General features: G+C 62.3%; 59 protein-coding genes (2 of these 59 cut by a window edge). 29 read left to right on the top strand and 30 right to left on the bottom strand.

All coding sequences use genetic code 11. The features are described 5' to 3' along the window. The 7 genes from thiO to CJ178_RS12360 form a co-directional block, all read left to right on the top strand. On the top strand, positions 1-367 hold the 3' end of the coding sequence (thiO, locus tag CJ178_RS12390; protein ID WP_095887948.1) for a glycine oxidase ThiO. Its footprint begins 713 nt before the window's first position; only the last 367 of its 1,080 coding nucleotides appear in the window; the start codon falls outside the window, past its left edge; its stop codon occupies positions 365-367. Further along, the gene (gene thiS, locus CJ178_RS12385) at positions 364-579 is read left to right on the top strand and encodes a sulfur carrier protein ThiS (RefSeq protein ID WP_033235612.1); all 216 of its coding nucleotides are present in this window, start codon (positions 364-366) and stop codon (positions 577-579) included. The genes thiO and thiS overlap by 4 nt, the downstream gene beginning before the upstream one ends. Beyond that, positions 572-1,324, top strand: coding sequence for a thiazole synthase (locus CJ178_RS12380; RefSeq protein WP_033235611.1), 753 nt, complete (start codon positions 572-574; stop codon positions 1,322-1,324). The genes thiS and CJ178_RS12380 overlap by 8 nt, the downstream gene beginning before the upstream one ends. A gap of 107 nt (positions 1,325-1,431) precedes the next feature. Continuing rightward, the gene (locus CJ178_RS12375; RefSeq protein WP_033235610.1) at positions 1,432-2,406 is read left to right on the top strand and encodes an ABC transporter ATP-binding protein; all 975 of its coding nucleotides are present in this window, start codon (positions 1,432-1,434) and stop codon (positions 2,404-2,406) included. Then, positions 2,406-3,173, top strand: a complete 768-nt coding sequence (locus CJ178_RS12370) for an ABC transporter permease subunit (protein WP_033235609.1) — start codon at positions 2,406-2,408, stop codon at positions 3,171-3,173. The genes CJ178_RS12375 and CJ178_RS12370 overlap by 1 nt, the downstream gene beginning before the upstream one ends. 97 nt (positions 3,174-3,270) lie before the next feature. Continuing rightward, the gene (locus CJ178_RS12365; protein WP_179300743.1) at positions 3,271-4,728 is read left to right on the top strand and encodes a M28 family peptidase; all 1,458 of its coding nucleotides are present in this window, start codon (positions 3,271-3,273) and stop codon (positions 4,726-4,728) included. Positions 4,729-4,770: 42 nt separating this feature from the next. Next, positions 4,771-5,628, top strand: coding sequence for an adenylate/guanylate cyclase domain-containing protein (locus CJ178_RS12360; protein WP_095886789.1), 858 nt, complete (start codon positions 4,771-4,773; stop codon positions 5,626-5,628). 5 nt (positions 5,629-5,633) lie between these two features. Here CJ178_RS12360 and thiD read toward each other — a convergent pair whose 3' ends face one another. Continuing rightward, positions 5,634-6,476: a bifunctional hydroxymethylpyrimidine kinase/phosphomethylpyrimidine kinase gene (gene thiD / locus CJ178_RS12355; protein ID WP_033235607.1), complete on the bottom strand. Its 843-nt coding sequence runs from the start codon at positions 6,474-6,476 to the stop codon at positions 5,634-5,636. Further along, on the bottom strand, positions 6,473-8,098 hold the full coding sequence (gene thiC / locus CJ178_RS12350) for a phosphomethylpyrimidine synthase ThiC (protein WP_045064019.1): 1,626 nt from the start codon (positions 8,096-8,098) through the stop codon (positions 6,473-6,475). The genes thiD and thiC overlap by 4 nt, the downstream gene beginning before the upstream one ends. A gap of 243 nt (positions 8,099-8,341) precedes the next feature. On the opposite strand from thiC, the gene CJ178_RS12345 reads away from it, so the two are divergent. Beyond that, entirely contained in the window at positions 8,342-8,737 is a 396-nt protein-coding gene (locus tag CJ178_RS12345; RefSeq protein WP_373557452.1) for a GNAT family N-acetyltransferase, read from the top strand. 18 nt (positions 8,738-8,755) lie between these two features. Here the strand turns inward: CJ178_RS12345 and CJ178_RS12340 are convergent, their stop codons facing one another. The 3 genes from CJ178_RS12340 to CJ178_RS12330 are packed head-to-tail and all read right to left on the bottom strand — an operon-like array spanning position 8,756 to position 11,047. Then, positions 8,756-9,559: an exodeoxyribonuclease III gene (locus tag CJ178_RS12340; RefSeq protein ID WP_095886788.1), complete on the bottom strand. Its 804-nt coding sequence runs from the start codon at positions 9,557-9,559 to the stop codon at positions 8,756-8,758. 16 nt (positions 9,560-9,575) lie between these two features. Continuing rightward, positions 9,576-10,451: a GNAT family N-acetyltransferase gene (locus CJ178_RS12335; protein ID WP_441346842.1), complete on the bottom strand. Its 876-nt coding sequence runs from the start codon at positions 10,449-10,451 to the stop codon at positions 9,576-9,578. Between the two features lie 5 nt (positions 10,452-10,456). Next, positions 10,457-11,047 carry a peptide deformylase gene (locus CJ178_RS12330; RefSeq protein ID WP_033235604.1) on the bottom strand — a complete coding sequence of 197 codons (591 nt, stop codon included), beginning with the start codon at positions 11,045-11,047 and terminating at the stop codon, positions 10,457-10,459. 182 nt (positions 11,048-11,229) lie between these two features. Between CJ178_RS12330 and CJ178_RS12325 the strand changes: the two genes are divergently transcribed. The 5 genes from CJ178_RS12325 to CJ178_RS12305 all read left to right on the top strand — a co-directional run bounded on the left by CJ178_RS12325 (position 11,230) and on the right by CJ178_RS12305 (position 15,693). After that, positions 11,230-11,583: a DUF3263 domain-containing protein gene (locus CJ178_RS12325; RefSeq protein WP_033235603.1), complete on the top strand. Its 354-nt coding sequence runs from the start codon at positions 11,230-11,232 to the stop codon at positions 11,581-11,583. A gap of 71 nt (positions 11,584-11,654) precedes the next feature. After that, the gene (locus CJ178_RS12320; protein WP_033235602.1) at positions 11,655-12,224 is read left to right on the top strand and encodes a LytR C-terminal domain-containing protein; all 570 of its coding nucleotides are present in this window, start codon (positions 11,655-11,657) and stop codon (positions 12,222-12,224) included. A gap of 89 nt (positions 12,225-12,313) precedes the next feature. Continuing rightward, positions 12,314-13,018, top strand: a complete 705-nt coding sequence (gene sodC, locus CJ178_RS12315; RefSeq protein WP_033235601.1) for a superoxide dismutase[Cu-Zn] — start codon at positions 12,314-12,316, stop codon at positions 13,016-13,018. Between the two features lie 87 nt (positions 13,019-13,105). Then, a complete protein-coding gene (locus CJ178_RS12310; RefSeq protein WP_033235600.1) occupies positions 13,106-14,230 on the top strand; it encodes a glutamate--cysteine ligase in 1,125 nt (374 codons plus the stop codon). Between the two features lie 83 nt (positions 14,231-14,313). Continuing rightward, positions 14,314-15,693: a phosphatase PAP2 family protein gene (locus CJ178_RS12305; RefSeq protein WP_095886787.1), complete on the top strand. Its 1,380-nt coding sequence runs from the start codon at positions 14,314-14,316 to the stop codon at positions 15,691-15,693. Here the strand turns inward: CJ178_RS12305 and mnhG are convergent. The 6 genes from mnhG to CJ178_RS12275 are packed head-to-tail and all read right to left on the bottom strand — an operon-like array spanning position 15,659 to position 21,956. After that, entirely contained in the window at positions 15,659-16,003 is a 345-nt protein-coding gene (gene mnhG, locus CJ178_RS12300) for a monovalent cation/H(+) antiporter subunit G (protein ID WP_033235598.1), read from the bottom strand. The two genes, CJ178_RS12305 and mnhG, sit on opposite strands and share 35 nt — an antisense overlap. Then, the gene (locus tag CJ178_RS12295) at positions 16,000-16,269 is read right to left on the bottom strand and encodes a monovalent cation/H+ antiporter complex subunit F (protein WP_202026106.1); all 270 of its coding nucleotides are present in this window, start codon (positions 16,267-16,269) and stop codon (positions 16,000-16,002) included. Before CJ178_RS12295 ends, mnhG begins: the two co-directional genes overlap by 4 nt. Then, complete coding sequence (locus tag CJ178_RS12290; RefSeq protein ID WP_033235597.1) at positions 16,269-16,838, bottom strand: Na+/H+ antiporter subunit E; 570 nt, start codon at positions 16,836-16,838, stop codon at positions 16,269-16,271. The genes CJ178_RS12295 and CJ178_RS12290 overlap by 1 nt, the downstream gene beginning before the upstream one ends. After that, the gene (locus tag CJ178_RS12285; RefSeq protein WP_202026177.1) at positions 16,835-18,490 is read right to left on the bottom strand and encodes a Na+/H+ antiporter subunit D; all 1,656 of its coding nucleotides are present in this window, start codon (positions 18,488-18,490) and stop codon (positions 16,835-16,837) included. Before CJ178_RS12285 ends, CJ178_RS12290 begins: the two co-directional genes overlap by 4 nt. A 17-nt stretch (positions 18,491-18,507) precedes the next feature. Continuing rightward, entirely contained in the window at positions 18,508-19,125 is a 618-nt protein-coding gene (locus tag CJ178_RS12280; protein WP_033235595.1) for a Na(+)/H(+) antiporter subunit C, read from the bottom strand. Further along, positions 19,122-21,956, bottom strand: coding sequence for a Na+/H+ antiporter subunit A (locus CJ178_RS12275; RefSeq protein WP_033235594.1), 2,835 nt, complete (start codon positions 21,954-21,956; stop codon positions 19,122-19,124). The genes CJ178_RS12280 and CJ178_RS12275 overlap by 4 nt, the downstream gene beginning before the upstream one ends. Positions 21,957-22,149: 193 nt before the next feature. Here CJ178_RS12275 and CJ178_RS12270 point away from each other — a divergent pair, with 193 nt between their 5' ends. After that, positions 22,150-22,563 carry an NUDIX hydrolase gene (locus tag CJ178_RS12270; protein WP_230590259.1) on the top strand — a complete coding sequence of 138 codons (414 nt, stop codon included), beginning with the start codon at positions 22,150-22,152 and terminating at the stop codon, positions 22,561-22,563. Here CJ178_RS12270 and CJ178_RS12265 read toward each other — a convergent pair. The 3 genes from CJ178_RS12265 to CJ178_RS12250 are packed head-to-tail and all read right to left on the bottom strand — an operon-like array spanning position 22,520 to position 25,888. Next, entirely contained in the window at positions 22,520-23,863 is a 1,344-nt protein-coding gene (locus tag CJ178_RS12265; RefSeq protein WP_230590257.1) for a hypothetical protein, read from the bottom strand. The two genes, CJ178_RS12270 and CJ178_RS12265, sit on opposite strands and share 44 nt — an antisense overlap. A 13-nt stretch (positions 23,864-23,876) precedes the next feature. Then, positions 23,877-25,247: a hypothetical protein gene (locus tag CJ178_RS12255; RefSeq protein ID WP_033235592.1), complete on the bottom strand. Its 1,371-nt coding sequence runs from the start codon at positions 25,245-25,247 to the stop codon at positions 23,877-23,879. A gap of 26 nt (positions 25,248-25,273) precedes the next feature. Continuing rightward, a complete protein-coding gene (locus CJ178_RS12250) occupies positions 25,274-25,888 on the bottom strand; it encodes a TetR/AcrR family transcriptional regulator (RefSeq protein WP_033235591.1) in 615 nt (204 codons plus the stop codon). A 117-nt stretch (positions 25,889-26,005) separates the two neighbouring features. Here CJ178_RS12250 and CJ178_RS12245 point away from each other — a divergent pair, with 117 nt between their 5' ends. The 3 genes from CJ178_RS12245 (at position 26,006) to CJ178_RS12235 (ending at position 29,137) form a co-directional block, all read left to right on the top strand. Further along, the gene (locus CJ178_RS12245) at positions 26,006-27,274 is read left to right on the top strand and encodes a cytochrome P450 (protein ID WP_033235795.1); all 1,269 of its coding nucleotides are present in this window, start codon (positions 26,006-26,008) and stop codon (positions 27,272-27,274) included. Positions 27,275-27,365: 91 nt separating this feature from the next. Continuing rightward, positions 27,366-28,118, top strand: coding sequence for an isocitrate lyase/PEP mutase family protein (locus CJ178_RS12240; protein WP_095886786.1), 753 nt, complete (start codon positions 27,366-27,368; stop codon positions 28,116-28,118). A gap of 2 nt (positions 28,119-28,120) precedes the next feature. After that, positions 28,121-29,137, top strand: a complete 1,017-nt coding sequence (locus CJ178_RS12235; RefSeq protein ID WP_095886785.1) for a DUF2804 domain-containing protein — start codon at positions 28,121-28,123, stop codon at positions 29,135-29,137. A 9-nt stretch (positions 29,138-29,146) separates the two neighbouring features. Here CJ178_RS12235 and CJ178_RS12230 read toward each other — a convergent pair whose 3' ends face one another. The 8 genes from CJ178_RS12230 to CJ178_RS12195 form a co-directional block, all read right to left on the bottom strand. Further along, complete coding sequence (locus CJ178_RS12230; protein ID WP_095886784.1) at positions 29,147-30,769, bottom strand: amidohydrolase; 1,623 nt, start codon at positions 30,767-30,769, stop codon at positions 29,147-29,149. 8 nt (positions 30,770-30,777) lie between these two features. Further along, positions 30,778-32,958 carry an AAA family ATPase gene (locus CJ178_RS12225; RefSeq protein ID WP_095886783.1) on the bottom strand — a complete coding sequence of 727 codons (2,181 nt, stop codon included), beginning with the start codon at positions 32,956-32,958 and terminating at the stop codon, positions 30,778-30,780. A gap of 21 nt (positions 32,959-32,979) precedes the next feature. Continuing rightward, entirely contained in the window at positions 32,980-33,816 is an 837-nt protein-coding gene (locus tag CJ178_RS12220; protein WP_033235794.1) for a CDP-alcohol phosphatidyltransferase family protein, read from the bottom strand. A gap of 56 nt (positions 33,817-33,872) precedes the next feature. Continuing rightward, positions 33,873-34,586, bottom strand: a complete 714-nt coding sequence (locus CJ178_RS12215) for a phosphatidylserine decarboxylase (RefSeq protein ID WP_095886782.1) — start codon at positions 34,584-34,586, stop codon at positions 33,873-33,875. An 87-nt stretch (positions 34,587-34,673) separates the two neighbouring features. Then, positions 34,674-35,183, bottom strand: coding sequence for a DUF1648 domain-containing protein (locus tag CJ178_RS12210; protein WP_095886781.1), 510 nt, complete (start codon positions 35,181-35,183; stop codon positions 34,674-34,676). 14 nt (positions 35,184-35,197) lie between these two features. After that, positions 35,198-36,205, bottom strand: a complete 1,008-nt coding sequence (locus tag CJ178_RS12205) for a MerR family DNA-binding transcriptional regulator (RefSeq protein WP_095886780.1) — start codon at positions 36,203-36,205, stop codon at positions 35,198-35,200. Beyond that, positions 36,195-36,641, bottom strand: a complete 447-nt coding sequence (locus tag CJ178_RS12200; protein ID WP_095886779.1) for a hypothetical protein — start codon at positions 36,639-36,641, stop codon at positions 36,195-36,197. Before CJ178_RS12200 ends, CJ178_RS12205 begins: the two co-directional genes overlap by 11 nt. A gap of 34 nt (positions 36,642-36,675) precedes the next feature. Further along, the gene (locus CJ178_RS12195) at positions 36,676-37,143 is read right to left on the bottom strand and encodes an SRPBCC family protein (protein WP_095886778.1); all 468 of its coding nucleotides are present in this window, start codon (positions 37,141-37,143) and stop codon (positions 36,676-36,678) included. 159 nt (positions 37,144-37,302) lie between these two features. Here CJ178_RS12195 and CJ178_RS12190 point away from each other — a divergent pair, with 159 nt between their 5' ends. Next, the gene (locus tag CJ178_RS12190; RefSeq protein ID WP_242484604.1) at positions 37,303-38,733 is read left to right on the top strand and encodes an amino acid permease; all 1,431 of its coding nucleotides are present in this window, start codon (positions 37,303-37,305) and stop codon (positions 38,731-38,733) included. On the opposite strand, the gene CJ178_RS12185 is transcribed toward CJ178_RS12190, so the two are convergent. Next, on the bottom strand, positions 38,699-39,952 hold the full coding sequence (locus CJ178_RS12185) for an NAD(P)/FAD-dependent oxidoreductase (protein WP_045063993.1): 1,254 nt from the start codon (positions 39,950-39,952) through the stop codon (positions 38,699-38,701). The two genes, CJ178_RS12190 and CJ178_RS12185, sit on opposite strands and share 35 nt — an antisense overlap. Positions 39,953-40,093: 141 nt before the next feature. Beyond that, on the bottom strand, positions 40,094-41,239 hold the full coding sequence (locus CJ178_RS12180) for a PucR family transcriptional regulator (RefSeq protein WP_095886777.1): 1,146 nt from the start codon (positions 41,237-41,239) through the stop codon (positions 40,094-40,096). A 72-nt stretch (positions 41,240-41,311) separates the two neighbouring features. Between CJ178_RS12180 and CJ178_RS12175 the strand changes: the two genes are divergently transcribed. The 3 genes from CJ178_RS12175 to groL all read left to right on the top strand — a co-directional run bounded on the left by CJ178_RS12175 (position 41,312) and on the right by groL (position 44,603). Further along, positions 41,312-42,097, top strand: a complete 786-nt coding sequence (locus CJ178_RS12175; protein WP_095886776.1) for an HAD-IIA family hydrolase — start codon at positions 41,312-41,314, stop codon at positions 42,095-42,097. A gap of 80 nt (positions 42,098-42,177) precedes the next feature. Continuing rightward, a complete protein-coding gene (locus tag CJ178_RS12170) occupies positions 42,178-42,735 on the top strand; it encodes a DUF6764 family protein (protein WP_080711786.1) in 558 nt (185 codons plus the stop codon). A 245-nt stretch (positions 42,736-42,980) separates the two neighbouring features. Next, complete coding sequence (groL, locus tag CJ178_RS12165; protein WP_033235579.1) at positions 42,981-44,603, top strand: chaperonin GroEL; 1,623 nt, start codon at positions 42,981-42,983, stop codon at positions 44,601-44,603. A gap of 146 nt (positions 44,604-44,749) precedes the next feature. Here the strand turns inward: groL and CJ178_RS12160 are convergent, their stop codons facing one another. The 3 genes from CJ178_RS12160 to CJ178_RS33205 all read right to left on the bottom strand — a co-directional run bounded on the left by CJ178_RS12160 (position 44,750) and on the right by CJ178_RS33205 (position 46,976). Then, positions 44,750-46,210 (bottom strand): wax ester/triacylglycerol synthase domain-containing protein, encoded by a 1,461-nt coding sequence (locus tag CJ178_RS12160; protein ID WP_095886775.1) that lies wholly within the window; start codon positions 46,208-46,210, stop codon positions 44,750-44,752. 414 nt (positions 46,211-46,624) lie between these two features. Beyond that, the gene (locus CJ178_RS12155) at positions 46,625-46,819 is read right to left on the bottom strand and encodes a hypothetical protein (protein WP_033235577.1); all 195 of its coding nucleotides are present in this window, start codon (positions 46,817-46,819) and stop codon (positions 46,625-46,627) included. A gap of 28 nt (positions 46,820-46,847) precedes the next feature. Further along, entirely contained in the window at positions 46,848-46,976 is a 129-nt protein-coding gene (locus CJ178_RS33205) for a hypothetical protein (protein WP_255285217.1), read from the bottom strand. A 1,610-nt stretch (positions 46,977-48,586) separates the two neighbouring features. On the opposite strand from CJ178_RS33205, the gene CJ178_RS12150 reads away from it, so the two are divergent. Next, entirely contained in the window at positions 48,587-49,138 is a 552-nt protein-coding gene (locus CJ178_RS12150) for a VOC family protein (RefSeq protein ID WP_033235576.1), read from the top strand. Here the strand turns inward: CJ178_RS12150 and CJ178_RS12145 are convergent. Beyond that, positions 49,120-49,917: an IclR family transcriptional regulator gene (locus CJ178_RS12145; protein ID WP_033235790.1), complete on the bottom strand. Its 798-nt coding sequence runs from the start codon at positions 49,915-49,917 to the stop codon at positions 49,120-49,122. The two genes, CJ178_RS12150 and CJ178_RS12145, sit on opposite strands and share 19 nt — an antisense overlap. 284 nt (positions 49,918-50,201) lie before the next feature. On the opposite strand from CJ178_RS12145, the gene CJ178_RS12140 reads away from it, so the two are divergent. From CJ178_RS12140 to CJ178_RS32750, 5 genes are all read left to right on the top strand, one after another. Continuing rightward, the gene (locus CJ178_RS12140; protein ID WP_095886774.1) at positions 50,202-51,644 is read left to right on the top strand and encodes a wax ester/triacylglycerol synthase domain-containing protein; all 1,443 of its coding nucleotides are present in this window, start codon (positions 50,202-50,204) and stop codon (positions 51,642-51,644) included. A gap of 220 nt (positions 51,645-51,864) precedes the next feature. Further along, entirely contained in the window at positions 51,865-52,056 is a 192-nt protein-coding gene (locus CJ178_RS12135; RefSeq protein ID WP_045063985.1) for a hypothetical protein, read from the top strand. 59 nt (positions 52,057-52,115) lie between these two features. Beyond that, positions 52,116-52,259 carry a hypothetical protein gene (locus tag CJ178_RS32755; protein WP_165826254.1) on the top strand — a complete coding sequence of 48 codons (144 nt, stop codon included), beginning with the start codon at positions 52,116-52,118 and terminating at the stop codon, positions 52,257-52,259. 82 nt (positions 52,260-52,341) lie between these two features. Further along, positions 52,342-52,635, top strand: coding sequence for a hypothetical protein (locus tag CJ178_RS12130; RefSeq protein WP_092802275.1), 294 nt, complete (start codon positions 52,342-52,344; stop codon positions 52,633-52,635). A gap of 59 nt (positions 52,636-52,694) precedes the next feature. Beyond that, a complete protein-coding gene (locus tag CJ178_RS32750) occupies positions 52,695-52,838 on the top strand; it encodes a hypothetical protein (RefSeq protein ID WP_165826256.1) in 144 nt (47 codons plus the stop codon). Positions 52,839-52,906: 68 nt separating this feature from the next. Here CJ178_RS32750 and CJ178_RS12125 read toward each other — a convergent pair whose 3' ends face one another. After that, positions 52,907-53,110, bottom strand: coding sequence for a PspC domain-containing protein (locus tag CJ178_RS12125; protein WP_033235574.1), 204 nt, complete (start codon positions 53,108-53,110; stop codon positions 52,907-52,909). A 138-nt stretch (positions 53,111-53,248) separates the two neighbouring features. Here CJ178_RS12125 and ppk2 point away from each other — a divergent pair, with 138 nt between their 5' ends. Then, positions 53,249-54,163: a polyphosphate kinase 2 gene (gene ppk2 / locus CJ178_RS12120; RefSeq protein ID WP_033235573.1), complete on the top strand. Its 915-nt coding sequence runs from the start codon at positions 53,249-53,251 to the stop codon at positions 54,161-54,163. Positions 54,164-54,207: 44 nt separating this feature from the next. After that, positions 54,208-55,041, top strand: coding sequence for an alpha/beta hydrolase family protein (locus tag CJ178_RS12115; RefSeq protein WP_033235572.1), 834 nt, complete (start codon positions 54,208-54,210; stop codon positions 55,039-55,041). A 4-nt stretch (positions 55,042-55,045) separates the two neighbouring features. Here CJ178_RS12115 and CJ178_RS12110 read toward each other — a convergent pair whose 3' ends face one another. Continuing rightward, positions 55,046-55,623 carry the 3' end of a prolyl oligopeptidase family serine peptidase gene (locus tag CJ178_RS12110; protein WP_257013111.1) on the bottom strand. It continues 1,474 nt past the right edge of the window, so 578 of the gene's 2,052 nt are visible here — the last part of the coding sequence; the start codon falls outside the window, past its right edge; the stop codon is at positions 55,046-55,048.

Below are 55,623 nucleotides of genomic sequence, written 5' to 3'. Positions count from 1 at the left end.
GTACCTCGTGCCGCGCGGCGACGGAATCGTGGTCGGTGCAACACAATACGAATCGGGCGAGGACACGCAGGTCACCATGGCCGGTGTGCGAGACCTGATCAACGACGCCGAAGCACTCATGCCGGCGATCGGTGAATACGAACTCTACGAGTGCGCGGCCGGCTTGCGTCCGATGACGCCGGACAATCTACCGCTGATCGGGCGGGTCTCGGAGCGTGTTGTCATCTCGACCGGGCACGGCAGGAACGGTGTGCTCCTGACTCCGGTCACCGCAGACGCGACACTCGCGTTGTTGAACGGCACATCATTGGTCGAGGTCAAAGGAACCGAACCCCAGCGGTTCGCAGCAGTGAAGGAAAATTCATGAGTGAGCAGGTCCCGATTGGGATCACCGTCAACGGCGAAGAACTCGAATTCGATCGAGCCGTCACGGTGACCGAACTTCTGACACACCTCGAACTGCCAAGCAAGGGAATTGCCGTCGCCGTCGACGGTGCGCTCTTCCCGCGTGGACGCTGGGACGAATCCGTCTCGCGTGGTTGGGAAATCGAGATCCTCACGGCGGTGCAGGGTGGCTGAACACGATCTCCTGACTATCGCGGGCCGTACGTTCGGCTCGCGGCTCATCACCGGGACCGGCGGCGCTGCCAACCTCGCAGTTCTCGAGGAAGCGCTGGTCGCGTCCGGCACCGAACTGACCACTGTCGCGATGCGACGCGTCGACGCTGCCGGCGGTACCGGCGTGCTGGATCTGCTTCGGCGCCTCGGAATCGAACCACTACCGAACACGGCCGGATGCCGCGGCGCGGCCGAAGCGGTGTTGACGGCGCAGCTGGCACGTGAGGCGCTCGAGACCAGTTGGGTGAAACTCGAAGTCATCGCCGACGAGCGAACCCTGCTACCCGACGCCATCGAACTTGTCTCCGCTGCAGAACAATTGGTCGACGACGGATTTACAGTGCTGCCGTACACGACGGACGATCCGGTTCTGGCGCTTCGGCTCGAAGAGGTCGGTTGCGCGGCGGTCATGCCGCTCGGTTCGCCCATCGGGACCGGGCTGGGCATCGCGAACCCGCACAACATCGAGATGATCGTCGAACGCGCAGGCGTGCCGGTCATTCTCGACGCCGGAATCGGAACGGCCAGCGACGCAACACTTGCCATGGAGCTGGGCTGCGACGCAGTGCTTCTCGCAACGGCGGTCACCAGGGCCAAGAATCCCGCGCTCATGGCGTCGGCGATGCGTCATGCCGTCGTTGCCGGTTTCGAGGCCAGGCACGCCGGCCGGATCCCGAAACGATTCTGGGCGCAGGCATCCTCCTAGGGGTCTTCTCGGGGTGGTTCCCGGGGTCCACGTCCTACCTGGGTACCACGTCGAACTAGACCTGCGACCGATGTGCAGGCGGTGCCGGATCAGGCAGAGTTCTGCTCATGATTGAACTGAGGGGATTGACCAAGGTTTACGGACCGACCAAGGCGGTGGACGATCTGACGTTCACCGTCCGCCCCGGCATCGTCACCGGGTTCCTCGGACCCAACGGCGCCGGCAAGTCGACGACGATGCGGATGATCCTGGGGTTGGATCGCCCGACGTCGGGTGAGGCGCTGATCGAAGGCAAGTCGTACCGCGAGCTCAAGGATCCGTTGCGTACCGTCGGCGCTTTGCTCGACGCGAAGTGGGTTCATCCGAACCGCAGCGCCAGGGCGCACCTGCAGTGGATGGCCGCGTCGAACGGGATTCCGAAGTCTCGGGTAGACGAGGTTCTCGGCCTCGTGGGGCTGTCCGAGGTTGCGGGCAAGAAGGCCGGCGGGTTCTCGCTCGGTATGTCTCAGCGTCTCGGCCTGGCCGGTGCGCTGCTGGGTGACCCGAAGGTGCTCCTGTTCGACGAGCCCGTCAACGGTCTCGATCCGGAGGGCATCGTCTGGATCCGTAAGTTCATGCAGCGACTGGCTGCCGAGGGACGCACCGTGCTGGTGTCGAGCCACTTGCTGTCGGAAATGGCTTTGACCGCGGAACAATTGGTTGTCATCGGTCGAGGTCGACTGATCTCGGACTCGACTGTCGCCGAGTTCGTCGATCGTTCGTCCGAGTCGACGGTTCGAGTGCGTAGTCCTCAGCTCGATGCATTGCGCAGCGTGTTGACGTCGCAGGGATTGACGGTGCGCGAAGACGGTTCGAGTGTTGTTCCCGCTCTGGTCGTTGTCGATTCCACCACCGAAATCGTGGGTAACTTGGCTGGTGCGCAGGGAATTGTGCTGCACGAGTTGGCTTCTCAGCGTGGTTCGCTCGAGGATGCCTTCATGAAGCTCACCGGCGACGATGTCCAGTACCACGCGACCGGGGTCACAGGCCCCGCCGTCGCGCAACCGAACGCTCACCAGAATGTCATGGGAGGTGCACTGTAATGGCTGTTCTCAGTGCTGAACGCATCAAGATCACCACGACCAAATCGCCACTCTGGTGCTCGGTCATCATCGTTGTTCTCGCTCTCGGATTTGCCGCCATCATGGGCACGGTAGCCAAGTCTGCGCTGACGTCGGACGCCCAAGGCGCCCCCGAACTCGACGCGGCACTTGCCACCGCCGGAATCTCGGGCTTCGGAATCATGGTCCTCATGATCATGGCGGCACTCGCGATCACCAGTGAGTACCGCTTCGGAACGATTCGCACCACATTCCAGGCAGTGCCCAATCGGGCATCGGTTCTCGCCGCCAAAGCCGGCCTGATCGGTGGATTCGGGGCAGTCCTGACCTTCGTTCTGGCATTCGGTGCCTACGCGATGGCCAAGGTCTTGGCCGGTGCCGACGCCAGCGTCGGCTTGACGCTGTCGAGCAGCTCTGACTGGCGCGCGATGTACGGCATCCCGATCTACGCGTTCTTCTGCGTCGTACTAGCCGTGGGTGTCGGTGCGATCATTCGTCAGTCGGCCGGTGCGATCGCCTTGCTGCTGCTGTGGCCACTGCTCATCGAGAGCCTCTTTTCACTGTTCGGCAGCTTCGGCGAGAAGATCATGCCGTTCCTGCCCTTCAACAACGCAAACCACTTCCTCAGCCCTGAAATGACGACCGGCGATTTCCACTGGGGACCGTGGGGCAGCCTGATCTACTTCGCGGTGTTCGTGCTGGTCATCTTCGGCATCAGCATTGTCCTGGTGAATCGCCGCGACGCCTGACCTCGACGCCTGACACTGTGCGCCCTTGTCGACCGCCCGCGGTTGATAAGGGCGCACTGCCGTTTCCTTATCGGCTCCCGCGGTTACTCTTTCGCGCATGAGACTCCATCACGCGTTGGCAATCGGCATAGCCGGGGTTCTGGTGCTTGGTGGATGTTCGGCCGGGGCCAGGCCCGCAGACACGGCACTGATCGAACCGCAGGCCTTCTCGGGGACGGTCACCGTCGACGCGGTCATGGGCCATCTCGATCAGTTCGGCAAGATCGCAGCTGCCAACGGTAATACTCGGTCCACGGAAACCCCGGGGTACGACGCCAGCGTCGACTACGTCGCAAACCTGCTCGAAGACAATGGTTTCGACGTGGAAACCCCGGAGTTCGCGTTCAGCTCCTTCGACCCAGGAACCGAGCTGTTGACCTCCTCAGACGGAGTCGACTTTCCGGTCCGCGCATTGACCTACTCGACGTCCACCGGACCGGACGGGATCACCGCACGCGTCGTGTCGGTACCCGCAGACGAGACACCAGGTTGTGAAGCCTCCGACTACGACGGGCTCGATGCTGCGGGAGCTATCGTCCTCGTCACCCGCGGGGTGTGCCAGTTCGGCGCCAAGCAGACCATCGCAGCAGATCAGGGCGCCGCTGCACTGTTGGTGGTCAACAACGAAGACGCGATGTTGGGCGGCGGAACCCTGGGCGATCCGGATATTGCGCGGATTCCCACGGGAGGCATCAGCCTGTCGTCGGGGCAACAGCTTGCCTCAGAGGGCGGTGACGTCACTCTGGTGCTGGACACGGTCACCACCACAACACGCTCGCGCAACGTCATCGCGCAGACGAAGACCGGATCAAGCAGCGACGTTGTCATGGTGGGCGCTCACCTGGACAGCGTTCCCGAGGGGCCAGGTATCAACGACAACGGCAGTGGCAGCGCGGCCATTCTGGAGACGGCGCTGCAGCTCGGTAGTTCGCCGGACATCACCAACGCGGTGCGGTTTGCGTTCTGGGGCGCCGAGGAACTTGGCCTCGTCGGCTCGACCGAGTACGTTGCCGGGCTCAGCCCGGAGGAACAAGCGGCCATCGCGCTGTATCTGAATTTCGACATGCTCGGCTCACCCAACCCCGGATATCTGGTCTATGACGGTGACAATTCGGATGGTCTCGGCGAAGGTCCTGGCCCGGAAGGCTCCGCCGGTATCGAACGCACCTTTGTCGACTATCTCGGCGGTCGCGGAATTCCGGCAGAGGGAACCGACTTCGACGGACGATCTGACTACGGCCCGTTCATCGAGATCGGAATTCCGGCAGGCGGCGTGTTCAGCGGAGCCGAGGAGCTGAAAACCGTCGAGCAGGCACTGAAATGGGGCGGCGAGCCCGGCGTGAGTTTCGATCCGAATTATCACACCGCCTTGGACAATCTCGACAACATCGATCGGGACGCACTCGCCGCGAATTCCGCTGCGGTGGCGTTTGCGGTGGCAACGTACGCGCAGGATATCGGGGGCCTCAACGGAGTTCCGGTAGGCGAGGCCAGAACCTTGGCTCGAACCCGGTGATCATGAGGCGCGCGGTGAGCAGCTCTAGGTTACTCTCGAGTAATGAGCGATCCGATCCCGAGCGAAGTACCCGGTGACGTGCGCGATGCCGCTCCTTCCGGCGTCCGCTCGGTCATCGGATCGGTGCTCAACACCGCGTCGGATCTGAACGGACACCAGCAGCTCATCGAGGCGCTACGACGTGTACGTCGGTTGCTTCCGGGCGACCCGGGGTTCGGCGACCCGCTCTCCCTGTCGGGGCCTGGCGGCGCACGGGCGGTGGCACGCGTCGCCGATCGTTTTCTCGACCACAAACCGGCCGCTACCAGGGAAATGAGCCTCGGCGCGTTGCAGGTGTGGCAGGCGGCCCTCGAGAAGATGGGCCGAGGCCGTGGTGATCAGGAACTGACTATCGTCTTCACGGACCTCGTCGGTTTCTCCACGTGGTCGCTCCACGCCGGCGACGGGGCGACGCTCGCGCTCCTGCGGGCGGTCGCGCAAGCTGTCGAAACACCCATCACGGATCGCTACGGTCACGTCGTGAAACGGATGGGCGACGGACTCATGGCAGTGTTCACCAGCCCAGACGCGGCAGTGGCCGCGGTCTTCGCGGCGCAGGAAGCCCTGGCGCAGGTCAACCTCGACGGCTATCGGCCCAAGATGCGCGTCGGCCTCCACACCGGAACACCCCGGCAACTGGGCGACGACTGGTTGGGTGTCGACGTCACCATCGCCGCCCGGATGATGGGATTGGGCGGCGACGGCAACGTCATGATGTCTGCGGCAACTCTCGAAGAACTTGCGCCGGGAACCCTCGAAGAGCTGAACCTGGAGATCCGTCCGTGGCGCCGCGGATTCTTTGCGACGACGCCGAACGGAGTACCGCAGGATCTGGGTATCTGGCGCGTGTGGCAGGCCTGATACTCCTACATTTCGAGCCGCCACAACGGTGACACGGGGCCGTGACCGGCTCCGAGGTCGTACGACGCCTCGAGGCACTTGGTCACCCATTCCTTGCCGAATGCGACGGCGTCGGGAACCGAATAACCGTGTGCCAGAGCGCACGTGATGGCAGCAGCCAGGGTGTCGCCGCCGCCGTGATCGTTGCCGGTCGCGATGCGGGGACTGCTGAACTCGAGGAAAGTGTCACCGTCGAACAACAGGTCGGTGCTCATGTCCGAGGTGCGCAGGTGTCCACCCTTCACGATGGACCACTGAGCGCCCAAACCGTGAAGGGCCTCGGCTGCGCGACGTGCGGTGGCGTCGTCCTGGACGTCGATGCCGGTGATCAACCGAATTTCGTCGAGGTTCGGTGTCACAACAGTTGCGGCGGGGATAAGGACGTTGCGGACAGCGTCGAGCGCTTCCGCGTGCAGGAGAGGATCGCCGTGCATCGACGCACACACGGGGTCGACGACAAGCGGGATCGGCCGGTCGCGGCCGATCCCCACCTCCGCGGCAACCGCAGCTACCGCTTCGATGATGGTTGTCGACGCCAGCATGCCTGTCTTGGCGGCGCCGATGCCGATATCCGAGACCACAGTCCGCACCTGATCGGCGACGACCTGCGGCGGAATCTCGTGGAAACCGCTGACGCCCACCGAATTCTGCACGGTGACGGCCGCAACGGCCACGCACGCGTGGACGCCGCACATTGCCATCGTGCGGGAGTCGGCTTGGATGCCGGCGCCGCCGCCGGAATCGGTGCCGGCAATGGTAAGGGCACGAATCGGCGTCTGGCCGGAGGGCGTCAGGGGAAGCAGGTTCACGTCGGAGAGCCTACCGATCGGACCTGGGGAAACCCCAGTTCGGTCCGAGCAGGTTCGGTTTCCAGGAGGTCCGCGTACTGACGGACGTCCGCCGAGATCCGCATCGAGCAGAACTTCGGACCGCACATCGAACAGAAATGCGCGGTCTTGGCGGGCTCGGCCGGAAGCGTCTCGTCGTGGAATTCTCGTGCCGTATCCGGATCGAGCGACAACGCGAACTGATCCAGCCAACGAAACTCGAAGCGCGCCTTGGACAGTGCGTCGTCCCGGGCCTGAGCGTTGGGGTGTCCCTTGGCGAGGTCCGCAGCGTGCGCGGCAATCTTGTACGTGATCACCCCGGTTTTCACGTCGTCGCGGTTGGGTAGGCCGAGGTGCTCCTTGGGGGTGACGTAACAGAGCATCGCGGTTCCGGCCCGCGCGATCATCGCCGCTCCGATGGCCGACGTTATGTGGTCATAGGCAGGCGCGATGTCTGTCGCGAGCGGTCCGAGTGTGTAGAACGGCGCCTCGTCGCACAGTTCCTCCTCGAGGCGGACGTTCTCTTCGATCTTGTCCATGGGAACGTGTCCCGGACCCTCGATCATGACCTGGACGCCGGCGGCTTTCGCGATCTGGGTGAGCTCGCCCAGTGTGCGCAACTCCGCGAATTGCGCGGCGTCGTTCGCGTCGGCGATCGAACCGGGGCGAAGACCGTCACCGAGGGAGAACGTGACGTCGTAACGCCGCAGGATCTCGCACAGTTCGTCGAAGTGGGTGTACAGGAACGACTCCTGGCGATGGTGCATGCACCACGCGGCCATGATCGCGCCGCCGCGAGAAACGATTCCCGTCACTCGGTTGGCGGTCAGAGCGATGTAGCCGATTCGCACACCCGCGTGGACGGTCATGTAGTCCACACCCTGCTCACACTGCTCGATTACCGTGTCGCGGTAGATCTCCCACGTCAGGGCGGTGGGGTCGCCGTTGACCTTCTCCAGTGCCTGATAGATCGGAACCGTGCCAACCGGAACGGGTGAGTTGCGCAGAATCCACTCACGGGTGAGATGGATGTCCTTGCCGGTCGACAGGTCCATGATGGTGTCGGCGCCCCACCGGATCGCCCACACCATCTTCTCGACTTCCTCTGCCACAGAAGATGTTACGGCGGAGTTTCCGATGTTTGCATTGATCTTCACGGCAAACTTCTTGCCGATGATCATCGGTTCCAGTTCTCCGTGTCGATGGTTGGCCGGGATCACGGCCCGGCCTCTGGCCACCTCGGATCGAATGAGTTCCGCGGAAACGCCCTCTCGGACAGCGCAATACCGCATCTCCGGAGTGATCACGCCGGCTCTGGCGCATTCCAATTGTGTCGAATCTCGTGCACTCCGCTCCCACGCGTCGCGCGTTCTGGGGAGGCCGCGGTCGAGATCGATCGTCGCGGCGGTATCGGTGTACGGACCTGACGTGTCGTACAGATCCAGATGCTCACCAGTGGTGAGGGTGACGCGTCTAAGCGGGATCCGGAGTGAATCCGATTCGAGATAGTGCTTGCTGCTGCCCTCGATCGGGCCGGTAGTCACGGCTGCCACGCCGTGGACAGCCTTGTTGAGGACAGTCTTGTTGACAGACTTCTCGTGCATTAATGCGCTCCCTACGCCGGCATTACCCGGTCAGGTTCATCCGGTCGACGGCCCTAGCCGTCCTCTCAGCCCGCTGGTGCGAGCCCCCGTGGTGGTTGTATGAAATTTTGTGCGCGTGCGCTCACAACGGCACCGGGCGACTGTATCTCAGTACCGAAAGAAAATCTCGGTGCGATTGCGGTCGGGTCGTTCTCGGTGCGAAAATTGGGCGATCCCGGGACAGCGTCGTCGGCAACTGTTTCTATGAGTGTCATGGATCACAGTTTGGGTACCGTGCGTGCAGCAGTGGAGGTTTCCACCATGAACAACTCCGCCATGAATAACACCGACATCACGCTGATCGACAACCCGTCACATGAACGGTTCGAATTGCTCGCGGGCGACGAACTGGTCGGCATCCTCGGCTATCGCGACGAAGACGAGATCCTCGGGTGCGGCGCCGAAGCCGGCGATGTGGTGGCGTACATGCACACCGTCGTCAAGGAAGAGTACGGCGGCCAGGGAATGGCAGCCGTATTGGTGCAGTTCTCGATGGATTGCGCCCGCGAACGTGAGTGGTCGGTTCGCCCGGTGTGCTCGTACGTGCAGCGATACCTCGGCGAGCATCCCGAATATCTCGATCTGCTCGTCGAGGACTGACCGCGCCGTTCCCGCTTTTCAGGAACCCAGCTGTGCGATCACAGGGGCGTGATCGCTGGCGCCCTTGCCTTTACGCTCGTTCCGATCGATTTCGGCGGACTCGACGCGAGCCGCCAGTGCGGGCGAGCCGAGAATGAAGTCGATGCGCATTCCCTGCTTCTTGGGGAAGCGGAGCTGCGTGTAGTCCCAATACGTGTACACGCCGGGACCGGGAGTGTGGGGGCGGACGACGTCCGTGAAACCGGACGAGATGAACGCGTCGAAAGCAGCGCGCTCGGCCGGCGACGTATGAGTCTTGCCTTCGAAGACAGCGGGATCCCAGACGTCCTCGTCGGTGGGTGCGACATTCCAGTCGCCGACGAGGGCGATCTGCTCGTCCGGGTTCTGCTTCAGCCAGCCTTCGGCGTCGTCGCGCAGCTTGGCGAGCCAGTCCAGCTTGTACGCGTAATGGGGATCGTCGAGTTCACGGCCGTTGGGAACATACAGGCTCCACACCCGCACCCCGCCACACGTCGCGCCGATCGCGCGGGCCTCGCGCACCTGCTCCGCTTCGGGGTCCTTGGTGAAGCCCGGCTGATCCTCGAAGCCGATCTGCACGTCGTCGAGACCGATACGCGAGGCGATGGCAACGCCGTTCCACTGGCTGAGTCCGACGTGAGCGACCTTGTAGCCGATCTCCTCGAAACGTTCGTACGGGAACTGCTCGTCCTTGCACTTGGTTTCCTGCATCGCCAGGACATCGACGTCGGATCGGTCGAGCCAATCGATGATCCGGTCGGTACGGGCACGGACGGAGTTGACGTTCCAGGTAGCTATGCGCACGCGGGCAAGCCTAGCGTCAGGCACCGACAGGCGCGGTGGCGTACCGGTAGCGATGATGTTCGACGAAGCCGAGCGAGCGGGCTGTCGCGACTGCCGCGGTGTTGTCTTCGGGAACGGCCAGGTAAGCATGGGTTGCGCCCTGGATTCGACTCCACCCGAGCAAGTCAGTGCAGATCAGAGTGCCGATTCCGTGCCGTCGGTGTGCATCCGCCACCGCGAGATCGAGTAGACCTGCCCACCGACGGCCGTCGGGCGCGTCGCTGACGGCGGCTCGTGCCGAAGCCAGGATCATCGTGTCGGCGCTGCCGATCGTTCCGGTGGCCACGCGCGTGAGGGAGTCCCCGGCGCGAGCGTCGTCGATGGTGGTCGTGAACTGTGGCGGCGTCGGGGCTACGTTGTCGAGGTCGGCGGCAAATATGATGCCCTCGCCGCCGGAAATCCACGTGGGCGGGGCAATTCCGAGGCGGTCGGGCAGCATCAGAGTGGTCGGACGTCCCCGATCTGCGAACCAGGAGCGGATGGCCGCCAGCGTTTCCGGGGTTCGCGACGCACTGCCGCCGGGTTCGCCGAGGGGGAGTGCCGAGTCCATGTCATGGGGCGAGTGCCCGATGCGCAGCAGCCAACCGTCGATCCGAGCCTGCTCGGATCCCGGCGAACCGGCGGCCGCCGCGATCTCGAGGTTGCGGATGTCGCCCACCCGAATGGGCCGCGCTGCAAGAACTTTGAGCGCGATTACCTGATCCGCCGATACGGTGACAACACGCCCGTCGTTGCCGCGAACCGTGATCGGGTCCGCGGATTCGAGGGTGCCGATCACGTCGGTCATCGGATGCGAGTAGCCGGGTGGGAGCTTGTACCGCAGCACCACCCGGCTACCGATCGAGATGGGCAAATGTCTCAGTCTTCGTCGTCGTGGCCGAACGGATCGTCGACCGTACCCGGAGTCCAGGTCAATCCGGGCTTACCCCAACCGGACTGCTTGATGGCCTTCTTCGCGGCGCGCGCATTCCGGCCGATCAGAACGTCGGTGTACAGGAAGCCGTCGAGGTGGCCGGTTTCGTGCTGGAGCATCCGGGCGAAGAATCCGGTGCCTTCGTACTCGACAGGGTTGCCGTCGGCGTCGGTTCCGGTGACCTTGGCCCAGTCGGCGCGGCCGGTGGGGAACTGCTCGCCGGGAACGGAAAGGCAGCCTTCGAAGTCGTCCTCGGGATCGGGCATCGTCTCGGGGATTTCCGACGTCTCGAGGACGGGGTTGACCACAACTCCGCGTCGGCGGGTGTCGCTACGATCGTCACCTGGGCAGTCGAACACGAAAAGACGCAGCGAAACACCGACCTGATTGGCCGCGAGGCCGACGCCGTTGGCGGCGTCCATCGTCTCGTACATGTCGGCGATCAGTTCGGCGATTTCCGCCGGAGACTGCGTGACCGGCTTTGTGGGCTCGTGCAGTACCGGGTCGCCGACGATTCGGATGGGGAGGATAGCCATGGCGTCAAGGATAGTGCGGCGCGCCCGCGTGGTTATCGCGGCCCGCCCGATACCTCGTGGTTCAATGGTTGCTGAAGAACAACGATGTGATTTGTTGCTCGGTCGGGCCACGTACCCGGGGGAACGCGGGCAACAGGGGGACACAGTCTCACTGACGGCGAATACAGCAGTCGAGGAGTGACATGGACAGCGCAGTTGCGCGTAGTCGAAGCCGGACCGATGGCGCCGAGGTCGAAGATGCTGCGGGCGTCAGCTCTGCCGGAATCAACGATGTCGGCGAAGACGGGCTTACTCGCCGAGAACACGACATTCTTTCCTTCGAACGCCAATGGTGGAAGTACGCCGGCGCGAAGGAAGTAGCGATCAAAGAGTTGTTCGACATGTCGGCAACCCGCTACTACCAGGTGCTCAATGCACTCGTTGATCGCCCCGAATCGTTGGCGGCCGATCCGATGCTGGTCAAACGCCTGCGCCGGTTGCGTGCCAGCCGGCAGAAGGCCCGGGCGGCTCGTCGCCTCGGCTTCGAAGTGACCTGAAGCCGCAAAACCTACACACAAACCTCTGTCGATGAACGGTCGAACCGCCCACTGGCGATAGGGTCGAGAGTGTGAGTACCCCGAAAGAGCAGCCGTCCGGACCACCCCTACGCGCTATCGCCATGGTGCTGATCGCCCTCGCGATCGTGTTCATCGGGCTCGGTGCGGCGTCACTCGGCGGTTCCGATTCCGACACCACGGCGGCCGAGCAGACCGAGACGAGCGCGCCGGCCGCAACCACAACAGCGGTTGCCCCCGTGACAACAGCACCGGCTGCCAAAACCGGCACCGACTCCGCGGAAACCACGACGACACGCCCGTCCGCCACCACGACATCAGCCGGCGCGTCGGTGAGTGTCGATCCGTCGACTGTCAGTGTCCGGGTGCTCAACAACAGCACGGTATCCGGGCTCGCAGCAGGAACCGCGGAAGAATTGACCGCTGCGGGTTGGAACGTCGAGGAGACGGGTAACTACAGCGAAGGAACGGTGAGCACCACCACGGTGTACTACGGATCTTCCGCGGCAGAGAAGGCAGCGGCGCAGCAGATTGCCGCCGAACTCGGTGTGACGGCAGAGCCGCGATTTGCCGGTATCGCAAGCGCGTCGCCCGGTGTGATCGTCATCGTCACGTCCAACTGACCCGTCGGTTCGGACCACCCGTCGGGTCTGTGTACTACTCACGCCGTTATGATCAGTTGCACTTCCTCGCCACCCAAAGGAGCGGTTCGATGGCCCCCAGCAGCACCCGGCGTATGTCCTGGCGCGTCGTTGCCCCCGTAGTCGCACTAGCCGCTTTCGGCTTGACTGCCTGCAGTAACAACGAAGAGCCCAGCAACGTCCCCGGTACAACTCCGCCTGTGTGGACGGGTGCGGCCGACCCAAGCGCACATGAGAGCGAAAGCCACGGAGCGTCGTCGACTGCTCATGCCGGTAGCTCCGCAACCGAGACGGTTACCGCAACGTTGAACGGCGCAGACGGCAGCAAGGTCGGCACTGTCACGTTCACGCAGGAAGGTAGTGACGTCAAGGTCACCCTCGATGCAAAGGGCCTGACGCCGGGCTTCCACGGCTTCCACGTTCACCAGATTGCCAAGTGCGAGACCAACTCGGTTGCGCCCAGCGGCGGCGAGCCGGGCAACTTCCTCTCGGCCGGCGGACACTTCCAGGCAGAGGGCCACACCGGCCATCCCGCCAGCGGCGACCTGACGTCCGTACAGGTTCTCGAGGACGGTTCGGCCACCCTCGTGACCACCACCGATGCGTTCACGGTCGATCAGCTGGTGGCTAACGGCGGCACGTCCGTCATGATCCACGCAGGTGCCGACAACTTCGGCAACATCCCGACGCGTTACGCGCCGGCGCCGGATCAGCAGACCCTCGATACCGGTGACGCCGGCGCACGCGTTGCGTGTGGTGTCATCACCGAGAGCTGATCCTGCTCTGAGTTCTGTATCACTTCGGCAACTACCACGCAGTAGCCAGCACGGTGTTCTCGCGATCATTGTGGTTGGATTCTCTGCGTGGTAGTTCCATTTCCGGGTTCGCCGCGTCCGACGCTGGGCGTGGAGTGGGAGATCGCCTTGGTCGATCGTGTGACCAGAGATCTCTCCAATACAGCTGCCGAGGTGTTTTCGGCGGTCGAGGAGCTTGCGGGCTCCGAGACTCCGCACATCACCAAGGAGTTGCTGCGCAACACCGTCGAGTTGGTGACGGGCATTCACGACACGGTCGGCGAAGCCATGAGCGATCTCGATGCGTCCCTCGACCTGTTGCGCCGGGCCGCGGATCCGCTGGCCGTCGACCTCATCTGTGCGGGTACCCATCCGTTTGCCCAGTGGTCCACTCAGTTGGTCACGCGCACGCCTGATTACGACGAGCTGATCGAGCGCACGCAGTGGTGGGGCCGGCAGATGTTGATCTGGGGTGTGCACGTCCACGTCGGAGTGTCTTCGGCGGATCGGGTGTTCCCCATCATCAATGCGCTGTTGCAGCGGTACCCGCATCTGTTGGCGCTGTCGGCGTCGTCGCCGATGTGGGCCGGTGTCGATACCGGCTATGCGTCCAACCGGGCACTGATGTTCCAGCAGTTGCCGACGGCGGGTCTGCCGTACCAATTCGAGAGCTGGGCCGAGTACGAGTCGTTCATCGACGACCAGATGAAGACCGGCGTGATCACCAAGATCGGTGGCATGCATTGGGACATTCGTCCGGCGCCCAAGTGGGGAACCATCGAAGTCCGGGTGTTCGACGGGGTGTCGACGCGCGCGGAACTGGGCGCGCTGGTCGCATTGGTTCACTGCCTCATCGTTGATCTCGACCGCCGCCTCAGCGCGGGGGAGACGTTGCCGAACATGCAGCCGTGGCACGTGAAGGAAAACAAGTGGCGCGCAGCCAGATACGGTCTCGACGCCGAGATCATTCTGGACTCGGCCGCAAACGAATGTCTGGTCACCGACGACTTGGAGCGACTGCTCGAAGATCTCACGCCGATCGCGGTGTCGCTCGGGTGCGCGGACGAGTTGGCATCCGTCGCCGATATTCCGCGCCGCGGAGCGTCGTACCAGCGTCAACGACGCGTCGCGGAAGCTCACGGTGGAGATCTGGTGGCAGTGGTCGACGCGTTGGTTGCAGAGTTGGGTACGTGACGCGCCGCTGAGCAGTTCGGACAAACAGTCCATTTGTCTAGACGCCGTCCAAGCACCGTTCACTCGCCGTTTACTATTATCCGGTGTTGACAGACAGTGTGTCCCGAAGTGGGGCTTCGACGGGACAGACGGGCCAGTCCTGGGCGGCTTCGCACAAGGTCCTGATTCTCGGTAGTGCCGCAGTGCTTGCCCTCGTTCTGGGCGTGCAAGCTTTTGCGTCCTACAAGGGATATCTCGGTCCGGTGGAAAGCCTGTTCGGTGACTACTTCCTGGTTCCTCGTTCGGCAACGATGCCGTGGGTGGGGCTGGCATTGGCCCTGGTCGGGCTCAATACCCGGGAGCGTGTGTACGCGATCTCCGCGGCTGTTGCCATCGACCTGGTGGTCGGAGTTATCCGCTGGTCCGCCGGCGGTCCGATCACGATGGGCACCGGCGGCACCTGGGTGCTCACTGCTATTGCGGTGTACGCGTTCTGGAAACTCACCGGTGAGCGTCGGTCCGGCGTGCTTCGCGGAGTGGTGTTGGGTGCGTTGCTGATCCTCGCCGCGAAGGTGGCCGAGACCTGGCTTTCGATCACCATCCTCCTCGGCACCGACGTGTGGGACGAGTACGTCTTCCTGGCCGATCAGGCGCTGGGCAACCCGTCGTGGGTCATGGGTCAGTTCGTCGACGCGTTCGGCCCGGTGGGAGCGGCGATCCTCGACTGGATCTACGTCGAATTGCCGGTCGCGATCATCGTTGTCGCGCTGTACCAATGCCGTAAGGGCTGGCCGTCGCATCACCTTCTCCAGACGTTTCTGCTGATCGGTTTGATCGGGCCGATCTTCTACATTCTGTTCCCCGTGGTGGGTCCGGTATTTGCGTTCGGCCCCCGCGGGTTCGGATTCCAGATCGGCGACTTCTGGCCGAATATCGTTCCGAACGTGGATTTCTCGGCGCCGGCGTCGCTGCCGTTCGACGACGCAGCACCACGTAACTGCATGCCGAGTCTTCATACGGCGTGGGCTGTTGCGCTGTTCACCCACTCGCGCCGCGGCCCGTGGTGGCTGCGGACCTTGGGTACGTTCTGGCTTCTCGCGACGTTGACGGCAACCCTGGGTTTCGGGTTCCACTACGGCGTCGACCTCATCGCCGGCGCGGTTCTGTGCCTGACTCTCGATGCCGCACTGCACGATCCGGAACGTGGTTGGGGTTGGTTCCGCATCAGGCTGGTGCTCGGCGGAAGCGCGATACTCGTCGGACTACTGCTGTCGTACCGGTTCGCGTCCGTGCAGATGGCGGCGTACCCGGAACTGTTCGGGCCGCTGCTCGTCGGAGTTCTGACCGCGATGTCGGTGGCCTTCTTCGCGACGTTCTACGCCAAGCCTGGCACTGCGCTTGCGCAGTGGGGCGGCCGGAGCGAAGACGTCGCGGACCCTACGGATTCAGCTACGGACTCTGCGGCGGGTCTTCCAATTCGTTGATCTTCATGACGGCGTCCTGCTCGCGCTGCTCGCGGTAGGCCACACGGCCGACGCTGTGTGCGATCACCGGCGCTGTCAGCATGGTGAAGATTCCGACCAGGACGAGCATCCAGATGTCGACGCTGCCGCGCAGCAGGAACACCGCGCCCATGAGAACAAGAACAAGTCCGACGACCTGAGGTTTCGTGGCCGCGTGCATCCGGCGCAATGTGTCGGGGAATCGCACGATGCCGACAGCTGCGGTCAGGGCGAGCACCGAGCCGAGGAAGATGGCGAGGACGCCGATGACGTCGAGGATGTTGCCGATCATCGGTCACTCACCCGGAATCGTGCAACCGAGACGGATCCGATGAATCCGACCAGAGCGAGTGCAACGATCGCGGGAACGATCGTGGTGTCTCCGCTGTACGCGGCCCATACTGCGAGTCCACACATGGCAACGGCGACAATCGTGTCCAGCGCGACCAGACGGTCGAGTGAGCTCGGCCCGTCGATGAGCCGGAAAGTGGTCAGGACTGCGGCGACCGCGAGCATCACTCCGGAGATGATCAGGATGGTGGTGATGAATCCGTTCATTATTGATCCTCCGCTCGTGGCGCATCGAATTCGTAGTCACGTTGGTGCCACGGGCTTGGTTGCCAGTCGGAGTCACGCTCGAACGACGCGATGAACAGTCGCTCCAGATCTTCGACCGAGCGATAGAACGCGCTCACCGCTTTCTGTGAACCTACGTCGAGGACGTGAACGTAGACGATCCGGCGGTTCTGGTCGATCTCGAGAACCATCGTTCCCGGGATCAGGTTCAGCACGTCGATGCACAGCGTGAGTACCAGATCGGACTTGATACCAAGTTGGTAGCGCAGAACACCGGTGACGGGCGGCGGCGACGGCCGGATGGCAAGCCACGCCACCTGGATGCTGGAGACGGCCGCGTAGTACACGATCACGCCGATCAGACGCAGGATCGAGAGCACGTGCACTCGACCTTCCACGGGGACCGGCGGCAGCGGTAGAAGGACCATGATGACCAGGCCGACAGCAAGTCCACCGAAGATATTGCCCCAGCTGACGTTGCCCCACAGCAGAATCCACACGATCATGAGCCACAGGAGGACTCCGATGCGGAGTACGAGTGAGCGTTTCATCGCGGCGCCTCCTCGGTGTCAGTCACAGGCGTGTCAGTCACAGGCGTGTCGGCTACAGGGGCGTCGGCTACAGGTATCGGTCGGTGATCGCCGAGAACCGCGTCGATGTAGATGGACCGATCCTGTAGATCCTTCGCGGCTCGGTCGCTGATGTCGATGATCTGCCCGGCAAACACCGTCAACGCGAGGCCGACGCCCACGAGTGCGACTGTCGGGATCAGCATGAAGGCGGGAATCTTGCCGACGTCCTCGCGGTCGTCGAACGCGATGTCCTCTTCGGATTCGTCGATCAGAGCCGACGGGCTGACATCGGCGAGGTCGCCTTCGGGTGCGTCGGCTCGGGCGCGCCAGAAGGCCTTGGTCCACACACGGGCCACGGCGTAGAGCGTCAGGAGGCTGGTGACGGTACCGCCTGCGACGAGTACCCAGGCGAGTGCGCTGGCGTCGGAGGCTCCGGCTTGCAGCAGCGCAACCTTGCCGATGAAGCCGGAGAACGGCGGAATACCACCAAGATTGAGAGCGGGAACGAGGAACACGATAGCCAGAATCGGGCTGGCAGCGGCCAAACCGCCGAGGCGTCGTAGTGACGAGCTTCCGGCTTGTCGTTCGATCAGACCCACGACGAGGAAGAGCGTCGTCTGCACGATGATGTGGTGCGCGACGTAGTAGATGGCGCCCGACAATCCCGAGGTCGTGGAGAGCGCGATACCGAAGATCATGTAGCCGATATGGCTGACCAGGGTGAAGGACAGTAATCGTTTGATGTCGCTCTGGGCGATGGCACCCATGATGCCGACCACCATGGTCAACAGACCGCACACCATCAGGACATTGTCGAGTTCACCTTGCGGGAACAGCAGTGAGTGCGCGCGGATGATCGCATACACACCAACTTTGGTGAGCAGGCCGGCAAAGACGGCGGTGATGGGCGCCGGCGCCGTCGGGTAGGAGTCAGGAAGCCACGCCGACAGTGGGAAGACCGCAGCCTTGATCCCGAACGCCACGAGTAGGACGCCGAAGATCGCGGTGCGGGTGCCGGCGGGGATGTTGTCGAACCGCAGGGCCATGTCGGCCATGTTGAGTGTGCCAGTCGCGGCGTACGCAAAGGCGATGCCGGCCAGGAAGATCAGCGAAGACACCATCGACACCATGACGTACGAGACACCCGCTCGAACGCGGTCGGCACTCGCTCCCAAGGTCAGCAAGACGAAGCTCGCGGACAGCAGCACCTCGAACCCGACGTACAGGTTGAAGAGGTCACCGGCGAGGAAGGCGTTGGAAATACCCGCGGTCAGAGCCAGATATGTCGGCAGGAAGATCGACACCGGCTGCGCTTCGTTACCGTCGCGGATACCCTGACCGATCGCGTACACCATGACGGTGAGCAGGACGATCGAGGAGACGACCAGCATCATCGCCGACAGTCGGTCGACGACGAGAGTGATGCCGATCGGCGAATCCCAGCCGCCCACCTGAACTGCGGTGGTGCCGTCGCGGTCTGCCAGATACAGCAGCATGCCGGACACAGCCACGACGGCGACCAGTGCGATCAGGGTGATGACTCGCTGGAACCGGGGACGTCGGCCGACAACAAGTGTGGCGGCAGCGCCCAGCATCGGAATCAAGACGGGCAGGGGCGCCAGTGCGCCCATGAGGTTGGACGAAATGGTCACGTGCGCGCACCTCCCTTACCGTCTTTCTGGCGCTTCTCAGGTTCTTTCTTGCGGGCGAGGTCAGTGGCCCAGTCGGGCACGGGTTCGTCCTCGAAATCCCCGTCGCGAAGATCTTCGTAGCACTCGATGTCCTCGAGGTTGACCAGTTGTTCCAGGGGGATGGGGTTGCCGTCCTTGTCGAATGCGTCGCCGCCGATGCTCGGCGCACCGGTGACGGGGTCGTCGGATCGGTCGTGGTCGGGAGCGTCGGCGGGCAACCTGCGCAGCAAGACCTTGGTGTCCTCGGGATCGTCTTCCACGGCGTCGGCGGTGTTGATCTTGTAAGACCGGTACGCCAGTGCCAGAACAAAGCCGGCCATGCCCATCGTGATGACGATCGCGGTCAGGATCATGCCCTGCGCCAGAGGATCGGCGATCTCTTCGTGCACGGAGTCGCGGCCGACGATCGGCGGATTGCCGTCACTGCCGCCGACGGTGAGGATCAGCAGGTTGATGCCGTTTCCGAGCAGAAGCATTCCCAGCAACATGCGGGTGATACTGCGCTCGATCAGCAGGTACACGCCCGTCGACGTCAGGACGGCGATCAGGAGGAGCATTCCGATATTTGCGCTCATGATGCTTTCACCTCGATTTCTGCGTCGAGGCGTGCGCCGAGACTTCGGAGTACGTCCAGCACCAGGCCGACCACGATGAGGTAGACGCCCAGGTCGAAGAACAGTGCGGTGACCAGTTTGACGTGGCCGATCAGCGGGAGGGTGAACTCGAAGACCGCCGACGAGAGAGCCGGGGCACCGAGGAACAGCGAGATGATCGCGGTGCCGGCCGAGAGAGCCAAGCCCAGGCCGAGGATCTTTCCGGCGTCGATGGGAACGGCTTCACCGAGTTCGTAGCGTCCACCGGCGAGGTAGCGCAACACGAGCGCAAGCCCGGCCGTCAAGCCGCCGGCAAAGCCGCCACCTGGCGCGTTGTGGCCGGAGAAGAAGAAGTAGATCGACAGCACCATGATCGTCGGGAAGACCAACCGGGTGGTGACCTCGAGGACCAGGGAGCGGTGACGCGGATCGATCAGGTCGCCGCCGCGCAGCCAGGTCGTGTCGGTGCTTGCGGCCGCTTTGTCGACGATCACCGAAGGCGCGTCGGACACTCGGGGCGCGATACCGAAGCGGCGGTTGCGGAACACAAGGCTGGCGACGCCCGTCGCGGCAACCAGCAGCACCGAGATCTCGCCGAGAGTGTCCCAGGCGCGGATATCGACGAGCAGGACGTTGACCACGTTCTTGCCGTTGCCGATGGTGTACGCGGCGTCGGGAAGCAGTTCGTAGATCGGGCGCGTATTGCGAGCGTTGACTGCGTACGCCGCGATGGCGGTGATCGTGATTCCGACGGCACCGGCCAGAAGGGCGCGCGGCAACTTGAACCCGATCGCCTTACTCTCGTCGATCTCGGCCGGGAACTTTCGAAGCACGAGCACAAAGATGACCAAAGTCAGTGTTTCGACCAGGAATTGGGTAAGAGCCAGGTCGGGGGCACCATGCAGCGCGAACAACACACCGGAGCCGTAGCCGGTGAGTCCGACCAGGATCACGGCGGCCAGACGGTTGCGCATCACAGTCGCAGCGATGGCTGCGGCGATCATCATCAGCGCGATCGTCAACTGGATGGGGGAATCCCACAACCGGAGATCGACGCCCGTGTCGGTGTCGATGATCAGTAGGACCAGGGGAACGACAACCAGCGTCGCGAGGATGGTCGACTGCGTCCGGGGCAGTGAACCACGCTGCGTGACTCCGGTCAGACGCATGGAGATGGTGTCCATGCCGCGCAGGGTCGCGTCGTAGATACGGTCGGCGTTGCCGAGCGGAGGGTGCTCGAAGTGCAGGCGGCTGATCTGGCGTTGCGCGATGTAGAGCGCAAAACCTCCGGCGATGACCACACAGGTGAGCAGCAGCGGCGTATTGACGCCGTGCCACAACGCCAGGTGATAGTCGGCGTGCGGACCGGCGGGCAGGGTGGTGGAGTACGGCGTCAGTAGCTTCTCGAGCTGCGGCGACAGTATTCCGGCAGCCAGTCCGGCAACGGCGAGCAGACCAGGGGAGAACAAGAACAGAGCGCTGGGCGCATGCATCTTGCTCACGGCGGGGCTGGGCTTGCTCAGGGTCTTGCGTCCGAACGCGCCCCAGATGAAGCGAATGCTGTATCCGACGGTCAGAATCGAACCCATCACGATGACAGTGATGACGGCGATGGACGACCAGTGGCCGAGGACGTCGGTTTCGAGCACCGATTCGAGGGCAGCTTCTTTGCCGACAAATCCGAGAAGCGGCGGTAGCCCGGCCATGCTGGCGGCGGCTAGGGCCGCGATGATCGCCAGCGCGGGGGCCGTCTTACCGAGATGGGCAAGTTTGCGCAGGTCACGGGTGCCGGTGGTGTGGTCGATGATACCGACCACCATGAAGAGCGCAGCCTTGAACATGGCGTGCGCCACCACCATCGTCATGCCGGCGAGGGCCGCGTCGCGGGTTCCCAGACCGACCAGAACCATCATGAAACCGAGTTGGCTGACGGTGCCGAACGCAAGGACGAGCTTGAGGTCGTATGCCCGCATGGCTCGCCAACCGGCCAGGATCATCGACAGCAAGCCGAGGCTGATGATGGTGATGCGCCACGGCGGTGAATCCGCGTATCCGGGGGCGAGACGGGCAACGAGGTAAATACCGGCCTTGACCATCGCGGCGGCGTGGAGATAACCGCTGACCGGGGTGGGCGCGGCCATGGCGCCGGGAAGCCAGAAGTGCAGCGGGACAATTGCGGATTTCGACAGTGCACCGATCAGGATCAGGACAATCGCGACGGACGGCAACCATCCCGTCGGCGGGTTGGCGACCAGGTCGGACAGGTTGTAGCTGCCACCGGCTTGGCCGAGGATGATCATGCCGACCAACATCGCGAGACCACCAGCGGTGGTGACCAACAGTGCCTGGGTTGCGGCGCGGCGACTGGTAGCGCGCTCGGCGTAGTGGCCGACCAACAGGAACGACAGAACCGTGGTCAGTTCCCAGAACATGTAGAGCAGCAACATGTTGTCGCTGGTCACGAGGCCGAACATGGCGCCGGCAAATGCCACCATTTCGGCAGCGAAGATGCCGAGGCGGGGTTCGTCGTCGTTGAAATATCGTGCGCAGTAGATCAGAATCAGCGTGCCGACACCCAGGACCAGGACGGCCATGATCGCGGAGAGCGCGTCGAATCTGAAGTCGATGTCCATCGACAGGCCAGGAGCCCACGTGATGTGGAGTGTCTCGACTGTGCCCCATTTGTCGATGACCCAACCGAGGCTGACCAGCGGAACCAGTGAGAGCGGGAAGAATCCATTTCGCCCGAACCTGCGCACCACAAGCGGAGCCAAGAGGGCGGCAACGGCATGGGCAAGCAGAATACTGAGCAAAAGGCACTCCGTCGTGTTGTGTTCAGCGGGCGGCGGGGTGTCCGAACAAATCGAACCTATCGGTAATTTCGGGACGTAGCCCCTTCACAAGGACACCGTCTGGGTGTATACATTACCGGCCCGTCTTCATTTGCCGTGCAGTGCGTCGCTTCGAACTACAACCGTGTGAACTGATACACGTATGTTGGACCGGGTGAAAACGCAGATCATCCGCACCGCTGCCCTTGCACATATTCGGGATCGCCGACTGATTCAGACCCGGTCGGTCGGGAAGACAGCGTTCTACATGGCCGGCGGCAAAATCGATCCGGGTGAGACCACCGAACAAGCATTGCACCGCGAGATTCGTGAGGAACTCGATGTCGGACTTGTCCCCGGCACCGTCGAGTTTCTCGACGTGTTCGAAGCTCAGGCGTTCGGGCATTCGGTAGGGACGGCGCTGCACATGAGTTGCTATCGCGCCGAGATGGACGGCGAACCCCGTCCGACGAGCGAGATCGCCGAGTTCCGGTACTTTACGTGCGCAGAGTACGAAGCCATGGACGACGTGGCACCAGGTTCGCTCAAAGTGTTTCGACGCTTGGTGTCGATGGACCTGATTGACTGATCAGACGCAGTCGGCGGCTCGCGTAGGCGCAGACGACCACGATCACGAGGGCTGTGCCGTTGAGGATCAAGACGTCGTCGGACGGTGCGAACCGACTGGCCGTGGTAGCTCCGGTGATGGGCGTGTAGTCGGTCCACCCGTAGGAGAACTGCGGATATACCAGTAAGGCCAATGCCGTGGGTCCGAAGATCACACTGAGACCGACGAGCAGTCGCGACGCGCCGGTCCGCGCCGGTTCGGACTGCATGGCGCTGACAATCGTGTACGCCGCGCCGGCGCCGCAGATGCGGATCAGGACGTCGCTGACCGAAAGCGCGTTCTCCGAAGAGAACGTGGTTGTTGCGACGTAACTCGCAATTCCGGCAACGGACAAGACAACGAGCACGATGTAGCCGCCCACGAGTGAGGGACGAAACGCTGCGAGCGTTGCTGCCGCGATGATGAGGACCGTGAGAAAAACCGCAGTCGGAACGGGCGCCGATGCCCCGGTGCTCACGGACGCAGACAGGCTGTTTGCCACCGCGGATGCCAGCATGGCCGCGGCGGCCGTCGACATCAGCAGGATCTGGCCGCCCTTCTCCAAAACACGTGCGGCAATGACGGTGACCAAAATGGCACAGGCGACGACGGGAATCGCCGCCCACACCGTGTTGATGGTGATCCACCAGTTCACGGCCACGCCCATGAGCGTCAGCACTGCCGAGATCACCACAGGCCGCACTGCCATCCGTTCCGGTGGCTCGTCGCGATGTCGGTCGGCGTTGCTGCGCCACCAAACGAGCGCCGTAAGTGCAGTCAGTCCGAGGGCGATGAGTGTGGCGGCCACGATCGGCGGCTGAAACTGGGTGGTGTCTTGCGCGAGGTAGTCCGCATAGCGACGTGGAACTGCCGTGGGGTCGAGCAGTGCATCCGAAACGAACACGGCAACAAGCACACCCGCTACGGTGGCAGCCCGCACCATGCGGGGAATCGTGACCGTTATTGCTCCGAGCGCCACGCCGGCACCAACCGGGGACAGCGCCTCGAAGGCTTGGTAATACAGGCCTGGCAGTTCCAGCAGGAGTCCGCCGAATGCAACCAGCGCCGACGTCCGAATGCGAGTTCGAGCCAGACCGGCCGCGGTGCCGACAGCAACAACCGCCAGAACGCCGGCCCCGATCGTGCCGATGGACCAGAACCGATCGCCCGACCAAATCGACCTGGACTGGCTTTCCAGGAAGGGAGCCAAGCCGACCACGGTGACCACGAATGCCGTCACGCCGCCGAGTATCAGACGGGGCGTCCTGCTTATGACGGGCACCACTTCACGGTAGTCAATGAGCGTCGGATACGCCGGATTCTGCTGAATTGGAGTTTTGTGGAACTCGTCTGATGGCGGCGCCGCACACAGCGATGATCGCGACAAAGAGGAGTGCTGATCCGATTGTCTGGGCGTTGACGTAGTCGACTGGAATCTCCGCGGTGTATATCGCAGGCTCCACAGAGGCGAAATTCACCCGCACCGGTGGCCACGAAAGTTGATAGGCCAGAACAGTGATCGAGGTAAACGTCATTGCCGCGAACGGGATCGCGAGTCCGAGGGTGGCGTCGACCAGGCTGGCCGGAGCAAGCGCACCGAGCAACGCCGCTCCGCCGAACCCCAGGGCGGCGATTTTCACCACGATCGAAACGGCTCCGTGTGCAGTGGTGAAAGGGAGAAGCTCGGACAGGGGCACCGCGGCGAGGATGACCACTGCGACGGTGGCAGGGATGCGCTTGCTCAGTCGCAACCCCAGCGCGACCGCCACACCGGAGGCGAGCACCACAACCCAAGGGGATTCCAGCGATGCCCACTGGCCGAATTGGCCGTTGACAAGCAGGGTCGGTGTCGACGCGGCTGCGAGTGCTGTTGCGGCCCAGAGAAACTTGCCGCCCGCGCCGGACTGCTCGCCGAGTTGGCGGGCAACGATCGCCGTCAGGGCCAATGCCGCTGCGGCGCAGAGAATCATGACCACCCAGGCGGTGCCCTTGCTCGCGAATTCCTGTCGGTCGACGATGGATCCGAGTATCCGGTGCCCGATTGCCAAGGCGATCACGGCAATGAGCGCGACGCGGATTTCGCCGGCGTCGGGGCGTCTGATGCGGAATCCGGACTGAGCGCTTATTGCGCAGGCGACTGCCAGTACAGCAGTTGCCGCCAGCAGAAACCACGCTGGTTCGCCCACAGCGGAGGTGCTCATCCGGCCGGCTCCGGTACCGAAGGCGTGCGCGGACAGATATCCCGCGATCACACCCAGTAGCACGCCGTTCCTTGCGGCGGTCCGATCCCAGCTTGCGGCAACTGCGCAGCCCAGAATGACGCCTGCCGCAACACTTTTGAGTACCACGAGTGTGATCAGCAGGTCGAGGACGGCAACGTCCGGAACGGCAACCCGGATCAGTGCGATGATCGCTGTTGCCGCGGTGACAACGATCCACGCTGCTCGGCGGGAACCGCTCCGCTGCGACAGTGCGCACGCGAGGACGGCTACGACGGCGCCCAGTGCAACGGAGGTGGGACCGCTGCTGATCCAGCGGTCGATTTCGGACTGCGAGGCGACAATCGCCCAGTCCTGCAGCGGGGGATTGGTCAAGGCGAAGGCGGCAAGTGCCCCCGACGCGAGTGCCGCGAGGGTGGTGAGGATCGCTCGGAAATCGACTGGCATCGAACCAACCTATCGCGGGCTCGCTCTCAGGCCGGTGGGGTCAGCGCGGGAAACCAGATGTCGGTCAGGACGTCGGCGGCCACGTCGGCGCCGGCGGTGATGGCGCCTTGCTCGGCCCATCGGATGAAAAAACGCTCGATCTGCGTGAGTAGCAGTTCAACTCGGAGTTTTGCCTCGTCATGTCGCTCCTGCGGCCAGCGGGCAAGGTACGACGTCATCGCATTGGGGAGCGCCGAGATGCCGTCGCGCGCGAGTGTGCGAAATTCGGGTTCGAGAACCATGGCCTCGTCCCACGCGCGCATCAGGTGGTGATGATCGCGGCACCAGTCGAGTGTCCGGTTGATCCACCCCGCAAATTCTGCGCGTGAACCGGAATCGAGGACGTGGTCGAGGTCCTGGAATATCGCGAGCGTGCTGATGACGACGGAATTGGACCCGAGGGCCTTGAGTATGTCGAGTTTGCCGGGGAAGTGGAGATAGAACGTGGCTCGGCTGCACCCGACCGCGGCGGCGATGTCTTCGACGGTGACGGCGGCGTAGCCCCGTTCGGTGAACAGTGCGTCGGCTGCGGCCACCAGGTCGGCACGGGTCTGCTGCTTCTGCTTTTCGCGCAGAGTCGGTTTGGCGGCGGTGTCTGTCATTGGAGGAATCTTACGGCTGTCGACGAATTTGCACGAGACTATCCGTCTGTCACTTGACAGGCCGTTAGTGAAAGCTACTCTGTGGTGCAGGGCACAATCGACCGATCAGAGGACGCCATGACTATCTCGGATACAACGCGCACACCTGACCTGCCAGCCGGATTCGACGTCACGGACCCCGCGATTCTCGGCGAGCGGATTCCGTTCGAGGAATTTGCCGAACTTCGCCGAAGCGCACCGGTGTGGTGGTGCGAGCAGCCGCCTACCGTCGGCGGATTTCAGGACGAGGGTTACTGGGTTGTTTCTCGACACGCCGATGTCAAAGAGGTCAGTCAGCGCAGCGATATCTTCTCGAGCTGGGAGAACACCGCCATTGCGCGCTTCGCGGACGACATGCCGCGCGAGGCCGTCGAGATGCTGCGGCACCTGCTCCTCAACAAGGATGCGCCGGAGCACACCAAACTTCGCAAGCTGATTTCCAAGCTGTTCACCCCGCGGGCCATCAACGGGATGCGCGACGAGTTGGACCGGCGCGCACGCAGCATCGTCGACACCGCCGTCGGTGAAGGCCCGGGCGATTTTGTGAAGCAGATTGCCAGTGAGCTGCCGCTGCAGGCGATCGCAGATCTGATCGGCGTCCCGCAAGACGATCGCGACAAGCTGTTCAAGTGGTCCAACGAGATGATGGGCTACGACGACCCCGAGTACGTGGGTGATCCGGCGGTCGCGTCCACCGAGGTGCTCGGATACGCATACCAAATGGCCGACGCGCGTCGTACCTGCCCGGCCGACGACATCGTCACCACTCTCGTCCAGGCCGACATCGACGGCGACGCATTGAGCCCCGAAGAGTTCGGATTCTTCGTGCTGATCCTCGCGGTGGCGGGCAACGAGACAACCCGAAATGCCATCACCCACGGCATGATTGCGTTCCTCGAGAATCCCGAGCAGTGGGAGCTGTACAAGAAGGAACGGCCCAAGACGACGGCCGACGAGATCGTCCGCTGGGCAACACCGGTCACCGCGTTCCAGCGCACCGCCCTCGAAGACACCGAACTGGCCGGCGTCTCCATCAAGAAGGGACAGCGGGTGGTCATGCTCTACAGTTCCGCGAACTTCGACGAGGATGTCTTCGAGGATCCGATGACCTTCGACATCACCCGTAACCCCAATCCGCACTTGGGTTTCGGTGGAACTGGCGCGCACTTCTGTATCGGGGCGAATCTTGCCCGGATGGAGATCGACCTGATGTTCAATGCACTCGCCGACAATGTCCCCGACATCACCAAGATCGGTGATCCCCGTCGTCTGCGCTCGGGTTGGATCAACGGCATCAAGGAGTTCCAGGTTGATTACAAGAGCACAGGCTGCCCGGTAGCTCACTAGGGGCTACGCCCCTGTGCGCCTTTCTGGTAGCCAGCGCTACCAAAAAGGCGCACAGTAAGGTGACGTATCGCCTACTTTCAGGAGCCACCGTATGCCATCGATCAACGACAAGGCCACCGCTCTACTGGCGCTGCACCAGCCAGGAAACCCCGTCATTCTCCCCACCGTCTGGGATGCCTGGTCCGCAAATCTTGCTGTTGCGGCCGGTTTTGCAGCTCTGACCGTTGGCAGCCACCCGGTATCGGATTCCATCGGAAAGCCCGATAACGAGGGAATCACGTTCGGCGAGTTGGTACGCCGGATCAAGCAGATCACCGGCGCCGTCGACGCTCCGGTTTCCGTGGACATCGAGAGTGGATACGGACTCGAGCCCGCTGTGCTCATCGAAGGGCTGATCGATGCCGGCGCGGTCGGTCTCAACATCGAGGACACCGTGCACAGTGAGGGTGGCCGTCTTCGGGAGGCACAGGAGCACGCCGATTTTGTGGGTGGGCTTCGCCAGGCCGCCGACGCCGCAGGTGTCCACGTTGTTGTCAACGCGCGCACCGACCTGTTCGTGAAGCAGGTGGGCGACGAGGCTGATCGTGTGGACCGCGCCATTGCTCGCCTGAAACTGGCCGCCGACGCGGGAGCCGATGTTCTCTACCCCGTCGGACGGCACGACGACGCGACCCAGCGGCGTCTGACGTCGGAGCTTCCGTTGCCGGTCAATGCAATCGGGATCCCGGATCAGGACGACCCGGCTAGTTTCGGACCGCTCGGCGTCGCCCGCGTGAGCTTCGGGCCGTTCTTCCAGATGGCATTGTCGACTCGGGCCAACGAGATTTTGGGGCGCTGGAAATAACAATGCAGAACGTGATGTCGCCAGGCCCGCTTCTCGATGCGCGTGGGCACCTCGTAGAGGCGGGCTGGGCGCCGTCGGAGGTCAAGACTTATCGGCGGTCGGCAGTCAAGGCGCCGAAGTTCCGGCTCAAGGAGTGGGACTACTACTGCGTGCTCACACCGGAATACGGGATTGCGCTGACCGTCGCGGACAACGGCTACATGGGGTTGCTCGGGGTGTCGTGGCTGGATTTCACCACTCCGAGTGAGGTCACGGAAAACGTGATGCTCCCCTTCCCGATGGGCAAACTTGGGTTGCCTTCCAGTGCCGATTCCGGCGACGTCGTTGTGTCGAAAGGTAAGGCGCGCTTCGAGTTCAGGCATGTCGACGGTGGTCGTCGCCTGATCGTGGACTACCCGGCATTCGACCATGGCAAGGGATTGCACGCCGATCTGTTTCTCGAAAGCCCCGCCGATGACCGCATCGCGATCGCCACACCCTTTCCGAAAGCTCCGCGGTCGTTCTACTACAACCAGAAAGTCAACTGCCTGCCCGCTACCGGCACCGTTCGGGTCGGATCGCAGCAGTTCGCGTTTGCTCCGGAAGTTGCCTTCGGAGTGCTGGATTGGGGCCGCGGAGTCTGGACCTACGACAACACTTGGTATTGGGGCTCGGCATCGGGATTGGTGAACGGCGAGCGCTTCGGCTTCAACATCGGTTACGGATTCGGAGACACCACAGCGGCCAGCGAGAACATCGTCTTCGTGAACGGTGTTGCGCACAAACTGGATCGCCTGGCGTTCGAGATTCCACGAACCTACGACGGTGCGCCGTGGAACTTCACGAGCAACGACGGGCGGTTCGAGATGAAGTTCGAGCCCATCATCGATCGCGCCGCGAAATTCGACGTGGGTGTCCTGCGGTCCATTCAGCACCAGGTGTTCGGCAGGTTCACCGGCACGGTTGGTCTCGACGACGGCACATCGGTGGAAGTTCGCGACCTCCTCGGGTTTGCGGAGGAAGTTCGGAACCGCTGGTAGGGGTGCTGGCTAGCCGGCGGCGTTCAGGTCTCCGTACACCGTTCGCCCCTCGAGGACGGTGGCGCGCACCTCGATGTCGGCCAATTCGGTGGGCGCCACATCGAGGGGATTGGCCGACAGCACAACAAGATCCGCGTAGGCGCCCGGGAAGATTGCGCCGATGCTCTCCTCGCTGAAGAGCTGCCATGCGGCGTTGACGGTATGAGCGCGCAGCGCAGCGTCGACGGGGATACGTTCCTCCGGCGCACGCACCTGGCCACTCGGCGAGAGTCGGGTGACCGCGTCCTGCATGTTCCGCAGCGGGTTAGCCGGGGTGACCGGGCCGTCGTTGTGGAATGTGAAGCGCTGCCCGGCGGCAAGGGCAGAACCTGCTGCCGCCCATGCTCCGCCGTGCTCGGGACCGAACAGATCGTCGACCAACACGTCGCCCCAGTAGTGCAGGTGATCGATGAAGATACTGACGGTGACGCCCAGTTCAGCTGCCCGGCGGAACTGATCTGCGCGCATCGCGCCGACATGTTCGAGGCGCAAGCGGTGATCGGACCGCGGAAACTCCTGCAGCAGTTGCTCCCACGCGTCGAGAACCATCGTGATTGCGTTGTCGCCGTGGGCGTGGCACGCGATCTGCCACCCCTGCTCGAAGTAGGCTGCGCTGATGTCGTGGATCTGCTCACCGGTGTAGTTGGCATGACCGTGGGTGCAGGCGATGCCGAGTCCGCGAGTGGCGGCTGTGTCGAGGTACGGGAAACTGGTCGCGACGTTGCCGACCCACGGTGAACCGTCCGACCACACTTTGATGCCGATCTGCTTGACCAGATCATCGCCCTCGCCGGGGGTGGCGTCCGTGGCGCGGTCCGGTGTCGACATTTCGTAGAGGCGGAACCTGGTGGTGAGCCCGCCCGCGTCGGCAATTGCCTTCAATGCCGGGCGCATTCGTGGGTCGAACGACATTTCGGCGACGGTGGTGATGCCGGCCGCATTGAGTCGGGCGCACTCGGCGGCCAACAGTTGGGGGTAGTCGCTCCCGATGGTCATCGCGTGGCCGGCAACGGCAAACACGGCCGGTGTCTCGTACGCCGCGCCGTCGAGTTCGCCCGAGGAATCGTGGCCGTACGATCCGCCGATCGGATCGGGGGTGTCGCGGGTGATCCCGGCCTGCGCTGCTGCTGCGGAGTTGAAGTATGCAACGTGGCCGGAGTTGTGCATGATCACGAGCGGGTGGTCCGGTGCGATCATGTCGAGCCACTCGCGCGTGGGCTCGGGTAAACCCGTCTGCAGCAGAGGATCCCAACCGTTGAGCGATGCACCGGCCGCGCCGCGTGCTGCAACGGTGTCGATGACCGTGGCAACAACGGTATCCGCGTCGGCGATCGTGACGGGGCGGATGTCGACCACTGCCGGGCCGAGCACGATCGCCTCTTCGAGTGGGTGCCCGTGCGGTTCGATGAATCCGGGGAGCACGCAGGCAGTTCCGACGTCCACCACCCGCGTACCTTCGCCGATGAGCGAGTCGATCTCGGTCCGCTCGCCGACTGCCGTGATCCGGCCACCGGTCACGGCCAGAGCGTTCGCGCGCGGAGCGTCCTCGTGCATCGTGACGATGTCGCCGTACAGAACCAGATCAGCATCCATGACAGTCCTCATCGGTTGTCGGCGTATGCCTGCAGGTGGGCTACCTGCTCGGGATCGAGTGACGGGCGGACCTTGTCGCGCGCGGTGGCGACGTCGTCGGCGGTCACGTCGGCGGCGTCCATGCTGCGGCGCATGGCTGCCAGGGCGGCTTCGCGCAACAGAGCTGAGCAGTCGGCTGCCGAGTAACCTTCCAGATCCACTGCCAACGCGTCGAGGTCGACATCTTCCGCCAGCGGCACAGACTTGCCCGACGCCTTGAGAATTGCCTTGCGCGCGTCCGCGTCCGGCGGTGGAACAAATACAAGGCGTTCCAGTCTGCCTGGCCGCAGCAGTGCGGGGTCGATCAGATCGGGGCGGTTGGTGGCGCCCAACACCACGACATCACGCAGTGGCTCGACGCCGTCCATCTCCGTCAGCAGGGCTGCGACGACGCGATCCGACACCCCGGAGTCCGAGCTCTGCCCGCGTCGCGGGGCGAGGGCGTCGATTTCGTCGAGGAAGATCAGCGAGGGTGCGGAATCGCGGGCGCGCTGGAACAATTCGCGCACCGCTTTTTCGGATGCGCCCACCCACTTGTCCATCAGCTCGGCGCCCTTGACGGCGTGCACGCTCAGGTGGCCCGAGCTGGCAAGGGCGCGAACAAGATACGTCTTACCGCAGCCGGGAGGGCCGTAGAGGAGGACGCCGCGGGGCGGGTCGACGCCAAGGCGGGCAAAGGAATCGGGGTGCTGCAGTGGCCAGAGCACAGCCTCGGTGAGCGCCTGCTTGGTTTCGACCATGTCGCCGACGTCGTCGAGAGTGACGCTGCCGATGGACAGTTCTTCGGTACTGGACCGGGACAGTGGCCGAATCACCTCAAGCGCTCCGACGAGGTCGTCCTGCGTGATCTCCGGCGCTTCGGCAGATTTGGACGCTCTGGTCGCGGCTCGCAGCGCGGCTTCGCGGCACAACGCGGCGAGGTCGGCAACCACAAAGCCGGGGGCGCGGGAGGCGATGGCGTCGAGTTCGAGTGTGCCGGTGGGAACTCTGCGGAGCAACAGTTCGAGGAGTGCCTTGCGGGTAGCACCGTCGGGCAGGCTCAGGGAGAGTTCACGGTCGCACAGATCTTGACCGCGCAGGCGGGCGTCGACGGCTTCGGGGTGCGCGGACGTGGCGACAAACGCGATGCCGGGGGTGGCGACGGCGCTGCGCAGCTGTTCGAGGATGAGCGCGGAGACGGGTTCGGGTGTGGCGGGCAGTAATGCGTCGATATCGGTGATCAGGAGAACCCCACCGCCGCGCACACCGGCTACGGCGTCGACGATGCGCTGGAGTCGGGTATTCGCTTCGGTTGCACCGACTCCGGGGCCGTCGAGTTCCACCAGCTTTCGCGCCGAGAGAACTGATCGGGCGAGTGTGGCTTTTCCGACGCCTGCCGGTCCGGTGATCAGAACACCGAGGTGCGGGGAGGCGCCGAGTGTGCGCAGCAGTTCCGGTTCGTCGAGCGCCAGGCCGAGCCACTCGGTGAGTTTGGCGGCCTGTGCCTGTGCGCCCACGAGGTGGTCGAGGGGAACGGCAGGCGTGGGTTCGGCAGAGGCAGAGGCCGCGACAGCGGCACTGGAAACAGCACCGGCAACGGCAGCGGGACCGGCCGTTCCCCAGTCCACCGCCGAGTTCGGCTGCACACTCACCGGCCCACCGGCCGGGTCGACGCCGGTGACGGTGAGCAGTTCCGACGTCCAGGCGACACCGAAGGTGCGGGAAAGAGCTTGAGTGGCTTCGGAAGTGCTGGTTCCAGGGCCCAAGTCGCGGGGGAGAAGCGAGACGGTATCGCCGACGCTCACCACCTTGCCGAGCAGAGCTTGGCGCAGGACGGTGGGGCTGATCGAGCGGGTTGCCATGGTGGAACCGGTGACGGAGACGGATCGTGCTCCGTACACCGTCACCGGACCCACCACGACGGACGAGTTCTCGGTGAGCCCCACGTTGGACATCGTGACGTCGTCCAACAAGATCGTGCCCGCCGGTGTGCCGGTGGGGGCCCGCCCCGCCACGGCAGCGGTTCCTCGTGCGCCCATCAAGGCGATGGCATCCCACTCGCGGATACCCAACGCTGCCAAGGCTTCGGGATGCAGGCGCACGACACCGCGTCGTAAATCTGCTGCGGAGGTGTTGAGTCGGACAGTCAGGGCGAGTTCCGGCGAAGTCACTCCCCGAGACTACGTCCTGAGCTAGCGAGGCCGACGCAAGCCGAGGCGCACCATCGAGCGTCGTCCACCCGCTGTGGGTTGACGACGGATCGCCCGGCGCTCCGACGGCTTGATGTCCCACGTTTCCGGCCGCGCCGCCACCCAGCGCTTGGAGCGGACGGCAAAGGGAATGTGAACCAGGTATATCGCAATGAGAACGATCAACAGCACGTACGGGAAGGTGATCAGTGCGGCCGCGGTCAAGGCCACGAGGACCAGCAGCGCGGCAGCCATGTGCGGTGGCACGGATACCGATTTCATGGCCAGGGTCGGGATGCGGCTGACGATCAGAGCTGCCGAGAACAACATCCAGATGACTACAACTACCTGCGACGACCACCACCCGTCACCCCATTGGATGGTTGCAGCCAGGGGGGTGAGGGCGATCAGGGCGCCTGCGGGCGCTGGCACTCCGACAAAGTACTCGCGGGCATATGCGGGGACGTCGTCTTCGTCGAGCAGGGTATTGAACCGGGCCAGGCGCAACACGATGCTGACGGCGTAGACCAACGCGATGATCCAGCCGAAGTTGGTGTCGTCCAACAACGTCACGTACAGGACCAATGCCGGGGCAACGCCGAACGAGATGGCATCGGACAGTGAATCGAGCTCGGCACCGATCTTGCTGGTCGCGTCGAGAAGGCGGGCGATCCGGCCGTCGAGTGAATCGAGGACCGCCGCAGCACCGACCATCGCGAGCGAGATGCCAGGCTCTCCGTCGAGTGCGAACTTGACGGCGGACAGGCCCGCACACAGCGCGAGGATGGTGATGACGGACGGCAACAACCGCACGGCTTGCGTGCGTTTGGGCACCTTCATGGCCGGGCTGGTTGTCACCACCGGTCTCTTCACGGCTGGCTTCATTCTCGGTGTCTTCACGGCAGTTGCGCGATGACGGTTTCAGCGCCAATTGTGCGCTGACCTGGTTCGACCAGCAAGGTCGTTCCGGCCGGGAAGTACGTGTCGACGCGCGATCCGAAGCGGATCAGACCGTAGGTGTCACCGATAGGGAGGGAATCACCGACGCCGGCGTAGCAGACGATACGACGCGCCAGCAGACCGGCGATCTGTACGACGGCAACGTCGTGTCCGGTCGCGGTCTCGATGAGCATGCTGTTGCGCTCGTTGACCTCGCTGGCGTCGGCCAGGTCTGCGGAGAGGAACTTGCCCGGCTGGTGAACAACAGTCTTGACGGTGCCTCCGACGGGAGCGCGCTGGACGTGTACGTCCAGAACCGACAGGAAGATGCTCACGCGGGGGCGAGGTTCGCTGCCGAGGTTCAGTTCGGCTGGCGGGACGGCATTGTCGACCAGTGCGACCTCGCCGTCGGCCGGGGCCACGACGACGCCGATGCGGTTGGGCGGTACCCGGTGCGGGTGACGGAAGAAGGTGGCGCAGGCAGCTGCGGACACAAGGCCGGCTCGACGCACCCACTTACGGTTGCGACCCAGGGCTGCAACACCCAGCGGAGCGAGCACAAACGGAAGACCGGCGGGATGAAGCGGCGGAATCGCATGCCGAACCAGATCGACGATATGTCCGATTCCGGTGGGTTGCGGGGTTCCGGGGGGTGTGGGTCGGCGTGCCACAGGCTCCTCTAACTACTCGGTCGGTGTACTGCTGGCCGCACAGACACTACGGGGCGTCGTGCATCACTAGATTACGTGAGGCATCCGTTACTGCGGCATCTGTTGTTGCGGCACCCGGTATCGTCCGCCCCAGATCATGTCGGCGCAGTAGCCGAGCACACCGACCAGATAGAGAACGGTCGGGGCGACGAGGAGCCAGGTATCGACGGAACCATCCGTCGACGTGCCCGCGACCGCTGTCATCCAGGCAAGTAACAGCGCGGTGGCAGCGCCGAGCCATTCGAGGTCTTCGGAAATTCTTCGATCGAACTCGGCGCGATTGACCGGGTCCGTCCAGTATCGATGGTTCGCGATGCTGATCGCGTGCCCAGGAACACGGGCGATCAGGAACCTCGCTGACCCGAACGCGAGAGTGAGACCGAGACAGATTCCGCCGATCGGACCGAGGAACGACCACTTCGAATCCCACCGGGTTACCGCACCGGACGCGTCGAAGTGACCGGGAATCTCGTCACCTGCTGTTGCTGCCACCCACGTCCAGGCGATCGCAAACGTGCCGAACGCGAGCCACAAGACTGTCCGCGACTTTGCCTTCATCGAGGGCAACTCTATTACGTGTGCGCAGCCTGTAGCGGCATCAAGTACGAGAAGTACCTGGCGTAGTCGGTGGTGCGGATAGCAAGGGGCAGTGCCGCGCCGCTCGCCCGAATCACCAGTGCCCGACCGGGTTGCGCTGCCGCGGCCTCGCGAAGTCGCTGCCGATCGACCAGCACTCGGAACCTCTCTGCGGGAACCACGTCAGCCGGATCGATCAGAGCGCTTCCGTCGGCGTCGACGCTCACGATCGCTGTTTCCGTGGAGCCGTTGAGCAGGGCCGCCAGTTGGTCACCTCTCAGTTCGGTTGCGCCACGGTCTTCGCGCAGGATGCGATGGTCCGGAAATTCACCGTCCTCGATGAGTGGGCTCGACACCGATCCGCCGGGATACGACGCGGTCACCGATCGGGTGGCGAAGGTGAGCGTCACGACTCCGGCGATGTCTCGCATCCTTCGCGCAAAGGCGAGCGGAATGACTGCCGAGACGGTCAAATTGGATCGCACGCTCACTTCTGCGACCGCTAGCCGGTACCGATCAGTGGTGACAAACGCCGCGACGCCGTCGTGAATGTCGATATGTACTCCGCGAAGGATCGGGAACTCCGAATCGGCGTCCACGGCAAACAGCACGGCGTCGAGTGCGCGTCGTACATCCCAGGAATCGAGGGTGACGCCGGTTGCGGTCGGCCGTGAATCGATGAGCCGATGGATTCGATCGAGTTCGGCTCGGGCGTCGGCGAGCCCGTCTTCGAGATTGCGCAAGTGCGCGTCCAATCGGGAGTGTGGGTCCGACCCGGTCAGGACGGCTGTCATTTCCCGAACCGGGACACCGACGTGCCGCATGCCCGCGATCAGGCGAGCATCACGGAGTTGGTCGTCGGTGTACCAGCGATAACCAGTATGCGGGTCGACGGAGTGCGGAACCAGCACGCCTTCCTTGTCGTAGAAGCGCAGCGCACTGATCGGTAGCGCCGACGCCCTCGCCATCTCACCGATTGTCAGGAGCGCTGGGCTAGTGGTCACGGTCGAATTCTGCCCGCAATCGCGCGATGGCGCCCCGAATCATCCGGCCGTATCCGTCGGCGGTCAGTGTTCCGGCCGCGCCTTCGGCCTTGGTCAGATGCTCGTGAGCTTCGGCGACTCGACCGAGTTTGTTGTAGTCGGCGGCCAGGTTGAGGTGCAACGACGGGTAGAAGCCTGCAACCTGCAGCGTCGAATGGTGTTCTTGCGCCCGAGCATCGGTCAGCGAATCAGCCGCTTCCAGTGCACGCAGATCCCACTGAAGTTCGTCGGCAGGGTCGTCTTGAACGTCGGCCATGTAGTGCGCGAGGGTGACAACGTGCAGCGGATCAGTGCCGACGTCGCGCCACACGTTTTCGAATGCAGAGCGAGCCCCGGCCCGATCGCCGGAGCTCGCCATTTCTTGTGCCTGCATTATTCGGTTCATCACGGGATCCATGAAAGGGATCCTGGAGTCTCGACCTGGTCGAGGGTCAAGCGGGAACGCTGGCTGCTTCCGCTTCCTTCTTCACACGCTCGAGAGTGGCGTTCATGCCCTTGACGAGTTCGACCTCGAAGCTGTCGTTGCCACCGAAGACCGTCTTGACCAGGAACTGCGAGACCTGGGACGTTCCGGTGGGAGCTTCACGGCGCTCGGTGAGCTTGGTTCCGGTTTCGGTCGCTTCGATGTTGTACGACCAGATGGTGCGGTTCTCGGCGATGCGGAACGCGACGGACTTGTTGGGCTCGAACCGAACAACCTTCGCTGTTGTCGGCCAGACGAGAAGGCCCTTGCGGTTGATGTTCAGGGTCTTGGCACCCTCACGGACGGTTCCACCGATGACCTTCATCTTCTTGCACTGGGGGCTCCATTCGCCCATCCGCTGCAGGTCGGCGACGATCGCCCACACATCCTGCGGGGATGCATTGATGTCGATGCTGGCTTCGAGGGTGTTGGACAATGGTTTCTCCAGTCAATTTGATGATACGACGAGTTACAAACACTTTTGCCGACGGTACGCGATACGTCAATACCCGATGTGCCTCAGGTCACCTTACGGCCAGGTCGCAGGGGTGGGCGGGAGGCTGGCGGCCGGTAGCGGACAATAGACGGCGCACGCATGCCTGCCATCCGACTGGAGTACCGAGTGAACACCGACGCCTTGCCCGACGAACGGGCCGGACTCAAGAGGGGGCTGACGGCGCGGCACATTCGTTTCATTGCTCTGGGCTCGGCAATCGGAACGGGACTTTTCTACGGCAGTGCCGAAGCGATCAAGCGCGCCGGGCCGTCGGTTCTGCTGGCTTACCTGATCGGTGGCCTCGCGGTGTACCTGGTGCTGCGCGCTCTCGGTGAGATGGCGGTACGCAACCCCGTCTCCGGTTCGTTCAGCGAATACGCCAACCAGCATCTGGGTCCGCTTGCCGGATTCATGACAGGGTGGACGTACACATTCGAGATGGTGATCGTCTGTCTTGCCGACGTCACAGCGTTCGGCCTGTACATGCAGTTCTGGTTCCCGGACGTGCCACGCTGGATTTGGGTTCTGGCCGTCGTCTTCTTCATTGGCGCCCTGAACCTGTTGAGCGTCAAGGTGTTCGGTGAGCTCGAGTTCTGGTTCACGCTCGTCAAGATTACCGCCATCATCGCGATGATCGTGGGTGGCATCGCGATCATCGTGTTCGGATTCGGCGTGCACGACACCGACGCGGGAGTCAGCAACCTGTGGTCGGACGGCGGATTCTTCGCTACGGGAATCGGCGGGTTCCTCGCGTGCTTTGCAATCGTCATGTTTGCGTTCGGCGGCACCGAAATCATCGGAATCACTGCCGGTGAGGCAGAAGACCCGGCGCGGACCATCCGAAAAGCGGTCAACACCGTTCCGGTACGCATCATTCTCTTCTACGTCTGCACCCTCGCAGTCATCATGATCATCATTCCGTGGCAGACCATCACCAGCGACAACAGTCCCTTTGTGCAGATCTTCGAGAACCTCGGATTGGGCACCGCTGCTTCGATACTCAACATCGTGGTCATCACCGCGGCGCTGTCCGCCATCAACAGCGACGTATTCGGTGCCGGCCGCATGATGTTCGGAATGTCCCACGCCGGTCAAGCGCCGCAGGTCATGAAGAAGGTGTCCCGCAACGGAGTTCCGTGGATGACCGTTGTCATCATGACCGTCGCCTTGTTGGTCGGCGTGGTGCTCAACTACCTGATCCCGGACCAGGTTTTCCTCGTGATCGCGTCGCTCGCGACCTTCGCCACCATCTTTGTGTGGGTCATGATTCTGCTGTCGCAGTTCCGTTCACGCCGCCAGATGAGTGCCGACGAAACAGCGGCACTGAAGTTTCCAGTGCCGCTGTGGCCGTACGGTCAGATCTTCGCGATCGGTTTCCTGGTGTTTGTCATCATCCTGTTGGGCGTCATTGCGGACACCCGTGTTGCCCTACTGGTGGGCGCCGGATGGCTCGTGCTGCTGGCCGGCGCGTACTACAAATGGGTGAAACCCGCCGTCAGCGCAGCGGATCGAAGTGGCGCATCACAGTAGGCATCGTGCCTGCCGTCATCGACTCCGCCATCATCTTTCCGGTCAACGGACCCAACGCGATTCCCCACATCCCGTGACCACCCGCGACATGGACGCGCGGCGACTTCGTAGCACCGATCAACGGCAACCCGTCAGTGGTGCAGGGACGTGATCCGACCCATTCCTCGTCACGCGCAGTCCAGTCGATGCCGCGGAGCATGGGCTTTGCGGCGTCGATGATCGCCTGCACGCGACGCGGATCCAACGGTGCGTCTGGGCTGCGGAATTCCATCATTCCGGCGACGCGGAACCTGTCGTGCAGCGGCGTGCACGCCACGCGCTGAGTGGGGAAGTACACCGGGTTCTTGGGCAGGTGATCGGGTGTGACGCTGAAGCTGTATCCGCGTCCCGCCTGCACCAGTTTGCGCACACCGAACGGCGCTGCCAGCTTGTTCAAGCGAGCGCCACTGGAAATCACGACTGCATCTGCTGCACGCGAATCACCGTTGGCGGAGCGAACACTCACGCCGTCGGCACGGTCGTCGATTGACGCCACATCGAAGCCGGTGATGATCTCGGCGCCACGTTCACGGACGGCGTCGGCCAACGAGTTCACAAATTGCGGGGGATCGATGAAACGCTGACCACGCAGCCGGATTCCGGCCTTCACACCGGTGCCGAGGGTTGGCTCGAGCGAGTGGATCGCATCGTGGTCGAGGAGATCGAAGTCGACCTCGCCGCCGGCGGCCTCCACATGACGGAACTCCTCGACCAGGTTCTCGCGATCCTGCTCCGACGCGAACGCCGCGAGGAACGGATCAGCCAAGCGGGTGTGCTCCTTGACGCCACCGTCGGCAAGTTCGTCGAATGCGCCCAGCGCAGTTCGGTTCACTTCCGTGTAGACGGACATTGCTTCCTGCCACTTCGAGGGTGTGCAGTGGCGAGCAAATCCGACCAGGAACCGGATCAGTTTCAGATCGGTTGTCAGCGGAACATACACCGGCGACGACGGGCTGAGCATCGCGCGCAGGCCGTACTGAAGGACTGCAGGTTCGGGGAGCGGAAGCGTGAGAGCGGGCGCGAGCCAGCCGGCATTTCCCCAGCTGGCATCAGCGGCGACGCCATCTCGATCGACGACGGTGACGTCGACTCCACGTTCCTGGAGGAACCAGGCCGTCGACAATCCGACCATGCCTGCGCCGACCACGACCACACGATCGGGGCTCTGACGAGTTCCCATGACCTGCTCCTTTAGCTCCGTTGACATGCGAGACGCCGGTCACACCGGCTCTGTTTCAAGCATGGGCTGAGGGGAGGGCAAAAGGAGTGGCCGTTCGGCCACAGGTAGAGATCAGGCGTTGTGCATATGCACAACGGGCGTTCAATTCCGCAGTTTGAACTGGAGCATCAGGATCAGTCGAGTGTCCGCGTCGGTCAGGTCAACACCACACATGTCCTTGCAACGGCGTAGCCGATTGCGCAGGGTGTTGGGGTGAACGTGCAGTGCTGCGGAAGAATTCGCGACATCACCGCCCTTGTCGAGGAAGGTGCGGGCCGTGGCGACAAGTTCGCTGCCGTGCCGACGGTCGTGCTCGTCCAACGCGCCAAGGGGTGTGGCATCGCCCAGCCCGTCGAAGATGTCGGCGACATGCAATGCCAGTACCGACGCCAAGGTGTCGTTCATGCCCGCGACAATCCCGCCGGACCGGTTGTGCCGCAGCGCGCCCAGAACATGGTCGGCGTCGGCGCGCGATAGATGGCATTCGCTGGCCGATTTCACATTTCGGCCCACCGCCACGGCAAGTTGTGCGCGTTCGCGGGCGCGACCGAGGAAGTCCTCCAGCAATCGGCGGGTGTTCGCTTCTTCAGCGGAGACAACAAGATACGTCGCGTCGATCAACTGCGCGATCACGGCGTCGACGGCCAGTGTGTCGAGATACAGACCCAACGACGCCGCGACGGTGCTCGGCATGAAACCGGCTGTCGCGCCAACCGCTACGACGGTCAGCGGTCCGCGCAGTCGCAAGTCCTCGGCGGCGCGGAATGCCTGCTCGCCGCCGCCGATCAGTGCTTTTACTCGCTCGGTCTGGCGGCGTCTGGTGCTGTTGATCCGGTCCCGCTCGGACGCGATGTGCTCCGCAACCACGGGCACAGCAGCGCGAAGTGTCGATTCCTGGGACGGCGTCGGCTCGCCCGCGAGTGCCACCCAGATAGACCCGACGGCAATGTTGTTCTCTCGCACGGCGATGACAAGCCGGGGAGTGATCGCCGGATCGTCGAGGTTGACGTAGATAGGGTCCGTCTCCCGATGAAGACGCTCGAAAACACCTGCATTCGAGAGGAGTTCGCGTATCCGGCTGGGGACCTGCCGGCCGAGGATGGTTCCGATCCGAGCCTCGTCCACGGCTTGTTCACCGCCGGAGTAGGCAAGGACGGTCGAGTTCTCGTCCTCGATCGTGACGGGAGCTCCGAGTAATTCCGCCAAGGATCCCGCGACGCTGAAGAGATCGTCGTCGCGCAGGTCCATGAGGCTGAGCCTACTGAGCCGGTTCGTTTCCTGTGGTGCGACGCGTCGGGGTTGCAACTATAGGCTGGTGCAATGGCTGACATCGAAGGTGTTCTGTTCGACATCGACGGAGTCCTGCTCACGTCATGGCAGCCCATCGAGGGTGCCGGCGAGGCGGTCCGCGATGTGCGTAGTCGGGGCTTGGCGTGTGGGTTTCTCACCAACACCACCTCCCGCAGTTCGACCCTGATTGCGGAGGGACTGTGTGACGCGGGAATTGCGGTCGAACCCAGCCAGATTGTGACCGCAGCAAGGCTCACGGCGGAGTACGTGCGCACCACATATCCCGACGCGAAGGCCTGGGTGCTCAACAACGGCGATGTGTCCAGCGACCTCGAGGGAATCGAACTGGTCGACAAGAACCCTGATGTTGTCATCCTCGGCGGCGCAGGTCCCGAATTCACTCACGAGGCCCTGAGTCAGGTGCTCGAATATTTGCTCGACGGTGTCCCGGTGGTCGCGATGCACCGCGGAATGATGTGGGAGACAGATACGGGCTTGAGGATCGACACCGGAACGTACCTACCGGGTTTCGAGGAAGTTGCCGGCGTCAATATCGCGGCCGTCGGCAAGCCGTCGCTCACGGGCTTTCTCGCGGCCACCGAATTGATGGACGTCGACGCCGAAGCGACGGTCATGGTGGGAGACGATCTGATCGGTGACATCCTTTCGTCGCAAAGGGTCGGGTTGACCGGAGTTCTGGTGCGTACCGGCAAGTTTCGGCAGGCAGTGCTCGAATTGGCAACGCAACAGCCGGACTATGTCATCGATTCCGTGGCGGATCTACCGGGATTGTTGGAAACCTTGCTCGAGTCGTGACCTGCAAAGCGTGACGGACGTCATGTGAGCGGGTACTCTCGCGCCCGAATCCATGAACGTGTTCCAAGAAGGAGTTTTCTATGCCCTTGATCTCGTCAGTCTGGTTCCGCCGCTCGTCCTCACGAGTTAACGGAAGTACCAGTAGTCGGTTGGGGGGCCGCCTGGCGAGAACAGGGGCTGTGGTGACCGCGGGGATGGGCTTGGTTGCGGGGCTGGCGCTGGCCGGCGGGGGAGTCGCTTCGGCTGCGCCCGTTACGTGTGTGTCGCCGCCGTTGGTCAACGACATCCAGGTATCGGACACCGCGAGCTGTGGCGCACAGGCTGTTGGTGCGGGACGCTCGCAGGCCGGTGCCATGGAGAGCGGAACAGCTGTCAGCGTCTCGGCTGACAACAGCTACACCAACACTTACGCCAACGGTTTCGGAACGGCTCTCGGCGCTTCGCGCGGCAACGGTCAGGCGCACGCCTATGCACTCGGTGGCGGCATCGCCCGCGCCGGTGCGGCCGACGGAAACTTCACCGTTGCCATCGCCGGTTGGGGAGCGGGAGCGACGGCTGACGCCAACGGAGTCAACTGCATGGGCAACTTGTCCTTCGCTGTGAACTTCACCAACGGGCAGTTCTGCATCGCCGGCTGAGTCTTGACCTTGCACTCGGCACGCTCGAGTGCTAAAAATGCAATTGGCACTCGCGAGCTGTGAGTGCCAGGTCGAGTCAGTGAGACCGGGATCCATCGACACCCCCGGTCGTCCGTCGCGGGCACTGACTTAAGACCACAGGCTAGATGGGTGACCTAAGCAAAATTCGGTCGCCCTGTGCCGATGAGGTGACCCGACGAGCGGTCACCTTGTGTGTCACCCCCTATCCGGAGGATCACTTCGCAATGGCAAAGATCATCGCGTTCGACGAAGAGGCACGTCGCGGCCTCGAGCGAGGCCTCAATGCCCTCGCCGACGCTGTCAAGGTGACGTTGGGCCCCAAGGGTCGCAACGTCGTTCTCGAAAAGAAGTGGGGCGCCCCCACGATCACCAACGATGGTGTTTCCATCGCCAAGGAGATCGAACTCGACGACCCGTACGAGAAGATCGGCGCGGAGCTCGTCAAGGAGGTCGCCAAGAAGACTGACGACGTCGCTGGCGACGGCACCACCACCGCCACCGTCCTCGCACAGGCACTGGTCCGCGAAGGCCTGCGTAACGTCGCAGCCGGCGCGAACCCGCTCGGCCTCAAGCGCGGCATCGAGAAGGCTGTCGAGGCTGTCACAGCTCGCCTGCTCGAAACCGCCAAGGAGATCGACACCAAGGAGCAGATCGCTGCTACCGCCGGTATTTCCGCAGGCGACCCGTCCATCGGTGAGCTCATCGCCGAGGCAATGGACAAGGTCGGCAAGGAAGGCGTCATCACGGTCGAGGAGTCCAACACCTTCGGCCTGCAGCTCGAGCTCACCGAGGGCATGCGCTTCGACAAGGGCTACATCTCGGCGTACTTCGCCACCGATGCTGAGCGTCAGGAAGCCGTCCTCGAAGACGTCTACATCCTGCTCGTCAGCTCCAAGATCTCCACGGTCAAGGACCTGCTGCCCCTGCTGGAGAAGGTTATCCAGTCCGGCAAGCCGCTCCTGATCATCGCCGAGGACGTCGAGGGCGAAGCTCTCTCCACCCTCGTCGTCAACAAGATCCGTGGCACCTTCAAGTCTGTTGCCGTCAAGGCTCCCGGCTTCGGTGACCGTCGTAAGGCTCAGCTCGCCGACATCGCCATCCTCACGGGTGGCGAGGTCATCAGCGAAGAGGTCGGACTCTCCTTGGAGACCGCAGGCCTCGAGCTCCTCGGCCAGGCACGCAAGGTTGTCATCACCAAGGACGAGACCACCATCGTCGAAGGTGCCGGCGACGCCGACGCCATCGCAGGTCGCGTCAGCCAGATCCGCGCTGAGATCGAGAACAGCGACTCGGATTACGACCGTGAGAAGCTGCAGGAACGTCTGGCCAAGCTGGCCGGCGGCGTTGCAGTCATCAAGGCAGGCGCAGCAACCGAGGTTGAGCTCAAGGAGCGCAAGCACCGCATCGAAGATGCAGTGCGCAACGCTAAGGCAGCTGTCGAAGAGGGCATCGTCGCCGGTGGCGGCGTAGCACTCATCCAGGCCGCTCCCGCCCTGGACGACCTCAAGCTCGAAGGTGACGAGGCAACCGGCGCGAACATCGTTCGCGTTGCACTGTCCGCTCCGCTCAAGCAGATCGCATTCAACGCAGGCCTCGAGCCCGGCGTTGTTGCGGACAAGGTCTCCAACCTGCCCGCAGGTCACGGCCTCAACGCTGCGACCAACGAGTACGAAGACCTGCTCGCTGCAGGCATCAACGACCCGGTCAAGGTCACCCGCTCGGCACTGCAGAACGCAGCGTCCATCGCGGCTCTGTTCCTGACGACCGAAGCTGTTGTTGCTGACAAGCCGGAGAAGTCTGCTCCCGCAGGCGATCCCACCGGCGGCATGGGCGGCATGGACTTCTGAGTCCATCCCCTTAGCTCCTAGAGGCCCGGTCCACCATTTGGTGGGCCGGGCTTTTACGTGAGTGAGGGTGTGGTGGGGCTCGACTTCACAAGTTTCTTCGCATGGCGCACGGCTTCGATCAGTCTGTTGATCGGAGGTTGTTTCTGTCAGGAAGTGACCTTGTTTCTGTCAAGATCGCGGGATCTCTCATCGGATGCCATCTTGAGCTGCTCGAAACTCGCGCGAAGAAGCCCAATGTAGTGATGGAGATCCGGCATTGCCACTGTATCCGCTATGACATTGAGAGTTAACCCGCCGCCGGATGCGGCGACCATAAAGTGCCGCAGCCCATCCCCGTCCACTGGCGGTTGTGTCGCGAGCACAGCTGCGCCCGGTGCCCCGTTCAAAGTTAGCCCGTCGACCGAGAGCGGAATATTGCTCACCATTGTGTGCTGGTAGCAGGGGTGGTTCAGGTCGTACGGGTTCTTCCTACGTGTATATGCAATCAACCGCAGCAATGGTGCCGGCGCTGTTTCGATCGCAGCGCTTACACGGCGGATCGCGAGGTGGGAAGTGCGAGCTTTCTCCAAACGGGCAGACGCTGCAATGAGCGCCACCCGTTTCAACGGATCTTCGACGTGGGTGTGCATATCAATTGCCAGGATTACCAACTGATTTGCAGACTCCCAGTCTTCTATCTTGCGCATAGACCGTGGCACCATCGCAACGAGTGATCCCTTCGGCTCCTCACCCATCTCCGTCAGATACCTCATCAGAGCACCGCCGACGACTGCTAGCAGAACATCGTTGATGGTTGCCCCGGAGACTGCATCCTTGATCTGGCGAACAGCTGCACCGGGCAGCGTGATCTGCTCGAGTGTCCCAGACCCGCTCACCTTGCCGTTGAAACGGGTTGTTGGATGATCGCGGAAACTCTCGACCCAGTCGCCAGCAGCCTGTGCTTCGGCAACGGCCCTGTGAGCCGCACGATTGGCGGGCACGTGTCTGGCGAATCGTAGAACCTGGTTTGGCATACTCAGCACAGCATTGAGGAGCATGCGCGCCTTCAAAAACGGTATCGCAGGCTCGAACTCCGCCGGCCGCAACGTATCCGAAAAGATGGCTTCACCCAACATTCGGATCGCAATTCCGTCCGCGCCGCTGTGGTGCGACTTGAGGACTACAGCAGTCAGTCGGCCGGGCAGATCGTCCAGTCCCTCTACTCCATTGAAAAAGTGCAGTTCCCAAGGTGGACGTGTCAAGTCCATCCGGGAGGTCAACAACTTGCTAAGCGGATCCTGCAGTGCGGCCCAACCAGGCTCGGTGATATTGGTGACTTGCACGTGGTCACTCACGTCGAAGTTGCTGGCTGGGACCCAATGCGGATGCTCGAGGCTCAGTGGTGTTCGCTGAATGCGTTGCGTAAACATCCGGTTGTGGCCGAGGCGCGCAGTGACCCACTCGACGGCTTGTTCCTGTGAGAATTCCGAATCGGGGTGTCGCGAGGTCTCGAAGAAATAGACGCCAATGAGGTGTCCCAGATGCCCATCGGCTTCGTTGTAGATGTAATCGGCATCGCGTGGGCTCAATTGCGTAACCCTCATTGCCAATGGATTGGACAATCTCATGGGTGCTCCTCGTGTGGGGGTGCAGAGCTATATGCTGGCGCTGCTGAAGTCGAAAATCCCCGAGGCTTATGTCAGCCTCGGGGATTCTCTGAGTTCCATGGATGATGGCCAGAAGACCATGATCATTTGGTAGATCGACGGCTACCATCCGTCCACCCCAGACCGTTCACTTGGGGTTCTTGATCACCATGCTTCCGATGGCCGTGTACTCGGTAACGAGCCCAACCCAGTTCAGCATGTGGATAAGGTACCTCTCAATCATTGTAAATTCCTCTCATTTCAGACTGGTTGGGTGAAGGAAGACAAGGTGTCGAGGTACTTCGCAAATGTACCTACCAGGTCAACAGAACCGAACGCGACCATGTCGGACAAGTAGGCCAGAAGAATATTGAACATTGTTGTTTTATCTCCTAATTACGTGCCGGCGATGGAGCCGAGGCCCGATTGGATGAGTCCGGAGGATCCCGCAGAACCGGTAACCCCAAGATTGATGGCCGCGGACACGGTTGCGAATATTCCGCCAACTATGCCCTTCATCGACTCCAATACCGGCAGCAATAGTGCTGCATCGATGCTCCCGAGCGCGCCCATAAGGCTCGAAGTATCCACGATTTATTTGCTCCTCAACGATTGATTATTATTGAACGGGATTGAAATTCATATCGATGGACCCCATGACGGGAATCACGAATATGAACCCAATAATCATCTTGACCAGTTCACCGTACGGCGGGTCGAACATATCGGCGATTGATCCGAGTTTCATAATTCACTCCTGTCGTCAGAAATTATTCGGAAAAGAACTGCATTGCCATCAGCTGTTGCTGACGGCCTCGGCCAATGACCCCGTGCCAGCATCGACTCCGGGAATTATTGATCCGGAATACAGAACTCCCATGAGGTCGCTGAACATCGTCGCGGTCGTCGCAAAAAACAGTGCGAGCATACAGAGTTCCACCCTTTCGGTAGATCGGTAAACGATAGTTGCGCATTCATAAACGCCGGCTTGTGTAAGTCCACAAAGAGTAAAAACGTGGGCAGAGCTCAGGAAACACTGGTGTTCCAAACACTCAGATTTTCGTTGACCTGCTTACTCTTTGTGGATGCTTCTGGCATCACGCTAATGCAGGATAGCTCGATTCGGTCACTTTTTGTCAAAGAAATTTTCCGCAATCTGCAACATGTTTCAGTTTTTGCTGGTCACGCCCCTAGTTTGCGAACAATCGTCCTTGTATCGGCCGATCGATGTGGCAACGGATCGGCCCTCCTGTGTGCTGGCCGGCGTGGATGCGGCCGATCATCTGTCGAATCCTGTGCCTGTATAGGTTACTTAGGCTGTCTACCAATAATTTTCGACGCATTGGCCGCTTGTCGACCGGTAATTCGTTCGATCCAAGTGAATCGACCAGAGCGGCTCGCGCACCTGGCGTATCCATCGAAAGTACTAGTGTCCGAAGGGAGTTCAGTGGAACTGTATCCGTCGAAAGTACTAGCGGGTGGCTAGTTTCGGCGCACCGCATCCTCTGAAAGTACTAGTTTCGGTGTACTGAACCCACTGAAAGTACTAGTCCAAGTGGATAATTCGGATGCGTCTAGGTTGGAGGGTGTCGCCACACTGATCGTCAGCGGGTGGGTGCTGTGGTCAGTGCTGTCGGGGATTTGTAGTCGGCTTATTGCTGCATGTTGCGTGCTACGTCATCTCGTTTCTTAAGCTCAGAATTTTCGGCCAATGACCTGGCCCTCGATCCCGTGTGGGTGACCAAACTCCATCAGGGAGCCGCGCGATAGTTAGTCGTGAGACTGCAATTTTTGCATCGAATTGCGCTTCTTGATCGGAAATACGGTTTCGGTCGGGGTGTTGTTAGACGTTGATCTTGTCGCTAATTTGCGGACGGGAATCGGATGTTGATCTGTTGTCGTCACCATGGGTAAGAGTGGTCTGTGACCGGTGCTAGTGCGAACCCGGCGCGACTAGTAGTTGTTAGAAGTCGTTTGTCGAGAGCCTGTTCGCGAAGTTTGATGCGATTGTGTCGGTCGGACGATCACAGACATCGTGTGGACGCGGTCGGATACTCATGGCTGAAGCAGTGCGTATGTTTGTCGGATTGGCTCGTTCGTTCGCGAGCTTGCTAGTGACGTTGACACAATTTCAGGAACACTGAGTACTGGGTCCAAGCCTTGCGTTGGGAGAGCCCGACCTGAGCGCCGCAGCGAATTCAGTTTAAGCTGCTGAGTGTCCGAGGCAGTAGCGGAAATCCACAGGTTGCGGAGGAAGCTCTTGCGCATTACCTCGCTGCCACGCGTCATCGACGTCGCAGGACAAGCAAAGGGAATGTGTGCGATGACCGACCTGAGTTTGCCGGAGGTACGAGAGTAATGGCTATTCGAAGCCTGAACCATGCGGTGCTGTTCGTTTCCGACGTCGAGCGGAGTGCGTCGTTTTACTGCGATGTACTGGGATTCGAGAAGCTTCCCGTGAATTTCCCCGGCGGCGCGTTCCTTCGCGGAGCGAACTCGGCAAACGATCACGACCTGGGACTGTTTCAAGCCAGCGCGCCGCGGGCGCGTGATGGCGCGGTTGGTCTCTACCACCTGGCCTGGGAGGTCGAGACGTTGAGCGAACTCGCGCAATGCCGCGATCGCATGCTGGCCGCAAATGCTCTCGGCGGAGCGTCCAATCACGCTGCGACCAAGGCCCTGTACGGTCGCGACCCTGACGGAATCGAATTCGAAGTCACCTGGCTGGTACCGGACGGGCTACTCGACGGTGAACTTGTGCCTGGTGTTGCGCACACGCGACCGCTGGACATCGCTGCCGAGATCGAACGATACGGCGCTTCGACGCCTGGTGGTCCGCGAACGGATCGTGCGATTTACGCGCAACTCATGGGGCGCATGGAGGAACAGAATCAGGACGCTTCGAATTGATTCTTGGAGCGAAGATCGTTTGCGACGCAGGTATCCCAGATATCGCGCGCTGCGATACGCACCGTTGATACGAGTTGGTTCATTTTCATGTCATCGATCGGTCCGCAGACAGAGAGTGCTGCGCGGTTGCCGTAGTAGTGATCGCGCGGACCGATTGACGTTGCCACGCAGGCAATTCCGAGCACTGATTCTTCGCGGTCCATCGCTACCCCGCGGTCGCGGACGCGATCCAATTCTGTGTAGAGGTGTTCTTGCGACGCGATGCTGTACTGGGTTGTCTTGCGAAGCGGAGCGCGAGTAATGCTCTGCATCTTGTCTGGTTCGAGATTGGCCAGAATCGCCTTGCCGACGGCGGTGACGTGTGCGGGAAGTCGCGAGCCGACACGGCTGGGGAGTGCTAGTGGCGTTCGTCCGGGGACGCGGTCCAAGTACAAGACATCACTGTTGTTCAGTGCCGCCAGATGGACCGTCAGCCCGGTCGAACGAGCCAACCGGTTCAAGACAGGCACGGCACCGTGGCGTAGCCGGTTCTGATTGAGTGCCCACTGGCCGAGTTCGTACGACTTGCTGCCGAGTTCGTATCGGTGTTCTTGCCGAGTGATCCACCGTTTGGTCACGAGTTGCTCGAGCAGGCGGTGAGCGGTGGAGCGAGGGATCCCCGTTCGCTGAGTTACCTCGGCGAGCGTGAGTGGCCCTGTGTTTTCGAAGGTTTCGAGGATGGCCGAAATTCGATCGACTACCGACACCGGATCGTCCACCTTGCGAGTGGTTCTCACCATGAACTCCTGTCCTCGCCGCGAATCTGTGATCGCAGTCACCTTAGTGTTGCCCGATTCGCGTCGGCAATTGTTCGGCCCAGCCAGCGGGAGTGGACTGCGACGGCTCGGTCGAGTGTCGCGTGCACGGTTGCCCGCAACTCATCGGGTGGACGGAGGGCTGTGCCTGCCGCCAGGAACTTGTGTGCACTCAGGTCCGGGGGAGAAGCCTGGGCAATCCCCGGATATTTGGACACCTGACCGATACAATCCGGACAGTCTTCCAGCGTCGGATGTGAGGGGCACACATGATCTTTCGGAACTCGTTGCCAACCGGGGTAGCTCAGTTGGGTCCGCGGGATGCGGAGTTCATCTACAACGAGTCCGAGGGCCACCTCAGTCATATGGTGTGCGCGTACTTCTTCGACACTGCGGGCCACCCGCTGGCCGACATGACACACGCCGACGCGGTTGGATGGATTTCGGAACGGTTCGGGTACTGGCCGCTGTTCACGAGCCGAGTGCAGCGAGTTCCCCTCGACCTGGACTATCCGTACTGGGTGCCGGCACCTGATTTCGATGTCGACGATCATGTGCGGGTGCACAAGGCGTCGGGGCCCGGATGGGCACCGGTGCGGGCGTTGCTAGGCAAGTCTCTGAGCGGGCCGATGGATCTGACGCGGCCGCCCTGGGAGTTGGAGGTCATGACGGGAATCAGCGGGATCGACGATCTACCCGGCGACCTGACGCTGATCATGCTCAAAACTCATCACAGCGCCGGCGACGGTTTGGAGATCAGGAACCTCACCAACCGATTGTTCTCGGGGCCGGCAAAACCCAAGGCGCCCGCACGGGAATCGGGTTTGCCGCTCGTGGAGATGATGGGGCGCAGTGTCCTCGGGTTCCCGGGACAACTGATCCGGTTCGGGAAGGGTCTCTCGGCGACAAAAGTAGCCGCAGAAGAGATCACACAGGCAGAGGAATCCGGTGAGTTGGCGAAGTACGTCGCAGACCGCCCGCCGACGCGTTTCAACCACGTGCTGGAGGGTGATCTGGCTCTGGAGTTCGTGACGCTCGACGGTGCTGACATCAAGGCGATCAGAGCCGCCGTGCCCGGGGTGACGGTGAACGATATCTTCCTGACGGTGGTGGCTGGGGCGCTCGAGAAGTATCTCGAGGAGAAGGACGAGCGGCCGGAACGCCCTCTGGCGGCAATGGTTCCGCGCTCGATGCGGCAGATTGCGGAATGGGAGTCGGCCAATCAGCTCGCGCTCCTGACCGTCGATCTGCACTCCGACGTTGCGGATCCGGTCGAGAAACTGACCCGGATCCGGGATTCTGCGCAAGTGGCCAAGGAGCGTAGCTCGCACCTCGCTGTCCGGAAATTCAGCACACGTATCGAGACGTCACCTGCACCGTTACTACGTTTGACGGGGCTGGCCAGGCGCCTCAACAAGCTGAATACGGATCGTGAGGTCATGCAGCACACCACGATCAGTAATGTCCCGGTGACGATCGACGGAAACGTGTTCGACGGTGCGCCCGCAGTTGCCGTGTTGGGTGGGCAGGCGCCGGTTGACGGAGATGTTTTGCGCCACTTCCTGATTGCCGCGGCCGGCGGCGCGTTGACGCTCAACGTCATCGTCGCTCGCGGAGCGATGCCCGATCCGGAGCACTATGTCGTGCTGCTGCGCGAGAGTTTCGACGAACTGCGCCAGGCAGTGGAGTGCGACGTCCCCGCCGTCGAATGATTTTCCGGTCAGGTGCCCGCCGGGCCGGAATTGTTGTGGATCGCAATGAATTTTGTCCGGTAAATTGTTTCGAGAATGGGAAAATCGAGTTAATCGTTCATTTCGGACACAGGTTCTAGGATTAACACTAAGGTCGTAGACGACACATCAACGGTGAACCTTCGCCGGAACCGATTCTTTGGCGGTCGAGTGGGGATCCTTCTAGATAGGGAGTTCAGTCATGGGTTCTTTGATGGACATTCTTCTTGGACCGGACGGGATGGGCACTCAGCTGGGGAGCCTTCTCAACATGCTGATGGGATTGGATAACTTGGGTGCCAATCTCTTCGGCTCTCTGAGTGACACCTTCGGAGGGATCTCCGGATCTCTCGACACGATTAGTTTCCTGCCTGAAGTTATCCCGCCAGCTTGATCCTGCAATCTGAGCAGTTGGCACATCCACTTCACTCAACAGATATTTAGGAGTACAACATGATTGAAGGATCCGTCATGGATGCTGCGGGTTCCGTTGGCACCATTATCGGCCAGGGCATGGGCAGTGTTGCCGATATTGCTGTCAAGGGCCTCACCGCTCTTGCCGAACTGAGCGGTGGAACGCTGAAAGCCGCCAAGTAGCACAAAAGAGCTTGGTTTTGGGGCCCGGGCGCACGTCGCGCGGGCCCCAAAATGCTCTGTACCTGCATATTTGACCTTAATTATGGAGATTGACAGACAATTTTCCATTTCGCCACTGAATTCCAGTTTTGCCGCTAACGTGCTGATAGACAATGTTCGCAAGTTTTCTGTTGAGGAGTTAAAAATGGGGTCGCTGGCAAACATCCTCGGTTATGTTATGGAGAATGGCGAAACCGCAACTCAGGCACTGGTGAATGTGCTGTTAGGGTTGGATAACTTGGGTGCCAACTTGTTCGGCTCGTTGGGTGATACCTTCGGTGGGATCTCCGGATCTTTTGATGCAATCAGTTTCGCACCCGCCGTTGTCGCTCCGTAGTCTTGCAGCTCTGAATTATCTGACCATCCCGTAACTGTGCGGATAGAAGGAGAACAAACATGATTGAAGGCTCCGTAATGGATGCTGCGGGTTCCGTCGGAACTCTTATCGGCCAGGGGCTAGGCAGCGTCAGCGAAATCGCTGTCAAAGGCCTGACCGCGCTTGCCGAACTCAGTGGTGGAACGCTCAAAGCCGCGAAATAGGTCAAGAGTTTTTATTGTGGGGTCCACGCGAGAAATGCGTGGGCCCCACAATACTTTTCACGGGCGCGCTATCCCAATGGCATGAGCATCCAGGCTGCAAGATAAACCAAGGCTGCAGTTCCACCGGTGCAGACGGCAGCAATTACTGCCAGAACGCGAACCAGATTGACGTCGGCGCCAAAATATTCTGCAATCCCGCCGCACACTCCGGCGAGCATTTTGTTGTCGGTGGATCGGGTGAACGGGCGGGGTGTGTTGCTCTCGAATGTCATGGTTCAAGTCTGGCCTGACCAGGCCACTTCGACCATCGGGAATCACCCCCATCTATCCCTGATCTTCACCGAGCATCGAATTCGCCCGTTCATCAGGGCGTCACCAACTGGTTGCTGTTGACGGCTAGCCTGTCGGGAATGACCGAGATAGCAGAGCGCCGTCCTTTTCTCAGTGCCTTCGCCGACCTGTCGAGTGCGGTGGACCTGACTGACACGACGGCATTCACCGTCGACGACAGTGACGACGACGATCCCGTGTTGCTCACGGCACCAGGCGGTTTCGAGGTCGACACGTGGCGCGAGGGATACCCGTACGACTCTCGGATGTCACGCGAAGAGTACGAGATCGCCAAGCGTCTGCTGCAGATCGAACTCCTGAAGCTGCAGAACTGGTCCAAAGAAACCGGTGCCCGCCACGCGATCGTGTTCGAAGGCCGCGACGCAGCAGGCAAAGGCGGCACCATCAAGCGCTTCATGGAACACCTCAACCCGCGAGGCGCACGCGTCGTTGCATTGGAAAAGCCGTCGGCGCGAGAGTCGACGCAGTGGTACTTCCAGCGCTATGTGCAGCATCTTCCCGCTGCGGGCGAACTCGTGATGTTCGATCGCTCCTGGTACAACCGGGCCGGAGTCGAGCGTGTCATGGGGTTCTGCACGGACGAGGAGCACGAGCGTTTTCTGCGGCAGGTTCCGTTGTTCGAGCAGATGCTTGTCGACGACGGCATCAGCCTCATCAAGTTCTGGTTCTCCGTCTCACCGCTCGAGCAGCGGACGCGGTTCGCGATTCGGCAGGTGGATCCTGTTCGGCAGTGGAAGCTTTCGCCGATGGACATCGCCTCCCTCGACAAGTGGGATGCGTACACCGCCGCGAAGGAAGAAATGATCCGCTTCACCGATACGGAGACCGCTCCGTGGACCGTCATCAAGAGCAACGACAAGAAGCGTGCGCGGATCAACGCGATGCGGCATGTCCTCAGCCAGTTCGATTACGACAACAAGGATCACGACATCGTCGGAACGCCTGATCCGCTGGTTGTGGGCAGCCTGGAATAGCAAGACTGCTGACCGATGCCGTCGCGGTCGTTAGTGTGAGACGAATGGAGACCGTGCCGATCCAACTTCCCGATGGAACCGTCACTCCGATCCGCCTGTTTCCGGGACCGGTCGACGACGCTCCCGTTGTCGTGATGTTTCCCGGTCTCGGTGTGCCTGCTGGGTTCTACGATCCGGTGGCCGAAGCGTTGGTCACCGCGGGGTTCAACGCGGCGATCGGGGAATTGCGTGGCCAAGGCGACAGCCGGCCGCGACCAAGTGCGTCGTCGAGTTTCGGGTATCAGGAGTTGGTGTCGGTAGATTTCCCCGCCACCTTCGAAGTGGTGCGCGAAAGGTTCCCAGCGAGTACACCATTCCTGCTCGGTCACAGCATGGGTGGTCAGCTAGGGACGATGTACGCAGCGAGGATTCGCGGACGCCTCGGTGGGTTGATCCTGGTGGCGTCCGGTTCGCCGTACCACCGGGGCTTCCCGGGCATTCGCGCTCCGGGGTTGTATCTGGGTTCGTCGGCGATGTCGGTGACAGCCAACATCGCCGGGTTCTGGCCCGGTGATCGCCTGAGTGTCGGCGGCTTCGGGCGGCAGTCGAAAGTGTTGATCACCGACTGGGCCAGATTTGCGCGCACCGGCACCATCGAACCCGTCGGCGCAGACATCGACTACGAGGAGCGGATCGCCCGCCTGAACCTGCCGGTCCTGTCCGTCACCATCGACGGCGACGACCTTGCTCCGCGTCGATCCGCAAAGAACTTGGTGGACAAGCTCACCGGATCACAGGTGACGATGGTGCACGTCGACGAACCACTCGGTCACAACGGCTGGATCCGGAAACCGGATGCTGTGACCGAGTGCATCGTCGCCTGGCTGCGCGACCGCTGATCGCTCAGCTGAACTTCTGCCACAGGAATTCGTAGGTCAGCGCGGTCTTGTAGGCCAACTGCGCGTTGTCCGCGGCGCCGCCGTGCCCGCCTTCGATGTTCTCGAAGTACAGCACCGGCTTGCCCAGTTCCTCCAGGCGCGCGGCCATCTTGCGAGCGTGCGCTGGGTGGACGCGGTCGTCGCGAGTGGACGTCGCGATGAGGATCGGCGGGTACGAGCCGTCCGCGTCGATGTTCTGATACGGGCTGTACTGCGAGATGAAGGACCACTCGTCAGCGTTGTCGGGGTCGCCGTACTCCGCCATCCAGGATGCGCCGGCCAGGAGGAGATGGAACCGTCGCATGTCGAGGAGTGGAACCTGGCAGACTATGGCGCCGAACAGCTCTGGGTACTTGGTGAGCATGATGCCCATGAGCAGTCCGCCGTTGCTACCACCCTGGGCGGCCAACAATTCCGGTGTGGTGATGCCGCGGTCGACCAGATCGCGAGCGACAGCCGCAAAATCCTCGTGCACCTTGTGGCGTCCGGACTTGAGAACCTGTGTGTGCCAACCTGGCCCGTACTCGCCGCCGCCGCGGATGT

The sequence above is a fragment of the Rhodococcus sp. ACPA4 genome, from assembly GCF_002300185.1.
GTDB classification, from domain to species: domain Bacteria; phylum Actinomycetota; class Actinomycetes; order Mycobacteriales; family Mycobacteriaceae; genus Rhodococcus_F; species Rhodococcus_F globerula.
Note: the sequence above shows the minus strand (reverse complement) of the source record. Positions and strands in the feature narration are given on the sequence as shown.

Excerpts from the sequence above, each read along its gene's own strand:
- CJ178_RS12190 (WP_242484604.1), top strand. The coding sequence starts at position 37,303 with ATGCCTGCCATCCGACTGGAGTACCGAGTGAACACCGACGCCTTGCCC.
- CJ178_RS12210 (WP_095886781.1), bottom strand. The coding sequence starts at position 35,183 with ATGAAGGCAAAGTCGCGGACAGTCTTGTGGCTCGCGTTCGGCACGTTT.
- sodC (WP_033235601.1), top strand. The coding sequence starts at position 12,314 with ATGGCCCCCAGCAGCACCCGGCGTATGTCCTGGCGCGTCGTTGCCCCC.
- CJ178_RS12185 (WP_045063993.1), bottom strand. The coding sequence starts at position 39,952 with ATGGGAACTCGTCAGAGCCCCGATCGTGTGGTCGTGGTCGGCGCAGGC.
- thiC (WP_045064019.1), bottom strand. The coding sequence starts at position 8,098 with ATGCACGAGAAGTCTGTCAACAAGACTGTCCTCAACAAGGCTGTCCAC.
- CJ178_RS12160 (WP_095886775.1), bottom strand. The coding sequence starts at position 46,210 with ATGAGATTGTCCAATCCATTGGCAATGAGGGTTACGCAATTGAGCCCA.
- CJ178_RS32755 (WP_165826254.1), top strand. The coding sequence starts at position 52,116 with ATGATTGAAGGATCCGTCATGGATGCTGCGGGTTCCGTTGGCACCATT.
- CJ178_RS12290 (WP_033235597.1), bottom strand. The coding sequence starts at position 16,838 with ATGAAACGCTCACTCGTACTCCGCATCGGAGTCCTCCTGTGGCTCATG.
- CJ178_RS12150 (WP_033235576.1), top strand. The coding sequence starts at position 48,587 with ATGGCTATTCGAAGCCTGAACCATGCGGTGCTGTTCGTTTCCGACGTC.
- thiS (WP_033235612.1), top strand. The coding sequence starts at position 364 with ATGAGTGAGCAGGTCCCGATTGGGATCACCGTCAACGGCGAAGAACTC.
- CJ178_RS12125 (WP_033235574.1), bottom strand. The coding sequence starts at position 53,110 with ATGACATTCGAGAGCAACACACCCCGCCCGTTCACCCGATCCACCGAC.
- CJ178_RS12370 (WP_033235609.1), top strand. The coding sequence starts at position 2,406 with ATGGCTGTTCTCAGTGCTGAACGCATCAAGATCACCACGACCAAATCG.
- CJ178_RS12240 (WP_095886786.1), top strand. The coding sequence starts at position 27,366 with ATGCCATCGATCAACGACAAGGCCACCGCTCTACTGGCGCTGCACCAG.
- CJ178_RS12140 (WP_095886774.1), top strand. The coding sequence starts at position 50,202 with ATGATCTTTCGGAACTCGTTGCCAACCGGGGTAGCTCAGTTGGGTCCG.
- groL (WP_033235579.1), top strand. The coding sequence starts at position 42,981 with ATGGCAAAGATCATCGCGTTCGACGAAGAGGCACGTCGCGGCCTCGAG.
- CJ178_RS12325 (WP_033235603.1), top strand. The coding sequence starts at position 11,230 with ATGGACAGCGCAGTTGCGCGTAGTCGAAGCCGGACCGATGGCGCCGAG.
- ppk2 (WP_033235573.1), top strand. The coding sequence starts at position 53,249 with ATGACCGAGATAGCAGAGCGCCGTCCTTTTCTCAGTGCCTTCGCCGAC.
- CJ178_RS12330 (WP_033235604.1), bottom strand. The coding sequence starts at position 11,047 with ATGGCTATCCTCCCCATCCGAATCGTCGGCGACCCGGTACTGCACGAG.
- mnhG (WP_033235598.1), bottom strand. The coding sequence starts at position 16,003 with ATGATCGGCAACATCCTCGACGTCATCGGCGTCCTCGCCATCTTCCTC.
- CJ178_RS12235 (WP_095886785.1), top strand. The coding sequence starts at position 28,121 with ATGCAGAACGTGATGTCGCCAGGCCCGCTTCTCGATGCGCGTGGGCAC.
- CJ178_RS32750 (WP_165826256.1), top strand. The coding sequence starts at position 52,695 with ATGATTGAAGGCTCCGTAATGGATGCTGCGGGTTCCGTCGGAACTCTT.
- CJ178_RS12295 (WP_202026106.1), bottom strand. The coding sequence starts at position 16,269 with ATGAACGGATTCATCACCACCATCCTGATCATCTCCGGAGTGATGCTC.
- CJ178_RS12375 (WP_033235610.1), top strand. The coding sequence starts at position 1,432 with ATGATTGAACTGAGGGGATTGACCAAGGTTTACGGACCGACCAAGGCG.
- CJ178_RS12360 (WP_095886789.1), top strand. The coding sequence starts at position 4,771 with ATGAGCGATCCGATCCCGAGCGAAGTACCCGGTGACGTGCGCGATGCC.
- CJ178_RS12230 (WP_095886784.1), bottom strand. The coding sequence starts at position 30,769 with ATGGATGCTGATCTGGTTCTGTACGGCGACATCGTCACGATGCACGAG.
- CJ178_RS12250 (WP_033235591.1), bottom strand. The coding sequence starts at position 25,888 with ATGACAGACACCGCCGCCAAACCGACTCTGCGCGAAAAGCAGAAGCAG.
- CJ178_RS12115 (WP_033235572.1), top strand. The coding sequence starts at position 54,208 with ATGGAGACCGTGCCGATCCAACTTCCCGATGGAACCGTCACTCCGATC.
- CJ178_RS12175 (WP_095886776.1), top strand. The coding sequence starts at position 41,312 with ATGGCTGACATCGAAGGTGTTCTGTTCGACATCGACGGAGTCCTGCTC.
- CJ178_RS12285 (WP_202026177.1), bottom strand. The coding sequence starts at position 18,490 with ATGGGCGCACTGGCGCCCCTGCCCGTCTTGATTCCGATGCTGGGCGCT.
- CJ178_RS12145 (WP_033235790.1), bottom strand. The coding sequence starts at position 49,917 with ATGGTGAGAACCACTCGCAAGGTGGACGATCCGGTGTCGGTAGTCGAT.
- CJ178_RS12220 (WP_033235794.1), bottom strand. The coding sequence starts at position 33,816 with ATGAAGGTGCCCAAACGCACGCAAGCCGTGCGGTTGTTGCCGTCCGTC.
- CJ178_RS12255 (WP_033235592.1), bottom strand. The coding sequence starts at position 25,247 with ATGCCAGTCGATTTCCGAGCGATCCTCACCACCCTCGCGGCACTCGCG.
- CJ178_RS12180 (WP_095886777.1), bottom strand. The coding sequence starts at position 41,239 with ATGGACCTGCGCGACGACGATCTCTTCAGCGTCGCGGGATCCTTGGCG.
- CJ178_RS12200 (WP_095886779.1), bottom strand. The coding sequence starts at position 36,641 with ATGGATCCCGTGATGAACCGAATAATGCAGGCACAAGAAATGGCGAGC.
- CJ178_RS12245 (WP_033235795.1), top strand. The coding sequence starts at position 26,006 with ATGACTATCTCGGATACAACGCGCACACCTGACCTGCCAGCCGGATTC.
- CJ178_RS12135 (WP_045063985.1), top strand. The coding sequence starts at position 51,865 with ATGGGTTCTTTGATGGACATTCTTCTTGGACCGGACGGGATGGGCACT.
- CJ178_RS12280 (WP_033235595.1), bottom strand. The coding sequence starts at position 19,125 with ATGAGCGCAAATATCGGAATGCTCCTCCTGATCGCCGTCCTGACGTCG.
- CJ178_RS12170 (WP_080711786.1), top strand. The coding sequence starts at position 42,178 with ATGCCCTTGATCTCGTCAGTCTGGTTCCGCCGCTCGTCCTCACGAGTT.
- CJ178_RS12345 (WP_373557452.1), top strand. The coding sequence starts at position 8,342 with ATGAGTGTCATGGATCACAGTTTGGGTACCGTGCGTGCAGCAGTGGAG.
- CJ178_RS12130 (WP_092802275.1), top strand. The coding sequence starts at position 52,342 with ATGGAGATTGACAGACAATTTTCCATTTCGCCACTGAATTCCAGTTTT.
- CJ178_RS33205 (WP_255285217.1), bottom strand. The coding sequence starts at position 46,976 with ATGAAACTCGGATCAATCGCCGATATGTTCGACCCGCCGTACGGTGAA.
- CJ178_RS12365 (WP_179300743.1), top strand. The coding sequence starts at position 3,271 with ATGAGACTCCATCACGCGTTGGCAATCGGCATAGCCGGGGTTCTGGTG.